34 protein-coding genes, 2 tRNA genes and 2 pseudogenes are annotated in these 42,677 nt (G+C 42.9%); 16 read left to right on the top strand and 22 right to left on the bottom strand.

Translation table 11 applies throughout. The features are described from left to right. Window positions 1-756: 756 nt before the first annotated feature. Together HXY43_RS16490 and HXY43_RS16485 are read left to right on the top strand one after the other, a co-directional pair. Entirely contained in the window at window positions 757-1,383 is a 627-nt protein-coding gene (locus tag HXY43_RS16490) for a DUF3038 domain-containing protein (RefSeq protein ID WP_290884782.1), read from the top strand. Then, complete coding sequence (locus HXY43_RS16485) at window positions 1,380-2,864, top strand: DUF4335 domain-containing protein (RefSeq protein ID WP_290884779.1); 1,485 nt, start codon at window positions 1,380-1,382, stop codon at window positions 2,862-2,864. Before HXY43_RS16490 ends, HXY43_RS16485 begins: the two co-directional genes overlap by 4 nt. Window positions 2,865-2,999: 135 nt before the next feature. Here HXY43_RS16485 and HXY43_RS16480 read toward each other — a convergent pair whose 3' ends face one another. Next, window positions 3,000-5,273 carry a transglycosylase domain-containing protein gene (locus HXY43_RS16480; protein WP_290884776.1) on the bottom strand — a complete coding sequence of 758 codons (2,274 nt, stop codon included), beginning with the start codon at window positions 5,271-5,273 and terminating at the stop codon, window positions 3,000-3,002. Between the two features lie 468 nt (window positions 5,274-5,741). Here HXY43_RS16480 and HXY43_RS16475 point away from each other — a divergent pair, with 468 nt between their 5' ends. After that, on the top strand, window positions 5,742-6,392 hold the full coding sequence (locus tag HXY43_RS16475; RefSeq protein ID WP_290884775.1) for a hypothetical protein: 651 nt from the start codon (window positions 5,742-5,744) through the stop codon (window positions 6,390-6,392). Window positions 6,393-6,557: 165 nt separating this feature from the next. Here the strand turns inward: HXY43_RS16475 and lspA are convergent, their stop codons facing one another. After that, the gene (gene lspA / locus HXY43_RS16470; RefSeq protein ID WP_290884772.1) at window positions 6,558-7,028 is read right to left on the bottom strand and encodes a signal peptidase II; all 471 of its coding nucleotides are present in this window, start codon (window positions 7,026-7,028) and stop codon (window positions 6,558-6,560) included. A gap of 95 nt (window positions 7,029-7,123) precedes the next feature. After that, a complete protein-coding gene (locus HXY43_RS16465; protein ID WP_290884769.1) occupies window positions 7,124-7,711 on the bottom strand; it encodes a biotin transporter BioY in 588 nt (195 codons plus the stop codon). 1,205 nt (window positions 7,712-8,916) lie between these two features. Here HXY43_RS16465 and pstS point away from each other — a divergent pair. The 4 genes from pstS to pstB all read left to right on the top strand — a co-directional run bounded on the left by pstS (window position 8,917) and on the right by pstB (window position 12,968). Beyond that, window positions 8,917-10,104, top strand: a complete 1,188-nt coding sequence (gene pstS / locus HXY43_RS16460; protein WP_290884766.1) for a phosphate ABC transporter substrate-binding protein PstS — start codon at window positions 8,917-8,919, stop codon at window positions 10,102-10,104. A 126-nt stretch (window positions 10,105-10,230) separates the two neighbouring features. Further along, the gene (gene pstC / locus HXY43_RS16455; RefSeq protein WP_290884763.1) at window positions 10,231-11,181 is read left to right on the top strand and encodes a phosphate ABC transporter permease subunit PstC; all 951 of its coding nucleotides are present in this window, start codon (window positions 10,231-10,233) and stop codon (window positions 11,179-11,181) included. Between the two features lie 35 nt (window positions 11,182-11,216). Then, window positions 11,217-12,107 carry a phosphate ABC transporter permease PstA gene (gene pstA / locus HXY43_RS16450; RefSeq protein ID WP_290884760.1) on the top strand — a complete coding sequence of 297 codons (891 nt, stop codon included), beginning with the start codon at window positions 11,217-11,219 and terminating at the stop codon, window positions 12,105-12,107. Window positions 12,108-12,161: 54 nt separating this feature from the next. Then, on the top strand, window positions 12,162-12,968 hold the full coding sequence (gene pstB, locus HXY43_RS16445; protein WP_290884757.1) for a phosphate ABC transporter ATP-binding protein PstB: 807 nt from the start codon (window positions 12,162-12,164) through the stop codon (window positions 12,966-12,968). 202 nt (window positions 12,969-13,170) lie between these two features. Here pstB and HXY43_RS16440 read toward each other — a convergent pair. Together HXY43_RS16440 and HXY43_RS16435 are read right to left on the bottom strand one after the other, a co-directional pair. Next, window positions 13,171-13,241, bottom strand: a tRNA-Gly gene (locus tag HXY43_RS16440). A 47-nt stretch (window positions 13,242-13,288) separates the two neighbouring features. Then, a complete protein-coding gene (locus tag HXY43_RS16435) occupies window positions 13,289-14,551 on the bottom strand; it encodes a hypothetical protein (RefSeq protein ID WP_290884754.1) in 1,263 nt (420 codons plus the stop codon). A 145-nt stretch (window positions 14,552-14,696) separates the two neighbouring features. Between HXY43_RS16435 and HXY43_RS16430 the strand changes: the two genes are divergently transcribed. After that, the gene (locus HXY43_RS16430) at window positions 14,697-15,833 is read left to right on the top strand and encodes a peptidoglycan-binding protein (RefSeq protein ID WP_290884751.1); all 1,137 of its coding nucleotides are present in this window, start codon (window positions 14,697-14,699) and stop codon (window positions 15,831-15,833) included. Between the two features lie 193 nt (window positions 15,834-16,026). On the opposite strand, the gene HXY43_RS16425 is transcribed toward HXY43_RS16430, so the two are convergent. Then, on the bottom strand, window positions 16,027-16,620 hold the full coding sequence (locus HXY43_RS16425) for a MarC family protein (protein ID WP_290884749.1): 594 nt from the start codon (window positions 16,618-16,620) through the stop codon (window positions 16,027-16,029). A gap of 228 nt (window positions 16,621-16,848) precedes the next feature. On the opposite strand from HXY43_RS16425, the gene HXY43_RS16420 reads away from it, so the two are divergent. Both HXY43_RS16420 and HXY43_RS16415 read left to right on the top strand, forming a co-directional pair. After that, entirely contained in the window at window positions 16,849-17,661 is an 813-nt protein-coding gene (locus HXY43_RS16420; protein ID WP_290884746.1) for a carbon-nitrogen hydrolase family protein, read from the top strand. A gap of 258 nt (window positions 17,662-17,919) precedes the next feature. Beyond that, window positions 17,920-18,396, top strand: a complete 477-nt coding sequence (locus tag HXY43_RS16415; protein WP_290884743.1) for a sulfocyanin-like copper-binding protein — start codon at window positions 17,920-17,922, stop codon at window positions 18,394-18,396. Window positions 18,397-18,510: 114 nt separating this feature from the next. Here the strand turns inward: HXY43_RS16415 and fba are convergent, their stop codons facing one another. The 4 genes from fba to pdhA form a co-directional block, all read right to left on the bottom strand. Continuing rightward, window positions 18,511-19,590 carry a class II fructose-bisphosphate aldolase gene (gene fba, locus HXY43_RS16410; RefSeq protein ID WP_290884740.1) on the bottom strand — a complete coding sequence of 360 codons (1,080 nt, stop codon included), beginning with the start codon at window positions 19,588-19,590 and terminating at the stop codon, window positions 18,511-18,513. A gap of 203 nt (window positions 19,591-19,793) precedes the next feature. Continuing rightward, window positions 19,794-19,865: transfer RNA gene (locus tag HXY43_RS16405), tRNA-Lys, on the bottom strand. A gap of 62 nt (window positions 19,866-19,927) precedes the next feature. Beyond that, the gene (locus HXY43_RS16400) at window positions 19,928-20,797 is read right to left on the bottom strand and encodes an aldose epimerase (protein ID WP_290884737.1); all 870 of its coding nucleotides are present in this window, start codon (window positions 20,795-20,797) and stop codon (window positions 19,928-19,930) included. A gap of 85 nt (window positions 20,798-20,882) precedes the next feature. Continuing rightward, the gene (pdhA, locus tag HXY43_RS16395; RefSeq protein WP_290884734.1) at window positions 20,883-21,917 is read right to left on the bottom strand and encodes a pyruvate dehydrogenase (acetyl-transferring) E1 component subunit alpha; all 1,035 of its coding nucleotides are present in this window, start codon (window positions 21,915-21,917) and stop codon (window positions 20,883-20,885) included. Window positions 21,918-22,493: 576 nt separating this feature from the next. Between pdhA and HXY43_RS16390 the strand changes: the two genes are divergently transcribed. Further along, on the top strand, window positions 22,494-24,830 hold the full coding sequence (locus HXY43_RS16390) for an IMS domain-containing protein (protein WP_290884731.1): 2,337 nt from the start codon (window positions 22,494-22,496) through the stop codon (window positions 24,828-24,830). A gap of 376 nt (window positions 24,831-25,206) precedes the next feature. Here the strand turns inward: HXY43_RS16390 and HXY43_RS16385 are convergent, their stop codons facing one another. From HXY43_RS16385 to HXY43_RS16370, 4 genes are all read right to left on the bottom strand, one after another. Continuing rightward, window positions 25,207-25,887 (bottom strand): PAS domain-containing protein, encoded by a 681-nt coding sequence (locus HXY43_RS16385; protein ID WP_290884728.1) that lies wholly within the window; start codon window positions 25,885-25,887, stop codon window positions 25,207-25,209. Further along, a complete protein-coding gene (locus HXY43_RS16380; protein WP_290884725.1) occupies window positions 25,838-26,290 on the bottom strand; it encodes a ribbon-helix-helix domain-containing protein in 453 nt (150 codons plus the stop codon). The genes HXY43_RS16385 and HXY43_RS16380 overlap by 50 nt, the downstream gene beginning before the upstream one ends. A 467-nt stretch (window positions 26,291-26,757) precedes the next feature. Further along, window positions 26,758-28,059 carry a recombinase family protein gene (locus HXY43_RS16375; protein WP_290884723.1) on the bottom strand — a complete coding sequence of 434 codons (1,302 nt, stop codon included), beginning with the start codon at window positions 28,057-28,059 and terminating at the stop codon, window positions 26,758-26,760. 101 nt (window positions 28,060-28,160) lie between these two features. After that, complete coding sequence (locus HXY43_RS16370) at window positions 28,161-28,520, bottom strand: VOC family protein (protein ID WP_026732154.1); 360 nt, start codon at window positions 28,518-28,520, stop codon at window positions 28,161-28,163. A gap of 191 nt (window positions 28,521-28,711) precedes the next feature. On the opposite strand from HXY43_RS16370, the gene HXY43_RS16365 reads away from it, so the two are divergent. The 4 genes from HXY43_RS16365 (at window position 28,712) to HXY43_RS16350 (ending at window position 32,831) form a co-directional block, all read left to right on the top strand. After that, on the top strand, window positions 28,712-29,434 hold the full coding sequence (locus HXY43_RS16365) for a TIGR04283 family arsenosugar biosynthesis glycosyltransferase (RefSeq protein ID WP_290884785.1): 723 nt from the start codon (window positions 28,712-28,714) through the stop codon (window positions 29,432-29,434). 134 nt (window positions 29,435-29,568) lie between these two features. Continuing rightward, window positions 29,569-30,294, top strand: a complete 726-nt coding sequence (locus HXY43_RS16360) for a TVP38/TMEM64 family protein (protein WP_290884720.1) — start codon at window positions 29,569-29,571, stop codon at window positions 30,292-30,294. Between the two features lie 157 nt (window positions 30,295-30,451). Then, on the top strand, window positions 30,452-31,210 hold the full coding sequence (locus HXY43_RS16355; protein WP_290884717.1) for a TVP38/TMEM64 family protein: 759 nt from the start codon (window positions 30,452-30,454) through the stop codon (window positions 31,208-31,210). A gap of 73 nt (window positions 31,211-31,283) precedes the next feature. Then, window positions 31,284-32,831: a mercuric reductase gene (locus HXY43_RS16350; protein WP_290884714.1), complete on the top strand. Its 1,548-nt coding sequence runs from the start codon at window positions 31,284-31,286 to the stop codon at window positions 32,829-32,831. Between the two features lie 203 nt (window positions 32,832-33,034). Here HXY43_RS16350 and HXY43_RS26965 read toward each other — a convergent pair. The 8 genes and pseudogenes from HXY43_RS26965 to HXY43_RS16310 all read right to left on the bottom strand — a co-directional run. Beyond that, window positions 33,035-33,277: pseudogene (locus HXY43_RS26965) on the bottom strand (Uma2 family endonuclease); the annotation flags it as partial. Between the two features lie 405 nt (window positions 33,278-33,682). Beyond that, window positions 33,683-33,835, bottom strand: coding sequence for a hypothetical protein (locus HXY43_RS16340; protein WP_290884708.1), 153 nt, complete (start codon window positions 33,833-33,835; stop codon window positions 33,683-33,685). A 178-nt stretch (window positions 33,836-34,013) separates the two neighbouring features. Beyond that, window positions 34,014-35,303 (bottom strand): Glu/Leu/Phe/Val dehydrogenase, encoded by a 1,290-nt coding sequence (locus HXY43_RS16335; RefSeq protein ID WP_290884705.1) that lies wholly within the window; start codon window positions 35,301-35,303, stop codon window positions 34,014-34,016. A 477-nt stretch (window positions 35,304-35,780) separates the two neighbouring features. Further along, entirely contained in the window at window positions 35,781-37,292 is a 1,512-nt protein-coding gene (locus tag HXY43_RS16330; RefSeq protein WP_290884702.1) for a carotenoid oxygenase family protein, read from the bottom strand. Window positions 37,293-37,412: 120 nt separating this feature from the next. Next, the gene (locus HXY43_RS16325; protein WP_026732140.1) at window positions 37,413-38,855 is read right to left on the bottom strand and encodes a folate/biopterin family MFS transporter; all 1,443 of its coding nucleotides are present in this window, start codon (window positions 38,853-38,855) and stop codon (window positions 37,413-37,415) included. 222 nt (window positions 38,856-39,077) lie between these two features. Further along, window positions 39,078-40,319, bottom strand: a complete 1,242-nt coding sequence (locus HXY43_RS16320) for a beta-ketoacyl-ACP synthase (RefSeq protein ID WP_290884698.1) — start codon at window positions 40,317-40,319, stop codon at window positions 39,078-39,080. Between the two features lie 157 nt (window positions 40,320-40,476). Continuing rightward, window positions 40,477-41,292 carry a peptidylprolyl isomerase gene (locus HXY43_RS16315; protein ID WP_290884695.1) on the bottom strand — a complete coding sequence of 272 codons (816 nt, stop codon included), beginning with the start codon at window positions 41,290-41,292 and terminating at the stop codon, window positions 40,477-40,479. 273 nt (window positions 41,293-41,565) lie between these two features. Then, window positions 41,566-42,135: a photosystem I assembly protein Ycf4 gene (locus HXY43_RS16310; protein WP_290884692.1), complete on the bottom strand. Its 570-nt coding sequence runs from the start codon at window positions 42,133-42,135 to the stop codon at window positions 41,566-41,568. Window positions 42,136-42,525: 390 nt separating this feature from the next. Between HXY43_RS16310 and HXY43_RS16305 the strand changes: the two are divergent. Next, window positions 42,526-42,677: pseudogene (locus HXY43_RS16305) on the top strand (photosystem II D2 protein (photosystem q(a) protein)); the annotation flags it as partial.

The following is a 42,677-nucleotide window of genomic DNA, read 5'->3' as shown; positions in this document are numbered from 1 at the left end:
GTTGGTGCTAGTACTCTTAGTGTCTTAGTGTCTTGGTGGTTTCAGTCCGGATCTTTTTCACCACAAAGACACCAAGACACCAAGACAAACCTATCAAAATCAATTTGGTTGAGTACTAGTACAACGTAGCGGAAATAAAGCTACTATTCCAAATTGACGAAAAGCCTACAACAGGAAGCTTTTTAACTTTTGAATGCGTGACTTTTGCATTCCGCACAGCGGTACTAGCCCTACCCACGACGAGTTTGTTAGTTTTAGGGATTCGTAGACTACTATCGTAGTTAGAGAGGTAAACGCGGCACAGATAGCTACTGCATCTTTGACGTTGTTTGTTTGCCGTGAAATTACTCAGACTGAGATACCCTGACAGGAATTTTAATTCCTGTGTAGCAATACATCTGTCTGTTGAAAGACATTTAAAGCATCTCAAATTTTTGAGATGGCTCAAATTGGGGAGTTTTGTGCTTCCCGTAAAGTTTTATAATGTCGTACGCTTGGAATTAGCACCAGACACCATGCATTGACGACTGTTAGAATTTACACCAAGCTATGGTGAAATGCTACCAAATAAATCAGGATAAAACACTTATGCTTTAAAAACCTTGATTTGTATATGCGGAAAACTTTGAGTAGAACGAGTAAGTTAATGTATATATCGGGCAGCTACACCACTGCCACGAGTAAACTTTTTCTAATTTGGCTATCTATCTTAAATTAGTTATACCAAGTCCGTAGCAGCTGTACAGGATATTTATAATGAGTGTCTCCGCTAGTTTAACGCCTTTTAATAGTCCAACCCCCCCGTCACCGCCGATGATTTTGGATACTTTACCCGATCCTGCAATTGAAGGACAGGGTTGCCCCCGTAAAACTCGGGTGGAAATTGACTTGGTTTTACTCGCAATTGAGGCTTTAGAACTAGGTGGTTCAGAAGCTATTTTGTCATTTGCACAAGAGTTGGAACTAAAAGGAATTATTAAAGACAGGGTGAATTTATGGCGAATGCGTAGCACTAACCCTCTAAGACGAGCGCACATGCGCCGCTCTTTAACAATAACGGAGGCAAAAGCCCTAGTGGTAATTACTTGCTATTTAGCGCGGCGATTAACAGTTGTAATACGCCAGTTGCTAATGATATATCAGCAACTACATGAAAAACAGATTCCATTAGAACAGAATTTGCGCTTATCTAATTATTTAGAGCGATTTAGAGCGCATTTTAAAAGCCGAATGAACCCGCGACGCTCTGGTTTAATAGCATTAAATTCAGATGAAAAATTAGATGAATTGGCTATAGAGTTGTTAGGAAAATTACTATTTTGTACAGGTACGGCTGGCATGCAGCGGTTCTGGATTTCTCTATTTGACGGTGAAGTGGAATGAATATTCAACGTAAATACAGTCTACCGAATTGTACGTTACTTTTAGAGGGTTTAAGTGATGCCGCCAGGGCTGCACAGTTTCAGGAACTGCGCCCAGCACTGTCAATATTGGTAAATGCAGAATGTTATTTATCTGGCTATACTCAACCACTATCTGGAGGCAGGGAATTTTTTGAAAGCTTGGTAAGGGCTGTTAGTGCCTATGCCCAAGAATTTTTGAGTAATGTTTATCACCCACAAGCCCACAATTTTGAATCAGAGTTAGTACAGATACAAAAAATTGACAATAACCGACACAGGTTGATCGTACATTCGGAAGTTCCTGGTGGGCAAATTGTGCAGGTTAATTCCTACGGCAATGCTAAGCAGTCACTTCAAATTGATTTGAATACAGTACAGTTATTCGATCTGGTAGAAGCTGTTGACCAATTTTTTGCTGATTCCCAAACTTTACCAGAGCTATCACTAGAATTACAACCGGTTCCCAGACGCTATGGCAACACAGGTCAAGCCTTAGTCAAACAGGCACTGCCAGCTAGTGTAGGGATAACGAGTTTGGCAGCAGCAGCGATCGCTTTTGCCGTCATACCACCTCCCGAAGTACGTCCTCCAGAACCAACAACACAAAATCGGAGTGGCTCAACTATCTCTGGCGTCAATAATTCTTCTACACCTGCTACCACTTCTTCACCAACCGCTAACGAGCAAGTAGCAGCTACTCCCACATTTACTCCAACGCCAATTGCTACAACTACTGCAAATCCTACACCGACAACATCACCCGCGATTAAAGATTTAGAAGCACTTTTAAATACAGTTCCTGAAATTACAGATGCATCCCAGCTACGTGCATTAAATCGTCAAGTTTATAACCAAATTAATCCCGCTTGGTCTAATCGCCTAGGATTAAATCAAGATTTAGTCTTTCGCGTTGGTGTGGCAGCAGATGGCGCGATCGTTGGCTATAAAGCTGTGAATTCAGAATCAAATCAGGCAGTAGATCAAACTCCCCTACCTAACTTACTTTACAATCCTGCTAACCGCGCTCCCGTCAGCAATGAACCAGTAGCTCAATTCCGAGTTGTTTTTACTAAAGTTGGTGTACTACAAGTTAGTCCTTGGCGGGGATACACAAAAGCGCCTGATGTTGTTGGTTCAAAAATTACTGACCCCAACCAAGTCACACAATTAAACCAAAAACTTTACGATACTATTCGCCAAAATTGGCGTAGCACTCCCAGCTTTCAGCGTGATTTAAAGTACCGCGTAGCAGTTAACAAAGATGGTATCATTGCCGATTACGAACCACTCAACCAAATGGCATTTGATTACTTTCGGGAAACACCGCTTCCTCAAATGTTCCAATCTGTTTACGGCTCAAATATTGCAGCTCCAAATAATCAAGAGCCTCTCGCTCACTTCCAGGTGATCTTCCAGCCTAATGGCAAACTAGAAGTTATGCCCTGGCAGGGGTATCAATAATTTAGTTCGTAGTTAGTAGTTAGTAGTTAGTAGTAATTTTTTGTGAATAATTAACAACTAACCACTAACAACCAACCACTAACCACTAACCACTAACCACTAACCACTAACAGCCCCCATTACCAATCTCGGTTGTTACCTTATAACTCTCCTCATGTAATTCCCCCATAGTTCAGCAGCTTGAGCGCTACTACCAGATGTGGGGGAATTGTTATCGTTACCTAGCCAAACACCAGTTACCAACCGACGGCTAGGAATAAAACCAATAAACCACAAGTCTACGTTTTTGTCAGTTGTACCGGTCTTACCAAATACTGACAGATCCCCAATGGCCGCACGACCACCAGTACCGTTTGTAACTACTCCGCGCAGTAAACGAGTTATGGTATCAGCTACGTCTGTACGCAACACACGTTTGTTAGCTTCGGTATCTTGGTCAAAAGAGTAGATTACGCGGCAAGTTTTTAAATCATTGCGATCGCGACATTCACTGCTATCTAAAATCCGGCTGATCGCATGGGGACGATTCCAAACACCGCGATTGCCAATTGCCCCAAAAGCACCAGTCATTTCCAAAACATTGACTACGCTTTGACCCAATACTAACCCCGGTACCGGATCTAGTTCCGATTTCACCCCAAGACGCCGTGCCATCTCCACCACTTTATTCAACCCAACATCTCGGGCAACCCGCAAAGCAATTGGATTTTCAGAAAGAGCAAGACCAGTGGCAATATCTAAACTACCACCAGCACCGCTTCGACAAGGCTTGTAAGTAAAACCCTGCCAAGGAAAAGGGGCACAGGAATATGACCTTCCCGGTGAAAATCCCTGTTCTATAGCGGCGGTGTAAGCAAAAACTTTGAAGGTTGAACCTGGTTGTCTTTGAGCTTGGAAAGCACGATTATATTGGCTAATTCTATAATCAGTACCGCCTACCATAGCCAGGATTTCCCCGGTGCTAGAATCAAGTGTAACCATAGCCCCTTGAGAAAAGTTAAAACTTCTCCCAGCATTGCTCACATGGTTACGCAAAGCTGTTTCTGCTTGCTCTTGAACTCCTCGATCTAGTTTAGTTTCAATAATAAAGTTGCCTTCAGCTGCCAAGTCTTTTCCCAAGATGGATTCGAGTTCTTGGAAAACGTAACTGTAAAAATACGGTGCAATTGTCTTTGCTTGTCGTTCGCAAACTTTCGGGCTGATTTCAATGGGCGATCGCCTAGCTCGGTTATACTCATCTTGTTTGATTTTGCCCCTCTCCAGCATCCGCCTGATCACGCGATTGCGGTACTCAATAATCCGTGTTTTACTTTCGTTATCTCCGCAGAAATTAAAACCGTTGGGAGCAGGTAAAATTCCCACCAAAGTAGCTGCTTCTGCCAAAGTTAATTCTTTGGCTGACTTATCAAAATAATATCGAGCGGCATCCTCAAAGCCAGAAGTATCAGCCCCCAAGAAGACCCGATTTAAGTAAGTCAGCAAAATCTGGTCTTTGCTGTAAAACGTTTCTAACTTGAAGGAAACAATCGCTTCTCGAACCTTCCGACCTAGGGAATCCTGTCTACCCACATAATCGCGAAATAAACTACGAGCGACTTGCTGGGTAACTGTACTAGCTCCTTGCTGAACGCCACCGCTGCGGGTGTTAATCAGCACAGCTCGTAAAATTCCATAGGGGTCAACTCCAAAGTGCCAGTAATAACGACTGTCCTCAGAAGCGATTACAGCCGCAGGCAAATAGGGGCCGAAGTCTTGCAATCGCTTCATGTCTACATGAGCGGTATTCCTTGGCTCACGCAGAGGTGTTTCTCCATCGCCTGCGTATACAATAACAGGAGCACGAGTGGCTATAGGTAGGGGTCTTACGGAAAATTTCAGCCATTCAACACCAATGACAAGAACCATTAAGGCAGTAACACCACCTACACCGTAAGCTGCCCAAGTTGTTGCTTTGATGTACCAAGGGGGTGGATCGACATATTGCAGCCGCACTGAAGCAGCCAGTTCTGGCGGCCCCAAGGTGAGGATATCGCCGTGACGCAATTCTAAGGATGCGATCCGACGCTTGCCACGATAGATACCATTGGTGGAGTTTTCATCTTTGATGATAAAAACTGGTTGCCGTTGAGTCGAATCCCGCGACAGTGACAAATGAATTTGGCTGACAACTGGGTTACGGACGACAATATCGGAGGATTTGGAACTGCGACCGAGTATATAGCGATCGCCCAACAGCGGATATACTTCCGCCTTGTCCGCCCCCGCATCCTGCACCCAAAGTTCTGGTACTCTGGCATTAGGCTTAAGCGCCAGTTTGGAAAAATCAACCCTAGCTTGAATTGTCTGTACTGCTTGCGTTATCTGACCAAGCAAAGTTTGTGGCTTTTGAGGGGGTTGGGGGGAACTCATTGGCTAAAGAGACCAGGGATATTACTGAAAAATCGGGCTAACAGCTTATCTCAATGTTTTATTCCACCATTGTACTCATAACCCTATGAGGACGTTGGCAGCAAGGAATAGTTCCCGATTTTTCTTGACACCAAGATAATATATGGCAATATAACTTTTGTGGTTAATTTTGTCACATCTTGACTCCGTCTAAAATGCGATCGCTGTTCTATCATGTTTTTCTTTGTCTACCGGAAACTGCTTGTCCAACGATAGCTAATACTTGTTCTGTAGTGCTTCTTTTCGCTACAAATTCATCAACTATAAATGATTTAAATTTTACAAGCTAACAATGCCAAACACTTTAACATGAAAAAATACATCCTCTTTTAGGAAGATTTTCTAAAACCTATTATCTGATTTAATGAGCGGAGACACTCCTTACTTGTAAGGAGTACTGCTTCCTTTAAGGTGTTGAGGTTAAGTAATATGAAGGGGAAATTTCTCACCCTGACAGGTACAGCCCTGATTCTGGCATTAACTAGCAACGTTGTTGTTGCTCAATCCACCAAATTTCCAAAACTTGCCGAAAACCAAAAAGAATCCACAGAATCAGCTTCAGAAATCAAGCTTTCAGAAGATGCGATGGAAATTCTGTGTAAGAATTTCCCCCTAAATTCCCGGTGTCAGGGCAAAACACCAGAAGGTACAACTCCTGAAGGTACAACAACTCCAGACAGCACCACTCCTGGAGGCACGACAACTCCTGAAGGTACAACAACTCCAGACAGCACCACTCCTGGAGACACGACAACTCCTGAAGGTACAACAACTCCAGACAGCACTACTCCTGGAGGCACGACAACTCCTGAAGGTACAACAACTCCAGACAGCACTACTCCTGGAGGTATGACAACTCCTGATGGCACAACAACTCCATCATCTCCTGGCAGCCCCAGCCAAATGACTCCGCCATCTCAAGATGGCACAACACCGGACTCCAGCACTCCTGGTGGCATGACTCCAGATTCCAGCAGCCCCAGCCAAATGACTCCGGCTCCTGGCTCCAGCGATCCTGGCAGTATGACTCCAAACAGTCCTACTCAAATTCCTAGCAGTGCGCCTGGTACAGGTAATTAAAAAGATTATGGCTTCACACTAGCTGAAGTATAATCTGATATCAATCAACTGTATTTGATGAGTTGTTTAACAATTTGCGGCAAACCTGTTAGTGCATAAAAAATTAAGGAGGCTGTCTAGGACAGCCTCCTCAATTTTTATTGATATAGACGAAAACTTTCACTGTTACCTGCGATGTGATGTCGGTGTTTTTTGGAAGGTAGCTATTAGTAGGCAGGCAATACCAATATTAATAAACACATCTGCGAAATTAAACACAGGGAAGTTAATAAGTCGAAAGTCGAGAAAATCAACAACATAGCCTAAAGCGAAGCGATCTATACCATTACCCATAGCACCACCTAAAATCAAGCCATAGCCCAACTGCTCCCAACGATTCAATAACGGGCCAAACCATGCTAATGCTATTAATGCCAAACTTACTCCCAAAGATAGCCAGCGCAACCACTCTACTTTCCCTGAAAACAAGCTAAAAGCTGCACCCGTGTTTGTGACATAGGTAAGGTGAAATATACCAGGTAATAATGGTAGTGACTCTCTCAAGTCGAAGGTTTGCACCACCCAGTATTTTGTGAGTTGATCTAAGACAAAAGCAATAAAGGCAGCAAGCCAGAAGTGTTGATTTTTAAAACGCATGGCAAATTAGTCAAGAGTCAAGAGTCAAGAGTCAAGAGTCAAGAGTCAAGATTTAGACGACTTTGGACTCTGGACTTTGGACTTTGGACTCTTGACTAATAGAACATTAAGTGTCGTAGCAAATAAGCTATGACAGTGACGGCACAGATTACGGCTAGTTGTCCTGGTAGTGCAAACCAAGAGTATTTGAGGATTGCTTGTATTAAGCTTAGAGTTTCTGTGCCTTGCCACTGCAAAACATAACTGATCATCAAATAACTAATACCGCAGACGTGGACAGTTAACAAGCCACAAATACAGCTAAATGCCAATGTTTCCAGTCGCGGTCTGGCTTTAAAGGCAAAAAAGCCACAAATCCAAGCTCCCGGAATAAAGCCTAACAAATAACCAAATTGGGACAACTTGACATAGCCAATACCACCACCATCGGCAAATACGGGTAATAAAGTTAAGCCCATAACTAAATAGCCGATTTGCGAAAGCGCACCAGCGTTTTTACCCCCTAAACAACCAACAAGCAACACCCCGCCAATTTGAAAGGTGACACCCAGAGAAAAAGAATGAATTCCATGCTTACTCCAACTCCAAGGTAAGGTGGTGATATGAGCTTCTAGGAAGGTACCACCCATAGTTAGCAGTAAGCCAATCATAGACCATAATAATTGATTGGATGCAGCTAACATTTACAATGCACTCATGCAAATGATTCTCATGTAAAAGCAAAAAATAATCAAAATTATAAGCAATTTAGACTTAATTTGTGAGATATTTCTCCTAGTTGTTGTTTTTGTTGGTCGTTCGCAAGTTTGCCAAAACAAACAAGCCTTAGCCAACAAATACCAATAACTTTTACTCAAAATCTCATAACTGTTTTGGGAATGTTTTATTTGAGCTTTTAATCCTTCTATTGAAAAATATCATTTTAGTCTAACTAATATTGTACTAATGGTGTGGTCGGGAAAATACTTAGAATTACTACTAAATTAGTTGCTTATACGAACCACCCTACACGGAGAAGTCTTGAATTATAGTTATAGCCAATGATGTTGCCACGACGCTACATCAGCGTAAATTATACAAAGCTCAGTATGACGCCAAATCATTCTGCTTTGTATATATTCTCTAATTTCGCCATAATTTTATCTCTAGGCTTGAAATGGTCAATAGCTGAGTTTTTCACTCTGCCCATTAATAGTTTCTAGCTTTTATTCTCGCTATCAGCATGCTCTTGCCAAGAAGAGTTTAGTTAGCTATCATCTCCCGACTCTTATAGCTAGTGCAAAATGTGCAAATAACTAATTTTTTTTCTCAGTATGCGTGTCGATTAGCAGAAACTCATATTCTGTCACAATCACTACCTTACTCAATTTAATAAGACTGCTCAAACACATTATATACATATAGCCAATGATTTATAATCCATTTTCTAGGATGTTTTTTACAGCACTAAAGATTTCTTATCATTTGCGATTACTGCTATGATAATATTACTTTTTCAGCCATGTATTTGTTATCCTTAGCCAGCTTGAAAATCAGGTATCATCAGCATTTGATAATTTTAAAAACAATAAGATGATAGAAGAATTTAATTTTTAAAAGTTTTCTTTTCCTAATCTAAAATTATTATCATTTTTAGTAAAAATATGATTGCTTCTTCTTTATAAAGTCACTTGTTAAATTGTGTATTAATACATATGTATCAATATAAATTTATTCTTTAAGCCAATCAGATTATGATTGAAACGCTCTACCGAGCAATAAAAATTAAAATTCACACAATTAACACTTGAAAAAGGCAATAACTCCGATATTTTAACCTATTCTTAACCAAAGAGTTATATACTTTGTAGGGGCTAATCTGTACAAATAACACCACACATAATAATCCATGCTTTCCCGTACACCAATAATTAATAAATCTCACTTAACGAGAGCAATTTCAGTAATAGCACTAACAGTCAGTCTTGCTGCTTGTGGCGGACAGGAAGCTCAAAACAATACTTCCACTGGCGATGCAACCCCTGGTGGTGCTACTGATGCTACTGCCTCTAGCCCAGGCAAACTAGATCTTGGTGGAAGAGTATCATTAACTGGCGCTGGTGCTACTTTCCCAGCACCACTGTACAGTCGTTGGTTTTTTGACTTAAACAAGAAATATCCAAGTCTGCAAGTTAACTATCAGTCAGTTGGTAGCGGTGCTGGAGTTGAGCAATTCACCAAAGGTACTGTAGATTTTGGTGCTAGCGACGTGGCTATGAAAGATGAAGAAATTCAAAAAGTGCCACAAGATAAAGGCGTGCTAATGCTGCCTATGGCTGCTGGAAGCATTGTGCTAGCCTACAATGTCCCAGGTGTTGAAGAGCTAAAGCTACCACGGGCAGTTTATACTGATATCTTGCTTGGCAAAATTAAGACTTGGAACGATCCAAAAATTACTGCTGCTAACCCAGGCGTAAACCTTCCCAACCAGCCAATCTCAGTAATATATCGTTCCGATGGTAGCGGTACTACAGGCGTGTTTACAAAACACCTCAGCGCGATCAGCCCTGAATGGAAAAGCAAAGTAGGCGAAGGCAAAACTGTCAACTGGCCTGTGGGAATTGGTGCTAAGGGTAACGAAGGCGTGACAGCTCAACTTCAACAAAATCAAGGCTCGATTGGTTACATAGAGTATGGCTACGCCAAACAAAATAATCTCAATTTTGCTGCTTTGGAAAATAAGGCAGGTAAGTTTGTTAAATACACGGATGAGTCGGGGGCTAAAACCCTGGAAGCAGTGACTCTGCCGGAAAATCTGCGTGCTTTTATCGCAGATCCCGAAGGAGACGAATCTTATCCCATTGTTTCCTACACTTGGATTTTGGCTAATAAAAAGTATCCTGATGCAGCAAAAGCCAAAGCGATGGAAGCAATGATTGAGTACGGCTTGACTGAGGGTCAAAAAGTTAGCGGAGAATTAGGGTATATTCCTCTACCTGCAAACGTAGTTCAGAAAGTGGCTACTGTTGCTGATACCATTAGCCCTGATTACAAAATTGCTGTAGGCGCAAGCAATGACTCAAGCGCGAGTAAATAGGGAATAGTCAATGGTGCAAAGTCCAGAGTCCAAAGTAATAATACTTGACTCTTGACCCTTGACTTTTGACTAATGACTAATCTGGTTCGCTCCCACTTTTTTAAGCGTTCGTGGATAAATTCATTCATGAATACACCATTTCAAAGTGATAGATCTATAGTCAAGCCGCGTTCTGAATTTGAAAAGTCTCTGGATACCAGCTTTATCTGGCTAACGCGGGCTTTTGCCCTGGCGATCGCAGTTGTCTTATTATGGATAGCTATTCAGGTTGCCATTCAAGCGACACCTGCAATTAGAGAGTTTGGTGCCAGGTTTTTAGCTGAAAGTATTTGGAATCCCGTTACCAACATATACGGTGTACTGCCGCAAGTCTACGGAACTTTAGTTAGTTCTTTTCTTGGTCTATTAATATCTGTACCAATTGGCGTTGGCACAGCTATATTACTGAGCGAAAATTGGCTACCGCTATCTATACGGACAGTGTTAATTTTCTTAGTAGAACTGCTAGCAGCAATACCCAGTGTAGTCTATGGCATCTGGGGAATTTTTGTTTTGATTCCTCCGCTGACAGCTTTAGGAAGATGGCTCAATAGTTCTTTTGGTTGGCTGCCAATTTTTAGCACTGTTCCCACAGGCCCAGGGATGTTTGCGGCGGGCATCATCTTAGGTATTATGACCTTGCCGATCATCACAGCTATTTCTCGTGATGCTCTGATTTCTGTACCCTCCAGTTTGCGTCAAGCAGCTTTTGGACTTGGAGCAACTCGTTGGGAAACAATTTTCAAAGTTATTTTACCTGCCGCTTTTTCTGGCATCGTTAGTGCTGTGATGCTTGCTCTTGGTAGGGCGATGGGAGAAACGATGGCTGTAACCATGTTGATTGGTAACTCCAATAACATTAGCCCTTCGTTGTTTGCACCGGCCAATACGGTTGCGTCTTTGCTAGCAAACCAATTTGCCGAAGCAAGTGGACTGCAAGTTTCTGCTCTGATGTATGCTGCTTTGATTTTGTTTGTTTTAACTCTGATAGTAAACGTTTTCGCTGAGTTAATAGTCCTGCGAGTGAAGCGACTGTAGACTGTAACATTTTCGCGTTTTAAAGTTTGTTGAATATGGCTTATACTCCAGACCAATCTCAAAGTGCATTTCTTCGCAGCAGTCTGAAGCGCTCTTCATCTGGGCGATCGCTGTTTAACACAGTAATGACAGTAATAGCATTTATATGTGGGATATTGGCAATTATACCTTTGGTAGCTGTGCTTTCCTACGTTATTATTCAAGGTTTCAGCAGTCTTCGGCCGGGCCTTTTTACTGAGTTGCCACCGCCACCATTGGTACAGGGAGGGGGTTTTGGCAATGCTATCATTGGTACACTGGTCATGGTAGCTATTGGAGCTTTGATCAGTATCCCCATTGGCGTTTTCGCTGCTGTTTATTTGACAGAGTTTAGCTCTGGGAAAATTGCTCGCTGGGTACGCTTTGCGACCAACATTCTTAATGGTGTGCCCTCAATTATTGCCGGGGTATTTGCTTATGGTATTGTGGTAGTCGCAACAGGCACATTTTCTGCGGTTGCTGGAGGCATAGCCCTGTCAGTATTAATGCTGCCAATTATTGTGCGAACCACGGACGAAGCTTTACAGTTGGTATCAAATGATTTGCGCCAAGCCGCTGTTGGTTTAGGTTCAACAAAATTTCAATCCGTGATGCTCGTGGTATTACCAGCAGCAGTACCAGCAATTGTTACAGGGGTAACGCTGTCGATCGCACGAGCAGCAGGAGAAACAGCACCTCTGTTGTTCACAGCTTTATTTTCCCAATTCTGGCCTACTGGTTTATTCCAACCGGCGGCATCTCTGGCAGTTCTGGTTTACAACTTTGCAATTGCTCCCTATAAAAACTGGCAGTCAATGGCTTGGGCTGCATCTCTAATTTTGGTGTTGATGGTTTTGCTTACCAGTATTATTGCTCGCTTGGCAACTCGCCGCAAAATTTACTCATGATTCCAGGGAATTGTCATAAATTGAACAACAGTCAAATTAGAAGTATTAGCATCTATGGCCACTAACATTAGCACCGCCAATCAAACCGACACTGTCTTACGTACTGAAGGTCTTAACATTTACTACGGTAGCTTTCTGGCTGTACGTGATGTTTGGATGGATATTCCTAGAAATCGCGTCACAGCCTTGATTGGTCCGTCTGGATGCGGTAAAAGTACGTTGTTGAGATGTTATAACCGCCTCAATGACCTGATTGAGTCATTTCGAGCAGAGGGAAAGGTTTTTTACTATGGTGAAAACCTATATGCACCCCATATCGATCCTGTAGAAGTGCGCCGTAAGATCGGGATGGTGTTTCAAAAAGCAAACCCTTTCCCCAAATCAATTTACGACAACATTGCTTTTGGGCCCAGACTCAATGGTTACAAAGGTGATATGGATGAACTGGTAGAGCGATCGCTCAGACAAGCCGCTTTGTGGGATGAAGTCAAAGATAAACTCAAGCAAAGTGGTTTATCTCTATCTGGCGGTCAACAACAGCGTTTGTGTATTGCTAGGGCGATCGCAGTTCAGCCAGACGTGCTTTTAATGGATGAACCTTGCTCCGCTCTCGACCCAATTTCTACCCTGCAAGTTGAAGAACTGATCCACGAACTTAAACAACGATATACCGTGGTCATTGTTACTCACAACATGCAACAAGCCTCGCGAGTGTCCGATATGACAGCCTTTTTTAATGTCCAGACAAATGAAAAAGGTGCCCGTACTGGCTACCTCGTAGAATACGACCTTACAGAGGCAATTTTCCAAAATCCTCAGCAAGAAGCGACCAAAGAGTACGTCAGCGGTAAATTCGGTTAAAAATTACCCATTTACTGGGCAGCAATTAGGGATTTGTTAAAGATAAAGCTGGTTCTCGGAGGAAGATAGGGAACTAGCTTTTTAAATGAGTAAGTAGAAAGGCATAAATAAACTCAAAATAGTGCGGGCTAGAAGCCCACCCTTATAAAATACAAGATATTTTACGTTTAATTATGTTGACCTACTTATTAAATAGTTTAAAAGCGGGCAGCGGGAATCGAACCCGCATCAATAGCTTGGAAGGCTATGGTTTTACCACTAAACTATGCCCGCAAATTTCCAACTTAAATATAGTAATACAATCTCAGCTAAAAATCAAGCTAGCGACGCTCTATTTTAATATTTACAACCAAATTGCTGGGAACCGATACCCCATTATTTTGGGCTGGGCGAAATGACACTTTTTGGAAAACTTCAACAAGGAGTTGCTGATATTTGCTTTTCTTTGCTGCTAGCTCCTCGGGATTAATATCTATAATGTTTACTCCTGAATTGCCATTTGCATCACGGGCCATCAAATTGCCATTTTCATCAACTGCTAAAGAAGCGATCAAATCTACACTTTCCAGATCGGGTTCGCTGCGGAGAAAATCTATGGGCAAGTTTTTTGTGTTTTCTCCCAGAGGTTGAGCCAAAATCTCTGGTGGCATATCTTGTCTCACCACTCCTTTTTGGAGCAAATCAATCATTCCCTCTCTAGAAAAAACATCCCAGCTTGCTACCAGTCCTTCACCCGTTTGATTTTCAGGAGGTGATAACTGCGGTGGTGGTTCAACTGATGGATCTATTGTTGGTAGTGGGGTTGACTGGCCAAGTGAGATATTGGCGTCTGGTTGTCCAGGAAGAGGAACGGGTGGGATTTGAGAAATAGGTGGTTGCGACTCCTGTTGTTCATTTGTGGAGGGTGAGGTGTTTTTTGGCAAATTTGTATTATTTGTATCTGTAGTATTGGGAAATGATGAAGCTTGTTTTTGTTTGTCTGGTAGTGAATTTTCTTGTTCTGAAGTAGGTGTATCTGTATTATCAGAGGTTTGTGGTGGAAGTGTGCTTTCAGCAGGCTGTGGATTCTTCGCCGCTGGTGGCACAGGTGCGGGGGTAAACTTGGGAATAAATTCTGGTTTTGTTGTTAGTTGAGGCTGTACTGTTGTTGTTGTTTGCTCAACAGTGGATGTATTAGAGTTTTGTTGCCTCAGAGTTGAGTCATTAGGTTTAGAGGCGATCGCTGTTTTATTGTCAGTTAAAGCGATCGCGTTGTTATCTTCGGAAGCAGGAGCGGGTTTAGCTGTATGTGCTGATGATGTTTGAGTAGTAGATGATGGCTTTGGTGAGACTGGTTTAGCTTGGGGTTGAAATTTTGAACGTTCTGTTGGAGAAATTTCTACTAGTTCAATTGGCACAGCACTACTTGAATACTGCTGCTGTAAAAGGCTCAACCGATATGAGTAGAAGCGCATTAGCCAAAACACAAGCAAGTGCAAGGCTACCGAACCTGCGACTACAGCAATCCATAAACCAGGTGGATCGGTATGTCGCCGACCTATTTGAGATGGAATTGGAGTTTGGTTAGTAACCGAGTTTGTCATAATCTTGCTAATTGCTACTTTGTCCTTCTGGTAAGAGTTTATAGTGGGTGCAAATTTTTTCTCAAATTAAAAGTTAACATTTAGTTCTCTCTGAAGTTATCGTGGTATCGATGAATTTCACGCATATTCTGGCTGAAACTTGTATATGAGGCTATGCCGTTACTCAATCACGCTGATCGTCTGTTTTACTTCCCTGGGTTTGGACTACAGTTCTGCAATGACAGCCACACAACACCCAGTCTCCCAAATTTTAGAACTTGCTCAAGCCAATTCCACAAACCTTGATCGGCAGCCTATTCTCAAACTAGGCAACACAGGGAATGATGTAAAGATATTACAAACCCAACTCAAGGAGCTAGGATACTACGATAGTTTTATCGATGGACAGTACGGCCCAACTACACGAAATGCTGTCTTGAAGTTTCAGCAAGACCAAGGTTTAGTGGCGAATGGCATCGCTGGTACGCAAACTCAGAACCTAGTGCAAGCAGAAGTAGAAAAAAAGCTTAATACTGCCAATCCTACTCCACAGCCTACTACAAATAACAAACAATCCAAAGGACGTGGTTTAGTATGGTGGTTGCTAGTGGCGATAGGTGTTTTGGGAACCGTAGGCGCGCTACTGTACTTCATGAAATGGTTTGGCAAGTCTAAAAAAGTTGTACCTTCACAAGACTCATCTCCGGAAACTATTACTCAAACGGAAACCCAACAAGTCCAGCCACCCTTACAAGAGTTAGACGCCACTCCCCCTAATCCGCAAGCGGCTACCACATCACAACCTCCAACATTACTCCCACCAACAACCACTTCCCGCCTTGCTAAAGTTAACATCGTTGACGAGTTGCTCAAAGATTTAAGCAGTCCCGATCCAACAAAGCGGCGCAAGGCGATTTGGGATTTAGGTCAACAGGGAGACTCACGGGCTATTCAGCCATTAGTCGATCTGATGATAGATGCAGATTCTCAACAGCGCAGCTTAATTTTGGCTGCTTTGACAGAAATTGGCATCCGTACGCTCAAACCGATGAATCAGGCTTTAGCAATGTCTTTGCAACATGAAAGCCCGCAAGTACGGCAAAATGCTATCCGTGACTTAACTCGTATTTATGACATGATGGCTCAAATCAGCCAAATGTTGTGTCATGCTGTACAAGATCCTGATGCTGAAGTCCAAGCAACAGCACGGTATGCTCTTGCACAAATGAATCGTATCCGTAGTTTGCCTTCTCAAGACAAACCATCGAAAAATTCACGGCAAGAACTTAAAAAGCTAGATTAATGGTTATTGAGGAGATGAACTGTAACGCTGACAATTTTCTCGTTAAGGTAGAACCAAATAGGTTTTTGTAGAGATGTGTCATGGTGCGTCTCTACAGTATTTAATATGTATCGCGTTAACGGAACATGGTGTAAATTATAACTATTTAACTTGTAAGCGCGATAGTTTAAACAGCCAGTGAAAAAGTATAATCTCAACTCAAAAACAATTCTCTTATCCCCCTACTACCAATTTCCACTGCCAACGCTGCCAACAGAAAACCCAAAAGCTGAGTAATAATTACCTCACCTTCTGCACCAATCCACCGATCGATAAAGTTTGCCTGTCGCAAAATTAACCAACTGACTAACATCGCTGCAACAATCCCTACCAACACACCAATATGTGGATTGGGAGATTCTGACATTAACAACATTACGGTCGTTAGTGTACCAGGGCCTGCCAGCAGTGGCAAAGCCAGAGGAGTAATTGCCACATCGCGCTCTTGGTCAATGACTGGAGTATCTAATTCTCCTTGAAGCATTTGTAAAGAAATTAACAACAGTAGCAGTCCTCCAGCTACTCGCAACGACCCCATACTTACATCCAAGTAACTCAGAATCAATTGACCAGCACAGGCAAAGAGCAACAGTACTACTATTGCTACCACAATGGCTTTATCTATCACTTTGTTTCTTCGTTCTGGTTCCATACCTTTGGTCAAAACCAAAAGTACTGGTATGTTACCGACTGCATCCGCAAGTACAAACACAGCAATGAAAGTTTTAATCAGAATAGATGCGTCCACAGCAGACAGAATTTATCAAGATTTTCTAACAACCTAACCTGAATTTAGTCCAATTTCCAAGCAACCATAGGAAGAGAGTGGGAGATGGGGAGATGGGGAGAGTAGGGGACGACTAACCACTAACTATTAACTACTAACCACTAACTACTAACAAATAACCAATGACAAATGACTAAAAGATAAAGATTATATTTTGATAATCTACTTTGTATAACAGTTGTTAAATCTATGAAATCTTATTTAGCCGCCGCTATTCAAATGACAAGTGTGCCTGACCTAGAAAAAAATTTGGCACAAGCAGAGGAATTAATCGATTTAGCCGTACATCAAGGTGCTGAATTGGTGGGTTTACCAGAGAATTTTCCTTTTATGGGAGAAGAAAAGGATAAACTCGCTCAAGCTGATGCGATCGCCCACAAAACAGAAATATTCTTGAAAACAATGGCGCAGCGCTATCAAATTACCATCTTAGGTGGCGGTTTTCCCGTTCCTGTGGAGGGTACAGGCAAAGTCTACAATACAGCCTTACTCCTCGATCCCAACGGTCAAGAACTCCTGCGCTATCACAAGGTACACCTATTTGATGTTAATGTCCCTGATGGCAATACCTATCGAGAATCTAGCACAGTGATGGCTGGTAAAGAACTACCCTCTATTTATTGTGGTGAAAAATTAGGTAATCTTGGACTTTCGGTTTGTTACGATGTCCGCTTCCCCGAACTTTACCGTCATCTGGCATCCAAGGGAGCAGATGTGATGTTTGTTCCCGCTGCTTTCACTGCTTTCACAGGTAAAGACCACTGGCAAGTCTTGCTGCAAGCCCGTGCAATTGAAAATACTTGCTATGTGATTGCACCAGCACAAACCGGACTGAATTACAACCGCCGTCAAACTCACGGACATGCAATGATTATCGACCCGTGGGGAATGATTTTAGCTGATGCTGGCGAAAAACCGGGAGTTGCGATCGCCGAAATCAATCCTTCGCGCCTCGAACAAGTCCGCCGTCAAATGCCGTCTTTGCAACACCGCGTATTTTAATAGTTTACGGTCATTAGGCGCGAGCGATCGCGTCTCTACTAGGGGAGTTCCAAATAAAAAAACATCCCAAATTTTCTTGTGGGATGGGTGTCTTCACCCGTCCCATTTAACGAGAATTAGAGCTTTTAGCTCTCTCACTCGAATGTTACAAAATATCAGTAATAGTTTGTAATTGTAAAAAAATTGAACTTTTGCAATTTGTGCTGTCTCTATAATCAAAATATAAAAATCTAATCATATTACAAAAGGTGTCTGCAATTGAATAAGCGAACTTTTAAATTTTGTTTAACAGCTATTGTATCGCCACTATTCTTATGGGCTTGCAGTCCAAATAACACCTCACAGCAAGTAACTCCTACTAGTTCCCCAGCAGCCCAACAAAACTCATCTGCTGCCAACAAAGTTCAAGTAACTGTCAAAGAAATGGCAGTCCAGCTATCACCATCCACAGTCCCAGCGGGGCCAGTGGAATTTGTGGCGAACAATCAAGGAAACCTTGACCATGAAATGGTAGTTATTAAAACCGACTTGCCATTAGATAAGCTACCGCTTAAAGGCGATCGGCTTGACGAAGATAAAGCAGGCAAAAAAATTGGTGAGATTGAAGAAGAGGAACTCACAAGTGGTGCAACCAAAACACTCGCAGTGAATCTAACTCCAGGTAATTATCTAATAGTTTGCAACTTACCAGGACACTTCCAAGCCGGGATGAGAACTTTTCTCACAGTCAAATAAAACAAAAAACCGGGGAACAAACGCTACCCGGCTTAGTCAAACTAGTGTGAGAATCCTCAGTTATCTAGGGACACAGCTAGCTGTGAGGTGTCCCTATTTACTTATTTTCTCAAGTTATAGAGCAACAGTTTTCTTAATTGCAGCGCTGAGTTCGCCTTTAGCATACTTAGCAGCAAATTCTTCCAAAGAAACCTGCTTAATCTTGCTAGCGTTGCCAGCAGTACCAAATTGCTGGTAGCGATCGGCACAAACTTTTTGCATGTACTTAATAGAAGGCTTGAGGAAGTGACGGGGGTCAAATTCCTTAGGATCTTTTGCCAAAGCTTCCCGGACGGCGGCGGTAATTGCCAGGCGGTTGTCGGTATCGATATTTACCTTACGCACACCGCTCTTGATGCCTTTTTGAATTTCTTCCACGGGTACGCCATAGGTTTCGGGAATAGCACCACCGTACTGGTTAATTAAAGCAATCAAATCTTCGGGTACGGAGGAGGAACCGTGCATTACCAAGTGAGTGTTGGGCAGACGGCGGTGAATTTCTTCAATGCGGCTGATTGCCAAAATTTCGCCAGTTGGCTTGCGGGTGAACTTGTAAGCACCGTGGCTAGTACCAATCGCAACTGCCAAAGCGTCTACTTGGGTTTGCTCGACAAAGTCAACAGCTTGATCGGGGTCGGTTAGCAATTGGTCATGGGAGAGTTTACCTTCAAAACCGTGACCATCTTCTTTGTCGCCCATACCAGTTTCCAGAGAACCCAAGCAACCGAGTTCGCCTTCAACGCTGACACCTAGTGCATGAGCTACTTCCACCACTTGGCGAGTGACTTTGACGTTGTATTCGTAGCTAGCAGGGGTTTTAGCATCAGCTTCCAGGGAACCATCCATCATCACACTAGTAAAGCCGTTTTTAATTGCTGAGTAGCAAGTAGCAGGCTCGTTGCCATGATCTTGGTGCATGGCAATAGGCAGATCGGGATAGGTTTCCACTGCTGCTAAAATCAGGTGACGCAAGAAATTTTCGCCAGCATACTTGCGAGCACCACGAGAAGCTTGCAAAATCACGGGGCTATCTGTTTCATGGGCAGCCTGCATAATCGCTTGAATCTGCTCCATGTTGTTCACGTTATAAGCTGGGATACCGTAATTGTTCTCAGCCGCGTGATCCAACAGCAGCCGCATTGGCACGAGCGCCATAGATAGTCCTCCTAATGTAGTTGTCAGCTAATCGGTTTGAAGTATAGCGTAAATAAATATTACGCCAATCTTAAAAAAATATTGTGGGCTTATAGGAAATTATAACTAGTGATGGGTGTCTATAGTTGAAAAAGTTTGCGCTGTAGCTTGAAATGAACAATATAATGCTTATAGATGTCATGCATATTATTTATGTTTTTAAATGGGTCGCCTGGGATTCGAACCCAGAACTAATCGGTTAAAAGCCGAGTACTCTACCATTGAGTTAGCGACCCTTATTTTTGCAAATCGCAACTTCATCAATTTAGCACAACCATCTGTGGATTTGCAAGGAGATTTAGAAAAAATTTGCTGAAATTTTCACTGTTGCCGAACAGGTAGCTCCCGGTTCCAAAACTGTCAGATCCTCACCTGTATTGATAGCATTACGAGAGGCGCTCCAAGGTTCAAGGCAGTAGAAGTCCTTGCCTTTGAGCGTCCAAAACACAAGCGTGGAAAAGACACGATCGTATTCCAGCGTTAGTTTTAGTTTCCGACTGCGATCGCTAACGGTGGCAAACTGCCCGCTTAATGGTTTAAATGCCACATCAATTTCATCCTTGGTAAAGTCAAATTTACCATTAAAGGTATGAATTTCCTTGCTTCGTTGGTCTTGGTACTTTTGGGCAAGAATTTCAAACTCTAGCTGAGTTTTATCCTGTGTCAGAAAGTAAGGATGAAACCCAAAAGAAAAGGGCATTGCTTGCGAGGAACGATTGGTATACTGTTGCTGGATTTCTAAGGTATTGCCTTGGATTACGTAGCTGAAAGCTAAATGAAAATCAAAGGGATATACTGTCTTTGTTTTCTCGTTGCTGGAAAGATGAAGCTTCAGAAAAGTCTTATTTTCAGCAGACACCTGCTCATGTTCCCACGGCAGATCGCGAGCAAAGCCATGTTGTTTGAGTGTATACTGCTGCCCTTGGTAAGTGTAAGTATTATCCGGTAAATTTCCGCAGATAGGAAATAAAATCGGAATACCGCCTCTAACACTAAGTTCAGGGTTAGCAAAGCGTTCTTCATCCAAGTAGAGCATTTCTTGCCCTTGGACTCGCCAATGCGTGATAATACCGCCGCGTTCTGGTACCACTTCTAGCTGAGAGTTGGTGGTGCGATCGCAAAGAATTAAAGTTAGGTATTGTCTTTGTTCTTGTGAAATATCAAACACGACTTTTTTAATGATGAATTATAAATTATGAATTATGAAATTATGAAATTTTTTAGCATTCATAATTCATAATTCATAATTTCTACTAGTCTTCGGCAAATACGTAGCGATACAATTCGCTGGGATCTGGCTCGGGGCTACTTTCGGCGAACTTCACCGCTTCTTCTATCTCTTGCTGTATCCTGCGATCAATCTCTTTTAATTCTTGATCTGTCGTCAGGTTTTGTTCTGTAAGATAAGCAGCAAATTTCTTAATTGGATCGCGGGCAAACCAAAATTCTTTCTCAGCCTTGCTTCGCAATTCATCAGGATCTGCCAGAGAGTGACCTCGGAAACGATAAGTGAGTGCTTCAATTAAGGTTGGGCCTTCACCAGCACGGGCACGGGCTACAGCTTCTTGTGCCACTGCACGCACTGCCATGACATCCATACCGTCTACTTCCACACCCACCATGTTAAAGACACTGGCTTTTTTATAAATCTCTGGGTCAGAAGTTGCTCGTTCATGAGCCATACCAATAGCCCACTTGTTATTCTCAACTACGAAAATTATGGGCAATTTCCACAGCGCTGCCATGTTCAAGGTCTCAAAAAATTGACCGTTGTTACAAGCACCATCGCCAAAAAAACAGGCTGTAACTTGGTCAGCGCTTTCATCACCCAACGCTTCCCGTCGGTATTTAGTTTGAAAAGCCGCTCCAGCTGCTACGGGAATACCCTCAGCTACGAAAGCATAGCCGCCCAGCAAACGATGTTCAGCAGAGAACATATGCATGGAACCACCGCGTCCTTTACTGCAACCTGTGGCTTTGCCAAATAACTCTGCCATTACCTCTTTTGCTGGTACTCCCGCACTTAAAGCATGAACGTGATCGCGATAGGTACTGCAAACGAAATCTTCACCCGGTCGCATTGCTCCTTGAATCACGCCTGTGGAGACTGCTTCTTGACCGTTGTACAGGTGGACAAAACCAAACATTTTGCCCCTGTAGTACATTTCCGCGCACTTGTCTTCAAAGGTGCGCCCTAATACCATATCTTCGTATAACCGCAAGCCTTCTTCTTTGCCGATCTGTGCGGTGGTTACATCAAATTTAGGTAAAGTGCGTTCTTGAATCATTATTTCTCTATCATCCCCGTAGTAACACTTAAAGTTACCATTTTTAGATAAATTGGATAAGTTACGCTCGCATAAGGAGTCAAAAATTAAACAGTTATTGACTACTACTATTTTATGTTTTGTCTTTGAGGGGTAAGATGACAACCTTAGACCCTAGACTACCAATCAGGATAGCTTGCTTTCTGCATATTCATTAACAAATTAAAAAAACAAAACCTCTTATGGTTTTACTTCTCTAGATAATTGTCACAAAGAATTAATTATGTTATATTTCAGTGCGCTTGCAAGCAGCAGCAAACCTCTAATAGGATGCTTGTTTGATCGAATGGTGGGGAAACCCCCTCTAAACCAGCCGCAGAAATGTTCAAGTCATATACCCCGGCAAGAAAAAAATCAAAATTTCTTGCCAGAAAAATATAATTGGCATTGTCACCCAAAAAAATGGGAGGGTAAAAGTAAACTTGTTGCAAAACACACTTGTTGTGTGAAAACAACGAGTTATTATTATGGCACGCTTTTACACTCCTGGGATGTTCTAGGAGAATTATATCTACCACGCTGCAGGGGAAGTAGGCTGTGCGAATTCCGCTAGATTACTACCGAATTTTAGGACTACCTTTGGCGGCAAGTGAGGAACAATTGCGGCAGGCACATGGCGACCGCCGACAGCAACTGCCGCGACGCGAGTATTCCCAGGCAGCGATTAATTCTCGCAAACAACTTATTGAAGAAGCTTACGTGGTTTTATCAGATCCGAAAGAACGCAGAGCCTACGATCAACTATATTTAGCTCATGCCTATGGTTCAGAGGGCAATCGCAATGCTGCCGTAGCGCTAGAAAATCGTACTGGCGATCGCTATGATGTTCTTGAATCCCACAGCCTCAGCATTGACATTAACCAAGACGAATTAGTTGGTGCTTTGCTGATTTTGCAAGAGTTAGGAGAGTACGAACTAGTACTGAAATTAGGTCATCCATACCTGGTGAATAACAGTTCTACAGCCGTCAAAGCAGGCAACTTTCTAGAAAGAGACGAATTTGGTGAACTAGCTCCGGAAAAGGCAGATATTGTTCTCACTGTTGCTCTTGCCTGTTTAGAATTGGGTCGGGAAGAATGGCAACAAGGTCACTACGACAATGCCGCCGCATCCCTGGAAACAGGTGATGGACTTTTAGCAAAGCATAGTTTATTCCCGCACATTCGGGCTGAAATTCAGTCAGACCTTTGTAGACTGCGGCCATATCGAATTTTAGAGTTACTTGCACTACCAGAAGAAAAAGCTGCCGAACGCCGCCAAGGTTTGCAATTATTACAAGAGGTTTTAGACGAGCGCGGTGGCATTGATGGTACTGGAGACGATCAATCTGGTCTAAACATAGATGACTTTCTGCGCTTTATTCAGCAGTTGCGTAACTACTTAACAGTTGCAGAACAACATAAATTATTTGAAGCAGAAAGTCAGCGTCCTTCTGGTGTAGCCACATACTTGGCTGTTTACGCGTTAGTAGCACGGGGATTTACTCAACGTCAACCTGCTTTGATTCATCAAGCAAAACAGATGCTGATGCGTCTGAGCAAACGTCAAGATGTGCATTTAGAACAGTCGTTATGTGCTTTATTATTGGGGCAAACTGAAGAAGCTAGCCGTGCCTTAGAACTGAGTCAAGAGTATCAAGCCCTAGCTTTTATTCGGGAAAATTCTCGCAACTCTCCTGACTGGCTGCCGGGTCTGTGTTTATATGGTGAACGGTGGTTGCAAAGCGAAGTTTTTCCCAACTTCCGAGATTTAGAAAATCAGCGGGCTTCTCTGAAAGATTATTTTGCTGACCAACGGGTACAAGCTTATTTAGAGCAACTGCCTTTGTCAGCAGAAACCCCTGAAGAAGGGGCAACAATCAACCGCCAGTCATATTCCCATACACAGACAAATCCTCAGAATCGTCACAGCGATCCCAGCGTAGTTTATCGACAATTTCCTAATAACAGAGCCAATGTAGGAAAAGTTCCAGAAGCACCAAATTACAACAGACCTGAATATTCACAATACTCACCATCTCAGTTTCCGCCATCACCCCCTACTTCAACAACTGAAGATACACAAGTAGAAACGGCCGTCGCACGCTTTCCTAGCGCCGAACGTATTGGCAGAATTAATAGTCATTACGTCAGTAATCCAGCTAAAACTCCTGTACCCTCCCGACCTCAAACGCAAAGAAGGCGTAAATACTCTCCTGGTGCTAGTCATGGAGGACGTACTTGGGAACAGCGTCCAATCACTACACGTCGGCGGCGGTCTGTGACTCGCAACCTTAAAGTCAAACGGTTGTTGTGGATTGTGTTGGCTGCTGTGGCAAGTATATTAGCGTTATTGCTGATGATTTCAACCACTGTGAGATGGTTAAATAATCTATTTTCACCAGCACCAGTTTTGAAAGGTAAACCGTTGGTTGTACAACTAAACGAACCACCAGTACCTATTCCTGACCGTGACAGCCAACCACATTTTTCGGAAGGGCCTCTGACAGCAACAACGGCAGAGGAAATTGTTCAGACTTGGCTGGCAACTAAAGCAGCAGCTTTGGGGCCAAATCATGAAATCGATGATTTAGAGAATATTTTAGCGGATTCAGTCCTCGCTCAATGGCAACTCATTGCCCAAGAGGAAAAGAAAAATAATCGCTATCGCAAGTACGAGCACAGTATCAAAGTGGAAAGATTAGACGCCAATCCCACGGATAACAATACTGCTGCTGTTGAAGCTTCTGTAACTGAAGCGGCTGATTTTTACGAAAACGGTCAAATTAATCGGCAGAAGTCTTATAACGAGACAGTACGAGTTAGGTATAACTTGATTCGGCAGTATGGCGAGTGGCGTATTCGCGAAATGTCTGTAGTCAATAAAGTAAGTTAAGAGCGCCCCACAAGCGGGAAGTCAAAAGCATGCCCAAGGGGCGCAGCGAAGGGTCAAAAGTCAAAAGTCTTAAACCCCTCGTTATGCATAGAAGAAACACTTGAAACTAAAAAGCTCGATTTTATAATGGTTTTGGCGAGTGTTTATTGAGAGTTAGTAAATATTGGCTAGTAATTGGTAACTAGATGGCTTGATCTTGCTACCAAAATAATTATATTGCTTGTCTATTTTTTAGCTCTAAAGAGATCCTGTTCTTGTTTATCTGTATATAAAAAAATTAATAAACTTAACAAATATCAGTTTTTGATGGAGTGCACCCTTAAACAATTTATTCACCCGGTAGTTTTTTGTTTCTTAAAGTGGTCTAATTATCTACTCAAGCCTGAGCACAAGCCTCTGGCGGAATCGGTATAAGCTGAGGAGTTGCCAAGGTGGTTCCCTGTCTATACCAGATGCCATCAACCTCAAAACTCTCGAATTGGGTTGTGAGGATTGCCCAAGTTTGCTCGTTTAGTCCACCACGGTAAGTCATAGTGAATCGGCTCTCTTGACGTAATCTTCGTTCCAGTTCTGCCAAATCTTGAGGTAACCAAAATCGAGTCATCACCCTTTGAGTCGCAACATCAGGGGAAGTTTGTAACATATCAGACATGCGTCTGTTAATAATGATTTGCTTTTGGTTATCTTTTCGGACAATACTAACTGGACGCTCGCTTTCAGCAGCAGCAATCATTCGTCTTAACAACCCTACTGGTAATCGCAACTGACTGCAAAAGACCTCACCTTCTAGAGGTAAGATCCGCTCGGCAGTTTCGGCGGGTGTAGGCGGTCTTTGGGATGCCATCCACCCGTAAAATTCTATGGGTCGTTTGCAGTGTCTCCAACCGATCCGCACCTTACCATTGATTTTTGCTGCGGTTTCGCTGAGAGCATCTCCATAGCTTTTGGCAAGGTGCGTAGCGTCTCTCTTGGTAGGGGCAAGGATTGAAACCCCATCGTAGGAAAATTTATAGTTCCAGCCTGGTTGGTTTAGGACTTTCAGAACACTCGTGCTCATCTTTCACACCACTAAAATCATTACTTAGGGAACTAAAAGTTCGTTGCCAAATCATTTTTTGTTCTTCCTCGGGGATACCCAAAGTAGATGCAATGATGGCAAAGTCTCCTGGTGTGGGCAGAACTTCCCCTTTGGCGAGCACTTGCAAGTTTTTTAAGCCGCAGCGCTTCAGTTTTGTCATGTTGGCTCGAACTACATCGGCAATTGTGATCGGACGATTTGCCTGTCCGGATTTGGAAGAGTTGGACGCTTTTTGGGCTAGCCATTCACGGAGCATCTCTTCTAATGCGTCGCTTTGGGATACTCCCTCACGAGCACAGAAGCTTTTGAAGTCCCGTGCCAACTCTACCGGAACGTAACCACTGACCTGCTTGTAATCTTCAGAACGTCTTCTGTCGGTCATGATGTGGACTTATCAAGATCATACTAGTCTTCCTCTTGTTACATGATATCCAAATTGTTTGACATGATTTTTTGTCAATTTTAAATGAATGATTGACATGAAAAAATGACAAGAGCTAGTATGGGTATGTAAAGGTGAAAAGTCAATGACATACGACAGTAAGTCATAAAGTGCGGTAAGTCAATGACATACCGCAACAAGCTAAAAAAAGTAGATGCCCCTGATACCTAGTTTGCTACCCTGATAACTACCTTGCGGGTGAAAATAAGGGGCTTTTTCCCCTACTTGGCTTATTATAGGGTACTTAAGTATACGTTTTTGCAAACGTTCATAGATTTTGCTACAAATTTTTCACGTTTACCATAGAGAAAACTAAAGAAAGACTTAGCAAAGGAGTTTTGCTCAAGCGTTTTACCTTTGTTGTATTAAATAATTCGCAACTACTTTGGATTACTAACGACCAAAACTCAAAAAATAAAAATAACTCGTAATTCCCATTCTTGGTCTTGACGAATAAGTTCTATTTGGCGAATGAATTCGCGAAAATAAAATCGTCGCTCTGCTTCTGATAAGTCTAACCAAAATTGGGGAATAGAAACTGCAACGGCAACAGAACACAAATTTACAGGTGGTAAGGTTGCCAGATTTGCTTGCAGTACAGATATTTCGGTGCGGAGTTTGTATGCTCTTAGTTTAGCTGTCTCTGTATCTAAAATCCCAGTTTCTATTAAAGTTGGTAACTGATTGAGTATTTCTTGCTGACGAGCGATCGCATTGTCTAAATTATTCTTTATCCCATCCAACTGGGGAGAATTCATCTTTGCCACCGCGATTGGCAAGTCGCGACAAACTGCTTGAATAGTGCTATCTAATACTTCTTGGTAGGAAATGGCACGACATTTAGGACGTTTGGTGCAGCTGATAGGACGCAAATAAAGATACTCTTTATCTTGGTTGCGGATGGTGACGCGAGCAATACTCATGTGTGATTGACACTCCCCACAGACAACCAACCCCGCCAGAGAACGCGGCGCACTCGCAGTTCGCGATGGTAAACGACTGTTGCGGCGCAAGAGTCGATCAACCTGTGCTGCTTCTTCCTTTGAAATAACAGGAGTGTGGGTATCGGAGATAATTTCCCCATTCTGATAAGCAGTACTACCTCGATAGACTGGATTAGTCAACCAACGACGCCCGGTGGTGACAGAAATTTTCTTGCCGTATTTTTTCGCGAGGTAACGCACTGCCCCGCGTAGTGAACCATAAAGCAGAAAGTGTTCAAAAAAATCCTTGACTACAGGGGAGGTAGTACGGTCTAAAATGTATTTATTTTTACTTTTTTTATAGCCGTAAGGTGCTTTCCCTGGTGGGGGACAAGCATTCAAACGGTTGCGGGCGTGAGCTTGGCGGATACGATGGCTGTGTTGCTGGCGTTGAATTTCATGTAGCAATTTTAGTAACTCAGCACGGGGATTAGGGAATTGATCGGCAGAATTGTAACCTTGCTCAACTGCAACCAGGGTGATCCCCATTGTTTCGAGTTGGGAAAGGCGATCGCTCACTTCCTCAACAGTATCTCCCAATTCTTCCAAACGGCGAACGATCAGATAATCGGGAGGATTAGTTTTGCAGTCAGTGAATAATAGTTGTAATTGCGATCGCTGTCCTAAATCTTGATAAACTCGATCCACCTGCCATTCTCCCCAACTAGTGGACGCGGGAGTAGTTTCTAAGAGGGGATCGGTGTAGGTGTAAGCAAATATTTTCATCAGTTAGTCATTAGTCATTAGTCAAGAGTCAAAAAAAGTTAGTGGTTAGTAGTTAGTAGTAGTTATTTCTCCCTCTCTCCCCCTCTCCCACTCCTCCACCTTCACTGCTGACCTAACTCAATCACATTTCCATCCGGATCTTGGGTAAAAAGAGCGGAGCGACCAGAAGCACTTGGTTGTATTGGACAGTTATAATTTAAGAGCTGCTGTTTAGCGGCATCTAAGTCGGAAACTAAAAAAGCAATGTGGGGATTGCGTCCCCATTTTTCATGTTTGGGTTCAGTTGGGACGGTTGGCGCAACGATGAGGTGGATTTGATACTCGCCGACTTGATACCAAGCACCAGGAAATTTCATTGGGCGTTCGACTTTGGGTAGTCCCAATACAGTGCTATAAAAATGTTCGGAACGTTCTAAGTCAGTAACGAGAATGGCTGTGTGAAGACACTGAGTAATCTGCATAGTTGCGCAATCACGATTGGGTTTAATTAGATTGTGACTTAGTTTGAACGGCTCCTAGTGTAGAGGAAAACAGGTCAAAATTCGAGTGTGATTTCCAAAGTGAGTTGATAATTGCGCTACGCCTCCTCAAATTCCCGCAATTTTTGGTGTTACTTTATGGAGAAAGTACTCAGGTAGGAGCAACACAAAAGTTGTCAGAACGTGAAAATCTTTGTATTAATATTCCCAGACTTTCTATTATCATCCCTACACTCAACGAGGCGGAGAATATCAAAGCTGCATTAGCTAGTACTCAACCCAGTACAAATGTTGAAGTAATTGTGGTGGATGGCGGTTCAAAAGATAAAACGGTAGAAATCGCTAAGTCTGTTGGTGTCACAGTCATCTCATCTATAGCCGGACGTGCTAACCAAATGAATGTAGGTGCTGTAGCTGCAAGCGGTGATATTTTGCTATTCCTTCATGCTGATACCCGTTTACCTATTGGTTTTGATGTTATGGTTCGCACAGCATTAGCACAGCCTGGGATTGTAGCTGGTGCGTTTGCTTTGCGAATCGATGCAGAAATGGGGAGTTTGCGGCTGGTGGAATGGGGTGTGAATGTGCGATCGCGTTTTTTACAAATGCCCTACGGCGATCAAGCAATTTTTTTAACTAGACAGATATTTAACGAAATCGGTGGCTTTCCTGAATTACCTATTATGGAAGACTTTGAACTGATGCAGCGTTTAAAAAGTCTAGGGAAAATTGCGTTTATTCCAGTGCCAGTTATTACATCAGCACGCCGCTGGCTGCAAAAAGGAATTTGGCAAACAACGCTGCTGAATCAAATAATCATTATTGCTTATTACCTGGGTGTCTCCCCCATGCGAATTTGGAGTTGGTATCGTCGGGAAAAACTTAGGAGACTTTAAGCTGTTTCTCATTTAGCTTAAGTATTTTGTTAGTTGTTGGTAGTTGATGGTTGGTGGTTAGTAGTTAGTAGTTAGTGGTTGGTCGTCTCCCACTCCCCCCAACTCCCCATCTCCCTGAGTTCCTATAAACTCCCATGCACCAAAAACACAAACGCTTTCTCAAACCCAAACTCAAACTGATACTGTTATTTTGTCTAGTTACTACCCTGCTCATTGCTGCCAAATCCTTGAATCTTCAAGAATTTTTGCAGTCATCTATTACCTGGATTCAAAGCCTTGGTTCATTTGGTGCGATAGCGTTTATTCTTATCTATAACTTGGCTACATTACTATTTATACCTGGTTCTCTACTGACACTGAAAGGTGGTTGTTTATTTGGCTTCTTTTGGGGGTCTGTTTATGTATTAATCGCAGCAATTTTGGGAGCAACTGTTGCATTTTTAATCGGACGTTATTTATCACGAGATTGGGTTTGCCGACAGTTAGAAAAACATCCTAAATTTAAAGCGATTGATCGAGCAGTTGGTAAAGAAGGATTCAAAATAGTCCTATTGACTCGCTTGTCTCCTCTCTTTCCATTTAACTTGTTAAATTATGCTTTCGGAATTACCCAGGTTTCGCTAAAAGACTATATCTTGGGTTCTATTGGCATGGTTCCAGGTACTGTGATGTACGTTTATATTGGTTCTCTTGCTGGCAACCTAGCAATGATTGGCACTCCCACTCAGCCAACTACTCCAGCAACTCAAATAGGGCAATGGGTGATGCAAGGAATTGGATTTATTGCTACTGTGGCGGTGAGTGTTTACGTAACAAGAGTAGCTCAAAAATCTCTCAAAGAAAGCGTGGAAAATAACTAGAAAATAGGAATTAAATAAGATAAAAATCATCAAAATTAAACTAGATAAAATTGCAAACAAAAAATCAACCATCTCTGTAAATTTGTGGTTGCTCAAATTATAGAATTTGAGTACTAAAAGTAAATTATCAAGTAGATTGTACTCGTAATTAACAGTCATGAAAAATAAACTTATATCTACTCAAAAATTGCAGAAAATTTTCAAATTAGGTGTCTTAACTTTATTTGCATTTAGTATTGCTTTTTGGTCAAATGCAGACCCTGCATTAGCACAAGAATCTGTGAATACGCAAGGATTCAATCCTCAAGAATGGTTGCGAAATGCCTTGCAGTGGATTGACAGCCTGGGTACATTCGGGGCGATCGCATTTATTGCCCTCTATATCATCGCTACCGTCGCTTTTTTGCCAGGTTCCATCCTCACCTTAGGTGCTGGCGTTGTCTTTGGTGTAGTTTGGGGTTCTCTCTACGTCTTCATCGGTGCAACCTTGGGGGCGATCGCCGCTTTCCTTGTCGGACGTTATTTAGCAAGGGGATGGGTAGCCAAGAAAATTGCAGATAACAAAAAATTTGCTGCAATTGACCGCGCAGTTGGTAGAGAAGGACTAAAAATTGTTCTGTTAACCCGTCTTTCCCCCATATTTCCTTTCAATTTATTAAACTACGCCTTTGGCATTACCGATGTTTCGCTCAAAGACTACTTCATCGGTTCTGTCGGTATGATCCCTGGAACAATCATGTACGTTTACATCGGTTCCTTGGCTGGAAATCTTGCCATGATTGGCACACAAACTCAACCTACCAACCCCACCGTTCAATGGGCAATTCGGATTATTGGTTTTATTGCTACAGTCGCCGTGACACTTTATGTCACACGTATTGCCCGCAAAGCTTTAGAACAAGAGGTTAATGGTTAGTGGTTAATAGTAAACAACCAACTACTACCTACTAACTACTAACTACTAACTACTAACAATTAGGGAGTTACCAATGTCCAATTCTGAATTCCAAAAAGTTATAGTTAGCCCAATTGATGAGTATAACCAGACATTGGTTTCTTACGTGCATCCACCAGACTGGGTTAACCCTAAACCTGCCCATTGTTACGACTTAGTTGTGATTGGTGCAGGTACAGCGGGATTGGTAGTGGCGGCGGGTGCAGCGGGTCTGGGTTTAGGTTTGAAGGTGGCATTAATTGAAAAGCATCTGATGGGTGGAGATTGCTTGAATGTTGGTTGTGTGCCATCAAAGTGCGTGATCCGGTCTTCGCGCGTAGTGGGTGAAATGTGGAATGCCAAAGACTTCGGAGTTCACGTTCCCCAAAATATTGAAGTAGATTTTCCCGCAGTTATGGCAAGGATGCGACGGCTTCGGGCTGGTATTAGCCATCACGACTCAGCCAAACGCTTTCAAAAGTTGGGAGTCGATGTTTTTTTGGGTAGCGCTAATTTTGCAAGTAACAATATTGTAGTAGTTGGTGACAAGACCCTACGCTTTAAAAAAGCTGTAATTGCCACTGGTGCAAGGGCTGCACGCCTCTCCATACCAGGAATTGAAGAAGCTGGTTATCTGACTAACGAGACAGTTTTTTCCCTCACGCAACGACCACAACGTTTGGCGGTGATTGGTGGTGGCCCGATCGGTTGCGAATTAGCACAAGCATTCCGACGTTTGGGTTGTGAGGTAGTACTTTTCCATCGCGGTTCTCACATCCTCAATAAAGAGGATGCTGATGCTGCTGAAATTATTCAAAATGTTTTTATTAAAGAAGGAATTCGTTTAGTATTGGGCTGTCAGATGCAGCGGGTGGAAAATAATATCAAAGGCAAGACGCTTTACTTTAGCTGCAATGGTCAAGAAGATTCAGTCACAGTAGATGAAATTTTAGCTGGTGCGGGAAGGGTTCCAAATGTCGAAGGCTTGAATTTAGAAGCTGTGGGAGTAGAGTACGACCAGCAGCAGGGTGTCAGGGTAAATGATTACTTGCAAACCACCAATCCCAAGATTTATGCAGCAGGTGATATCTGCATGAACTGGAAGTTTACCCATGCTGCTGATGCAGCGGCGCGGATTGTCATTAAGAATACGCTGTTTTCACCCTTTGGTTTGGGACGTTATAAACTTAGTAGTCTGATCATGCCTTGGGTGACGTATACTGACCCAGAAATTGCTCATGTGGGAATGTACGATCGCGAAGCCCAGCAAAAAGGCATTGATTTTAATACGATCAAGATACCTTTTAGTAGTGTAGATAGAGCGATCGCCGATGGTGAAGAGGAAGGCTTTGTCAAAATCCTCCACAAAAAAGGATCTGATGAAATTCTCGGTGCAACTATCGTTGCTAGTCATTCGGGTGAAATGATTTCAGAAGTCACCACAGCAATAGTTAATAAAATTGGTTTGAGCAAGCTGAGTAGCGTCATTCATCCTTATCCGACGCAAGCGGAAGGTATTAAAAAGGCGGCGGATGCCTATCGGCGGACATTGTTGACACCGAATACCAAGCGCTTCTTGGGATTGCTGACAAAATTGTCTTGAGTCAAATGATTTTTACCTTTATGTCTTAGTACAACATTGCATAAGTTGATAGCGAAATTTTTGCACCAAGACTCTGCGCCCCTCTGCGCTTACTCTGCGCCCCTCTGCGTTTCAAATTGCTACTCTTTTACGCAAATCGGAACTTCAACTTTAATTTTGTACAATTCCAAGGGCTGCGATCGCACCTCAATGTCCTAATACACTCAGCGAGGCAGAATATCATCTAAGCGAAGTTGAAGACGGGGCAAAAGCGGTGAGTTAATTGATTGATTTAATCGATATTGTTGTTGAATATAGGTGTCTTCAACGAGTTGACAGACGGTAAAGGTTGGTTGTTTGGGTTTACCAATAAATGCTACACCGCCCAATCCTCGATAATCCACAATCCAATATTCAGGAATGCCTAAAAGCGCATATTCTTCAACCTTCCGAGCATAGTCAGTTTCCCCCAGTGCCCCCAATGTCAAGAGCGTTGCTTTAAGCGCTGCTTTTAAACCTGTAACACCCCTGATATTCATACCCTCGTAAAGGCGATCGCACCCTTGATGTTCATACTTTTGTAAAGGCGATCGCACTTGTGATGATGAGGTTGATGTGGGCGATCGCACTCTGAGCAATTGTGTCAAATAAGCGATCGCATTTCTCAAATGGGTTAATGAGGTGCGTAGGCGTAGCCCGTCGTAGACATCGCCTCCGGAAACTGCGCTTGGCGCGATCGCACTTCGTTGCACACTCTTTGCTGACACAAGTATTCCACTAAATTCTTAACTGATACCTTAACTGATATATCTGGTCTGGTGCAAATAGGGGAAACGTTGCAGACTGGAATTAGTTTTGAATCAGGGGAGCAATTACAGTAGTGCGATCGCACTTTTGATGATGGGGTTGATTTGGGCGGTTGCACTACAATTTTTAGCCAAAGCTAAGTTCCCAATTTCCCAACTGCGATCGCACTGTTGGTGATGGGGTTGATGTGGGCGATCGCTGGTGCATTCGTAAACCAAAACAAAATAGTTCCCAGAATGCTGGAACTAAGTAGTACGTGATATTGCAAATGATTAAACATATGTAAAACTTAGATTGAACCTCTTGCAAAATCTACTTTTGCAAGAGGTTGAGATAAGGTTAAAGGAGTGTGGAAACCCCAAACTTTAGCAGAAATCTATTGTATTGCCTTCTAGCTCAAGGATACAAACCCCGATCGGTCAGTGCTTGGGCAACACGTCCAACTCCCAGTGTATAGGCTGCCAACCTTAAAGAAATCTGCCGTTTCCTTGAGTGTTGAATCACTTGTTTATATGCCTGCACCATCAAGTGTTCCATTTCACGGTTAACACGTTCTTCATCCCAAAATACGTAAGAAAGACCTTGCACCCATTCCAAATAACTCACCACCACACCGCCAGCGTTCGCCAAGATGTCTGGTAATACCGTTACACCCCGTGCCTCTAACGCTTGGCTTGCTATCAGAGTTACTGGGCCGTTAGCTGCCTCTGCAACTATCTTGGCTTGTACCTGATTGACATTATCTTCTGAGATCTGGTTTTCTAAAGCTGCGGGAATCAACACATCACAAGGTAAAGTTAATAACTCAGCATTGCTAATTGGTACTGCATCAGGGAAACCAACAACACTTCTGCGGTTCTGAGCAGCATAGACTTGCAAAGCTGGGATATCAAGACCAGCTTCAGAATAAACTCCTCCAGCTCCAGTCGAAACAGCTATCACCTTAGCTCCTGCTTGGTGAAACAATAAAGCCGCTGCTCCGCCCACATTCCCGAAACCTTGGATAGCTACTCGCGTTCCCGCTAAGGACTTACCCTCATCTGCCAGCGCCTCTCTGACAACGATCATCACGCCGCGTCCGGTTGCCATTTCCCGTCCTCGGGAGCCACCGATAGAAAGTGGCTTACCAGTTACAACTCCTGGTACGGCATGACCGACATTTACAGAATAGGTGTCCATCATCCAAGCCATTTCACGGGCAGAAGTGCCCATATCTGGTGCTGGGATGTCTATGCTTGGACCAATATCTTTGATTAACTCGCTGGTGTAACGACGGGTGATCCTTTCTAGTTCACCCACACTGTAATGTTTTGGATCTATAGCAATACCTCCCTTTGCACCACCGTAGGGAATACCTAACAACGCACATTTCCAGGTCATCAGCATTGCTAGCGCTGATACCTCTCGCAACGTCACAGCCGGATGGTAACGAGTACCACCTTTGTAGGGACCCAAAACATCGCAATGTTGCACCCGATGTCCTGCTAAAATTTGTATTTCACCATTATCCCTTTTCACGGGAATGGATACCGTGACGACTTTGCGGGGATGGCTGAGTACCTCCAAAATACCTTGATCCAGCTTTAACTCTCGCGCTGCTGCTTCAAGGTAGCTACAGGCCTGATCGAATGGGCAAATATACGCAGGAGAAGGAGCCTCCAGCGGCTGTAGGGATGTTGTAATCATAAAGTTTTCTCCCAATCGCGGCATCTCTGCGAACCGGATTATATATGCCTAGAATAGCCTTTTTTTTTGGGAAAAAACAAATTTTGTAACTTATGTTACAAAAATATTAGATGTAACTTTTTTTGCTAGCCTTAAAGATAGTAATATAGGAAAACCAGAGATACACACAGATGAACACAGATAAAAAAGATACTTAATTATCTGTGTTCATTTCCTATGGTGAATTGCTCTTAAAAAATAAGTCAGCTGTGCTGTAGATACTAATCAGAGCAAATTCCCGCAGCATAGGGTTAAAAATTTTTATGAACTGAGGCAGTGCTCTTTCGTTACGATCGCCTGTGTTGAAAATAAGTTAATTATACAGAGAAGCCACTCGTGTAGACGAGAACAGCAGGTTTGTGGACACGTAGCAGCTTCTAGTAGAGTATCATTTTGCCACAAGGTAGCGATCGCGCACAGAGTAGTCTAATTTCCAAACTATGCTAAAAACACCTCAGAGGTAAAATTCCCATGCAAGCCATAGGGAATGTGATGTTTGAGATGCAGTCGCGCTATTGGTCCTTGATTAAAATTGCGCGCGTCCAAAATGACCACATCTGAGCGATCGCAAGCAGCATCGTAAACCAAAGCCAGCACCCAACCATCATCTTCATTTTGAGAATTAGGATGGGGTACAAACACTGGTTCGCTGGCATAACCTCGGGGTGCAGCACTCCAAAGTTGCCGTTCTCCTGACTCTAAATCAATTTTTAAAAATGCTTGCAAGGGAGCATTACCGCTGGGAGCATGAGCTGCACCTATATAAAAATAACGATAAGGGCGTCCAACTTTTTGGGGATGCACGCTAGGAAATTCACAACACCGACTTTCTAGCAACTTCCGCTGCACAGTTTTTTTCTGAGGATTGAGATGAAAACGCCAGATTTGTCCAGGCTTGAGGGCTTCAAAATCAACTTGTCGGAAATCGCTTTCTGGTTCCACCTCTGGTAATGATTCGTAACAAATAGAGTCAATAATAATTTCGTTGTCTTGCTCAAAAGCATTGACATGATGGAAGACAAAACCAGAGTGAGTTTCAAGAATTTCCACATCCGTTTTTGTCCCTTTATTAAGGGGGGATCTGCGGGGAATGATAATAATCCGAGTCGGTTGATTGGGTTGAAACTTAATACATTCTCCTGCACCCCGCATTCCCAATGCAAAAGGTATGGGATTGAAAGCGACGGGATTTTGAAAGAATATACAGTAGTTGGGGGTAATCGCAAAATCGTGGATGAAAGCAAAATCGGGAACACTATGAGCGTGCTTTCTGACAACTTTACCAGTTGTATCTAGCTCAAAAATAGTAATTGTCGTAGACAGTCCCGGCTTGATAGAAAAGTTTACCAAGCAAGGTTCACCATCATCAAAGTGACTGCTGGGATCGAAGCGTGGATGTGCGCCAAAAGCTTCACCTTCTGAAAGAACACCGTTGAAGTATTCTTTGCCTAAAGTTTCCAGTGTATAAGGATCGAGGCGATGGGGTTCAGCCGCTTCCCAAAGAGCTAGCAGTTTACCACCCCAATAAATAACATTTGTATTGGCAATATTTTTGAGTTTAAAGTCAAAGGCGTTAGCCAACCAACCACCTGGTTTTTGTGTACCAAAGACACCGCGATAAAGAATTTTCCCTGCTTTTTGTTCCTGCAGATACTCAGCAGTGCGAACAAAGCGATTGCGGAAGTGAGCACGACTATTTGAGAATGTGATGCGACTAATCATTCCATCCCCATCAAATGGGTGATGAACTGGTTGTCCATTTACATCCAATAAACCAGGACCATTTCTAAACAGCGTACCGTTGAGTTCGGTTGGAATCTGCCCTTCTATGTCATCTATCCAATAATCGAACTCTTGTTTTAGAGACTTATATCCCCCTTGCCAATCATTACGGTTGTAAGATTTTGCGGAAGCTGTAAAAACTTGTTCTTGAACTTCAAAAGTCTGCATATCAAATTTGGATTTTAAATTTTGGATGAATTAGAGGTTAGTGGAGAGTGGAGAGTGGATAGTGGTTAGTGGTTAGTGGTAAAAACCAACTACTAACTACTACCTACTAACTACTAACCATTACTCAACTGCTTCCGATTCTAGTTCTCGCAGCATCAAATTAGGGATTGTATCGGGTACAAAAGATTCTTCTCGATCGTGTACTGATGCTGGTGGTAAATTCTTTGCTGTCTCGCCTTGAGAGTCAGCAGCAGGTAGCCAGTAAACAAATGGTAATGGTAACAAATTGCTGAGGTTCGTGATAATTACCAAAAGCCAGAGTTTTTCAAAGTTTATTTCGGTGATTCCCAATAAATGCATCAACCCTGCGCCTAACTCGTAGGAAACTAGTCCTGCCAAATTAGTTACTGACATCAATAGGGCAAATAATGTTGCTTCCACTCCCGATGGACATAGCCTTGCTGCTAGTACTAACACTGGCATATAGGCAATTTGTCCCATGACGGAGAGAATCAGGCTGTCGCCCAAACTAAACCAGTGGTCATCAATACCCAAAACACGATTTGTATGAGTCACTAGCAGCAACATCGTCATCCCCAAAGTTGTTGAGAAGATGGTACTCCAAGTAAAGATGACGCGGAAGGGAACAGTTTTGAGAAAGCGTTGGAAGATCCAAATTCCAACTAAGGCGGCTACACTCGTTACCAAACGCACTCGCCCTAAAAATTCTGGTTCAAAGTGTAGTTCGTTCGTAGTGAAGAAGAAAAAGGCTGGTTCAGCAGTTGGCATAGCGAGCCAAATGAAGAGAAAAGCTGTTGGTAGCCAAATTGCTTTTTGAGTAACGGCTTGGCGCAGTTGCCCGAGTTGATGGTTTACTGCTTGAAAGTTGGTGTTATGACTATCGTTAGCATCTTCGCTACTAACGGGAGATTCAGCAATTAACCAAGCTACTGCGGATACAATCAGGGGAAAAGAGGCGGTGATCCAAAATACGGTACGATTGCTGAAATGCTCTAAAAGCAAGCCGCTGAAGTAAGCGGTAATCAAACCGCCAAAGGCTGAAGCACCCCAGCATAGAGATTGCAGAGAACCTGCTTTTGCTTGAGATTCTGCTCTTGCTCGTTCGACAACCAATGAGTCAACTATGACGTCACTGACGGCAACAGATAAGGAACCAAGAGCGATCGCCGCTGTCGCCGCTGTGGGTGTGTGAACTATTGTTGCTAGAGCCACCCAAGAAATTGTTCCCGCTATCCCCGATAAAATCAGGTATGGACGCCGTCGATAGCCCAATATCGGGAAGCCATCGGACATAAAACCAAATAATGGCTTGACAATCCAAGGTAAAGCAACAATCCCCAACAGTGCTGATACCTGGGCTGGATTTAGTCCCAGTTCATCTTTGAGGAAAAAGCTGACGGCTAAACGCGCCAACCCTAAAACACCTTGGACAAAGTAAACGGTGAGAATGGCGATTAATTCGGCGGTTGGTTCGTTGCCGAAAAAAATCTTTTCTTTTACTGAGTCTTTGACCTTGGACAAGCCAGAGGAGGAAACCAGCATTGATAAACAAATTTTAAGTTTTATCGACTTTTATTATCATATCTATTTTCTCAAGATGACGTGCAAATGAAGCATTTACCTGTCAGGGGATGTTGAAATCACAGAGAGTTAAGAGAGCAAAGGTGTAAAAATTAATTAATAAATTCTTAGGGATTTTTTATTTTTTGATCCAGACTTAAGTACTTTCTAAATTCTGCTTTTTCGTCATTTAATTTTTAATTTTTAATTGCCTAAAGCGATCGCCGCATTTTGTCCCCCAAAGCCAAAGCTGAAACCCAGCACCTGCCGAATTTCGGCTTGACGTGCCTCTCTAACTAAATCCAAATCAAACTCAGGTTGCTTTAGCCCTACACATGGCGGTAATATTTGTTGCTGCAATGCCATCAAAGAAAAAGCTACTCCCAAAGCTCCTGATGCACCTAGAGTATGACCTGTAGCTCCTTTGGTAGAACTAACTGGCACACCTTGAGGAAATAAATTCTGTATCAATCGGCTCTCTATACTATCGTTCATCTGCGTAGCCGTACCATGAGCATGAATGTAATCGATATCGCTGGGTCTGAAGCTACTGCGTACCAAACATTGCTCAATCGCTGCGATCGCACTCTTGCCTTGTGGTTCTGGTGCGTTGGGATGATAGGCATCTGCCGTTAACCCAAAGCCAAGTATCTTAGCATACACCTTTGCTTGACGCTGCCTTGCCAATTCTGCTGATTCTAGAACGAATAAAGCCCCCCCTTCTCCCAAAACCAAACCTTCGCGATGCAAATCAAAAGGATATGCCCCAGTTTTTGCCAAAGCACCCATCTGCTGAAAACCAGTTATAGTCAAGGGTGTAATTGCTGCTTCCACAGCACCTGTCAGGACTCGTTGACATTGACCAGATTGGATCAACAATACCGCTTGGGCGATCGCCCAAATACCAGTAGCACATGCCGCCATTGGCGCTAAAACTACCCCAGTCGCACCAATTTGTCGTGCAGCTGCGATCGCATTCATGTGGGGCAGGGTGTCTAGCCAAGAGGAGTGGGCATTGGGCATTGGGAATTGGGCATTGGGAATTGGGAATTGGGCATTGGGAATTGGGCATTGGGAATTGGTTTTCTTACCATTGCCCATTGCCCCTTGCCCCTTGCCCCTTGCCCCTTTGCCGTCGTACATCTGCCTCGCCATCTCCTCCCACGCCGCTTGATGGCTGCGACTCGAACCGATGGAAATACCGCAGTCTTCCAAAGGAGGAATTAATCCGGCGTCTTGTAAAGCAGAAGCAACCAGCAATTGAGTTAGTGTTCTCAGCTGTGCTGGTTGCTTGCTAATTAACCCCAAAGGACGCGGTTCAAGTTCTGGAAATGGTTGATGGATTTGAATTCCAGATTTCCCTGCTAGCAATTGTTGCCAGCTATCTACTAAGTTTTTGCCTAAAGCAGAAACAAGACCAATACCAGTAACAACGACGTCTGCCAATTTTGAATCATTGTTGTTTGTTAGTAGTTAGTGGTTAGTAGTTAGTGGTTAGTAGTTAGTAGTTAGTAGTTAGTAGTTGGTAGTTAGTATTTAGTATTTAGTAGTTAGTAGTTGATTTTATACCACTATCCACTATCCACTAACCACTAACTATTCCCTATTTTCCACCATTCTTCAGGTTTTCCGCACCTTGAGTGATTTTCGCGGAATCAATGCGATCGCCTTGTTGAATTTTGTTAACTACATCCATACCTTCTTTGACATAGCCAAATACGGCATAGTTACCATCTAGAAAACCTAAGTCTGCTAAAGCAAAATAAAATTGCGAGGAAGCAGAGTCAGGCATTTGCGATCGCGCCATTGCTACTGCACCCAGCTTATGCTGCAATACAGGTGGCTGAGTCACGCCAGCCATCTCAAATGTTTTACTATAAATCGGCGTGTCCGATCCTTGTGGCTTAATTTCTAAGGGTACGTAGCGTTCACTACCTGTTTTTGGATCGATAAAACCACCTGTTCCCAAAAGTTGTGAGGGAGTTTTAGGATCTTTACTTTTAGGATCGCCGCCTTGAACTACAAATGGTTGGGGTTGACGTACTACTCGATGAAAAACTAACCCATCGTATACACCGCGTTGCACTAAATCTACAAAGTTGCCAGCGGTGATCGGGGCATTAGTGCCATCTACTTCAATGGTGATAGGTGAACCTTTAACCATCATCACCACAGTAGCTTTGCCTTCGAGTCTTGGTAAATCTTTCATTCCAGGAATAGCCTCATTTGTAGCTTCAGGTACAGAAGTCGCCTCTGTGGTTGTCTCTGTTGTTTGTGCGGTTGTCTTAGTACTTGCCTCGGTAGCTGTGGAAGTAGCGGAAGAAGAATTAGAAACTACTTCCTTTGGCGTACATCCACTTACCATCAAAACACCGACAATTACAAAAACAACTAAACGTTTAGAAATTCTTAACCGCATTATTCAGTATTGTTCAGTTATAGACTCAACCAGAGTATCTTAACTTCTGATCTGGGTATACGTAATACTTATAAACTGGCAATTACTAACTGTTTTCTTTTGTTATTTCTTTTACTTATGCTCCTAAATGCTAGAGATTAGCTATTAGCTGTCTAGATATTCGACTATCCAAAACCTCGAACTAGTACAGCATGGCGGAAATAAACCGACCATCTAAAAACAGGTCAAAGGCTAATAACGCAGGCTTTTTTGAATTCCACCCAGCGGTATTGCTTACAAACCGTCTAAAGGTACTCCTAAAAATCTTGCTAATTCAGCGCCTTGTGTTTCCAAGTCTTTTAAAGGCATGGGTTGACCCACCCTAGTTAAGGGGATGTCTCGACGCCCCTTAACACGCAAATACAAGGCACGAAGAGGATTCAGACCCTCTTTGATCTGTACTCGTACAGATTGTACGTCTTGAGTGTTGCAGTCAATTTCAATACGACGGTTCTTACCAGGAAAGCCCCAGCGAAAGATTTTAACTTTGCCAGTTTCCCGATTAAACTCGTTATATCCGCCACCGACGTCTAATAAGATAACTAGCCATAGGTAAAGAGCTAGGAGCAAGCCTGCAATACCATATAACCCCATTACTAATCCTTGGGGGACGAATATCAGTTGAGTTGGGTCGGTAACTATGAGTAAATTAACTTTGAGGTAGCTGGATATTGCAGCCAACAAAAAACCTGTTGCTCCCAAAGTTACGATACTTGCCCACCAGTAGTTACTCAACCGACGCGAACCGAGAACCTTTTGATGCAAGACGCTATCGCCTTTGTTAATGGTTGTTGATGTCGTCATGGAACTACCTTGGTGTTTGATAAATTCCCTTTAAAAGTCTGCCACTGGAGGTGGATCTATTGCAAGTTTGTTTTAAGATTTCTGAGAAAAGTTGTGTCAGATTGTAAAATTTCTGATATTGATTATATTTAATGGGTTCATGCTCAAAACTTGATTTACGTATGTAAATCAAGCACAAAGCACGACTAATATGATAAGTTAAGAAGCATTAAGGAATCACTAGCTTAATTTAAAGCTAGCGATCGCGGATAGGGCACAACCCTGAGAAAGACCGACTTAACCAGCGGTATTTTCTCATAAAATCAAATGCACTAAAGCATTTGAGAGTGTCAAAAAAACGTTAATTCCTCAAAACGTTGCAATTTTAGTAAAAAAGAGGATTTTAGTCCAATGACGATCGCACTAGGACGCACCCCCAGTAGCAGAGGGTGGTTTGACGTTCTCGACGACTGGTTGAAGCGCGATCGCTTCGTATTCGTAGGCTGGTCTGGTTTATTGCTATTCCCCTGTGCATTTTTAGCACTAGGCGGATGGCTAACCGG

This window comes from Fischerella sp., from assembly GCF_013388695.1.
Classification (GTDB): Bacteria; Cyanobacteriota; Cyanobacteriia; order Cyanobacteriales; family Nostocaceae; genus PCC9605.
Note: the sequence above shows the minus strand (reverse complement) of the source record. Positions and strands in the feature narration are given on the sequence as shown.

What these genes read in the sequence shown, in the direction of transcription:
- lspA (WP_290884772.1), bottom strand. Translation starts at nt 7,028, where the DNA reads ATGCGTTTTAAAAATCAACACTTCTGGCTTGCTGCCTTTATTGCTTTT.
- HXY43_RS16430 (WP_290884751.1), top strand. Translation starts at nt 14,697, where the DNA reads ATGAGGCTATGCCGTTACTCAATCACGCTGATCGTCTGTTTTACTTCC.
- pstS (WP_290884766.1), top strand. Translation starts at nt 8,917, where the DNA reads ATGCTTTCCCGTACACCAATAATTAATAAATCTCACTTAACGAGAGCA.
- HXY43_RS16375 (WP_290884723.1), bottom strand. Translation starts at nt 28,059, where the DNA reads ATGAAAATATTTGCTTACACCTACACCGATCCCCTCTTAGAAACTACT.
- HXY43_RS16490 (WP_290884782.1), top strand. Translation starts at nt 757, where the DNA reads ATGAGTGTCTCCGCTAGTTTAACGCCTTTTAATAGTCCAACCCCCCCG.
- pstC (WP_290884763.1), top strand. Translation starts at nt 10,231, where the DNA reads ATGAATACACCATTTCAAAGTGATAGATCTATAGTCAAGCCGCGTTCT.
- HXY43_RS16325 (WP_026732140.1), bottom strand. Translation starts at nt 38,855, where the DNA reads ATGCTGGTTTCCTCCTCTGGCTTGTCCAAGGTCAAAGACTCAGTAAAA.
- pstB (WP_290884757.1), top strand. Translation starts at nt 12,162, where the DNA reads ATGGCCACTAACATTAGCACCGCCAATCAAACCGACACTGTCTTACGT.
- HXY43_RS16335 (WP_290884705.1), bottom strand. Translation starts at nt 35,303, where the DNA reads ATGATTACAACATCCCTACAGCCGCTGGAGGCTCCTTCTCCTGCGTAT.
- HXY43_RS16380 (WP_290884725.1), bottom strand. Translation starts at nt 26,290, where the DNA reads ATGACCGACAGAAGACGTTCTGAAGATTACAAGCAGGTCAGTGGTTAC.
- HXY43_RS16330 (WP_290884702.1), bottom strand. Translation starts at nt 37,292, where the DNA reads ATGCAGACTTTTGAAGTTCAAGAACAAGTTTTTACAGCTTCCGCAAAA.
- pdhA (WP_290884734.1), bottom strand. Translation starts at nt 21,917, where the DNA reads ATGATTCAAGAACGCACTTTACCTAAATTTGATGTAACCACCGCACAG.
- HXY43_RS16360 (WP_290884720.1), top strand. Translation starts at nt 29,569, where the DNA reads ATGCACCAAAAACACAAACGCTTTCTCAAACCCAAACTCAAACTGATA.
- pstA (WP_290884760.1), top strand. Translation starts at nt 11,217, where the DNA reads ATGGCTTATACTCCAGACCAATCTCAAAGTGCATTTCTTCGCAGCAGT.
- HXY43_RS16435 (WP_290884754.1), bottom strand. Translation starts at nt 14,551, where the DNA reads ATGACAAACTCGGTTACTAACCAAACTCCAATTCCATCTCAAATAGGT.
- HXY43_RS16385 (WP_290884728.1), bottom strand. Translation starts at nt 25,887, where the DNA reads ATGAGCACGAGTGTTCTGAAAGTCCTAAACCAACCAGGCTGGAACTAT.
- HXY43_RS16315 (WP_290884695.1), bottom strand. Translation starts at nt 41,292, where the DNA reads ATGCGGTTAAGAATTTCTAAACGTTTAGTTGTTTTTGTAATTGTCGGT.
- HXY43_RS16420 (WP_290884746.1), top strand. Translation starts at nt 16,849, where the DNA reads ATGAAATCTTATTTAGCCGCCGCTATTCAAATGACAAGTGTGCCTGAC.
- fba (WP_290884740.1), bottom strand. Translation starts at nt 19,590, where the DNA reads ATGGCGCTCGTGCCAATGCGGCTGCTGTTGGATCACGCGGCTGAGAAC.
- HXY43_RS16370 (WP_026732154.1), bottom strand. Translation starts at nt 28,520, where the DNA reads ATGCAGATTACTCAGTGTCTTCACACAGCCATTCTCGTTACTGACTTA.
- HXY43_RS16350 (WP_290884714.1), top strand. Translation starts at nt 31,284, where the DNA reads ATGTCCAATTCTGAATTCCAAAAAGTTATAGTTAGCCCAATTGATGAG.
- HXY43_RS16480 (WP_290884776.1), bottom strand. Translation starts at nt 5,273, where the DNA reads ATGAGTTCCCCCCAACCCCCTCAAAAGCCACAAACTTTGCTTGGTCAG.
- HXY43_RS16485 (WP_290884779.1), top strand. Translation starts at nt 1,380, where the DNA reads ATGAATATTCAACGTAAATACAGTCTACCGAATTGTACGTTACTTTTA.
- HXY43_RS16355 (WP_290884717.1), top strand. Translation starts at nt 30,452, where the DNA reads ATGAAAAATAAACTTATATCTACTCAAAAATTGCAGAAAATTTTCAAA.
- HXY43_RS16465 (WP_290884769.1), bottom strand. Translation starts at nt 7,711, where the DNA reads ATGTTAGCTGCATCCAATCAATTATTATGGTCTATGATTGGCTTACTG.
- HXY43_RS16310 (WP_290884692.1), bottom strand. Translation starts at nt 42,135, where the DNA reads ATGACGACATCAACAACCATTAACAAAGGCGATAGCGTCTTGCATCAA.
- HXY43_RS16475 (WP_290884775.1), top strand. Translation starts at nt 5,742, where the DNA reads ATGAAGGGGAAATTTCTCACCCTGACAGGTACAGCCCTGATTCTGGCA.